Source organism: Streptomyces sp. ERV7, from assembly GCF_001653515.1.
In the GTDB taxonomy this organism is placed as follows: domain Bacteria; phylum Actinomycetota; class Actinomycetes; order Streptomycetales; family Streptomycetaceae; genus Streptomyces.
This window is the reverse complement of sequence record NZ_LYOY01000040.1, coordinates 511876-569546: the sequence shown is the minus strand read 5'-3', so window position 1 is coordinate 569546 and position 57671 is coordinate 511876. Positions and strand designations below refer to the sequence as shown.

The 57671-nt window shown below is 71.0% G+C and carries 48 protein-coding genes, 6 tRNA genes, 2 pseudogenes, 1 riboswitch and 1 other annotated feature (2 of these 58 only partly in view); of the genes and pseudogenes, 31 read left to right on the top strand and 25 right to left on the bottom strand.

The genetic code is table 11. The annotated features are described in order from the left end of the window. From A8W25_RS17110 to A8W25_RS32475, 5 genes and pseudogenes are all read left to right on the top strand, one after another. On the top strand, positions 1–325 hold the 3' portion of the coding sequence (locus tag A8W25_RS17110; protein WP_067162404.1) for a hypothetical protein. Its footprint begins 527 nt before the window's first position; only the last 325 of its 852 coding nucleotides appear in the window; the start codon falls outside the window, past its left edge; the stop codon is at positions 323–325. Beyond that, positions 315–1673 (top strand): hypothetical protein, encoded by a 1359-nt coding sequence (locus tag A8W25_RS17105; protein ID WP_199831768.1) that lies wholly within the window; start codon positions 315–317, stop codon positions 1671–1673. The genes A8W25_RS17110 and A8W25_RS17105 overlap by 11 nt, the downstream gene beginning before the upstream one ends. Then, positions 1670–3220 (top strand): SCO6880 family protein, encoded by a 1551-nt coding sequence (locus tag A8W25_RS17100; protein WP_067162402.1) that lies wholly within the window; start codon positions 1670–1672, stop codon positions 3218–3220. The genes A8W25_RS17105 and A8W25_RS17100 overlap by 4 nt, the downstream gene beginning before the upstream one ends. A 24-nt stretch (positions 3221–3244) precedes the next feature. Then, the gene (locus A8W25_RS17095) at positions 3245–4669 is read left to right on the top strand and encodes an ATP-binding protein (RefSeq protein WP_067162401.1); all 1425 of its coding nucleotides are present in this window, start codon (positions 3245–3247) and stop codon (positions 4667–4669) included. A 110-nt stretch (positions 4670–4779) separates the two neighbouring features. Next, positions 4780–5146, top strand: a pseudogene (locus tag A8W25_RS32475) (type VI secretion protein); the annotation flags it as partial. Positions 5147–5638: 492 nt separating this feature from the next. On the opposite strand, the gene A8W25_RS17085 reads toward A8W25_RS32475, so the two are convergent. After that, the gene (locus tag A8W25_RS17085; RefSeq protein WP_267890387.1) at positions 5639–5944 is read right to left on the bottom strand and encodes a MarR family winged helix-turn-helix transcriptional regulator; all 306 of its coding nucleotides are present in this window, start codon (positions 5942–5944) and stop codon (positions 5639–5641) included. Further along, positions 5942–6229: a sequence feature (16S ribosomal RNA rRNA prediction is too short), on the bottom strand. Its footprint overlaps the gene before it by 3 nt. A 724-nt stretch (positions 6230–6953) precedes the next feature. Next, complete coding sequence (locus tag A8W25_RS17080) at positions 6954–7535, bottom strand: MarR family transcriptional regulator (RefSeq protein ID WP_324616224.1); 582 nt, start codon at positions 7533–7535, stop codon at positions 6954–6956. Positions 7536–7687: 152 nt separating this feature from the next. Between A8W25_RS17080 and A8W25_RS17075 the strand changes: the two genes are divergently transcribed. Next, on the top strand, positions 7688–8968 hold the full coding sequence (locus A8W25_RS17075; RefSeq protein WP_199831794.1) for an MFS transporter: 1281 nt from the start codon (positions 7688–7690) through the stop codon (positions 8966–8968). Here the strand turns inward: A8W25_RS17075 and A8W25_RS17070 are convergent. Together A8W25_RS17070 and A8W25_RS17065 are read right to left on the bottom strand one after the other, a co-directional pair. Beyond that, entirely contained in the window at positions 8965–10617 is a 1653-nt protein-coding gene (locus A8W25_RS17070) for an ATP-binding SpoIIE family protein phosphatase (RefSeq protein ID WP_067162395.1), read from the bottom strand. The genes A8W25_RS17075 and A8W25_RS17070 overlap by 4 nt on opposite strands. 102 nt (positions 10618–10719) lie before the next feature. Continuing rightward, positions 10720–12150 carry an NAD(P)/FAD-dependent oxidoreductase gene (locus A8W25_RS17065; RefSeq protein WP_067162393.1) on the bottom strand — a complete coding sequence of 477 codons (1431 nt, stop codon included), beginning with the start codon at positions 12148–12150 and terminating at the stop codon, positions 10720–10722. A gap of 326 nt (positions 12151–12476) precedes the next feature. Between A8W25_RS17065 and A8W25_RS17060 the strand changes: the two genes are divergently transcribed. Continuing rightward, entirely contained in the window at positions 12477–13331 is an 855-nt protein-coding gene (locus tag A8W25_RS17060; protein WP_067162391.1) for a TetR/AcrR family transcriptional regulator, read from the top strand. A 227-nt stretch (positions 13332–13558) separates the two neighbouring features. Here the strand turns inward: A8W25_RS17060 and A8W25_RS17055 are convergent, their stop codons facing one another. From A8W25_RS17055 to A8W25_RS34020, 4 genes are all read right to left on the bottom strand, one after another. After that, positions 13559–14503 (bottom strand): aldo/keto reductase, encoded by a 945-nt coding sequence (locus tag A8W25_RS17055; protein ID WP_067162389.1) that lies wholly within the window; start codon positions 14501–14503, stop codon positions 13559–13561. Positions 14504–14587: 84 nt separating this feature from the next. Then, positions 14588–15667 (bottom strand): M23 family metallopeptidase, encoded by a 1080-nt coding sequence (locus A8W25_RS17050; protein WP_067162387.1) that lies wholly within the window; start codon positions 15665–15667, stop codon positions 14588–14590. Positions 15668–15678: 11 nt separating this feature from the next. After that, positions 15679–15827, bottom strand: a riboswitch (cyclic di-AMP (ydaO/yuaA leader). Positions 15828–15982: 155 nt separating this feature from the next. Then, positions 15983–17131, bottom strand: coding sequence for a PP2C family protein-serine/threonine phosphatase (locus A8W25_RS17045; protein WP_067162386.1), 1149 nt, complete (start codon positions 17129–17131; stop codon positions 15983–15985). Between the two features lie 140 nt (positions 17132–17271). Further along, positions 17272–17565, bottom strand: coding sequence for a hypothetical protein (locus tag A8W25_RS34020; RefSeq protein ID WP_067162384.1), 294 nt, complete (start codon positions 17563–17565; stop codon positions 17272–17274). A 115-nt stretch (positions 17566–17680) separates the two neighbouring features. On the opposite strand from A8W25_RS34020, the gene A8W25_RS17035 reads away from it, so the two are divergent. Continuing rightward, positions 17681–18424, top strand: coding sequence for a GNAT family N-acetyltransferase (locus A8W25_RS17035; protein ID WP_067162382.1), 744 nt, complete (start codon positions 17681–17683; stop codon positions 18422–18424). A 124-nt stretch (positions 18425–18548) separates the two neighbouring features. Here the strand turns inward: A8W25_RS17035 and A8W25_RS17030 are convergent. From A8W25_RS17030 to A8W25_RS17015, 4 genes are all read right to left on the bottom strand, one after another. Further along, a tRNA-Met gene (locus tag A8W25_RS17030) sits at positions 18549–18622 on the bottom strand. Between the two features lie 65 nt (positions 18623–18687). Then, the gene (locus tag A8W25_RS17025) at positions 18688–19755 is read right to left on the bottom strand and encodes a PhlD (RefSeq protein ID WP_067162379.1); all 1068 of its coding nucleotides are present in this window, start codon (positions 19753–19755) and stop codon (positions 18688–18690) included. Between the two features lie 144 nt (positions 19756–19899). Beyond that, positions 19900–22377: a hypothetical protein gene (locus A8W25_RS17020; protein WP_158942581.1), complete on the bottom strand. Its 2478-nt coding sequence runs from the start codon at positions 22375–22377 to the stop codon at positions 19900–19902. Between the two features lie 243 nt (positions 22378–22620). After that, on the bottom strand, positions 22621–24981 hold the full coding sequence (locus A8W25_RS17015) for a DEAD/DEAH box helicase (RefSeq protein WP_067162375.1): 2361 nt from the start codon (positions 24979–24981) through the stop codon (positions 22621–22623). A gap of 404 nt (positions 24982–25385) precedes the next feature. Here A8W25_RS17015 and hrpA point away from each other — a divergent pair, with 404 nt between their 5' ends. The 3 genes and pseudogenes from hrpA to A8W25_RS35580 form a co-directional block, all read left to right on the top strand. Next, on the top strand, positions 25386–29309 hold the full coding sequence (hrpA, locus tag A8W25_RS17010; RefSeq protein ID WP_079126265.1) for an ATP-dependent RNA helicase HrpA: 3924 nt from the start codon (positions 25386–25388) through the stop codon (positions 29307–29309). 104 nt (positions 29310–29413) lie between these two features. Then, positions 29414–29488: transfer RNA gene (locus tag A8W25_RS17005), tRNA-Asp, on the top strand. A gap of 26 nt (positions 29489–29514) precedes the next feature. Beyond that, positions 29515–29709, top strand: a pseudogene (locus A8W25_RS35580) (DUF6274 family protein); the annotation flags it as partial. Between the two features lie 452 nt (positions 29710–30161). Here A8W25_RS35580 and bldC read toward each other — a convergent pair. Together bldC and A8W25_RS16995 are read right to left on the bottom strand one after the other, a co-directional pair. After that, positions 30162–30368: a developmental transcriptional regulator BldC gene (gene bldC / locus A8W25_RS17000; RefSeq protein ID WP_003949541.1), complete on the bottom strand. Its 207-nt coding sequence runs from the start codon at positions 30366–30368 to the stop codon at positions 30162–30164. A gap of 542 nt (positions 30369–30910) precedes the next feature. Next, the gene (locus A8W25_RS16995) at positions 30911–31753 is read right to left on the bottom strand and encodes a hypothetical protein (RefSeq protein WP_067162373.1); all 843 of its coding nucleotides are present in this window, start codon (positions 31751–31753) and stop codon (positions 30911–30913) included. A 175-nt stretch (positions 31754–31928) separates the two neighbouring features. Here A8W25_RS16995 and A8W25_RS16990 point away from each other — a divergent pair, with 175 nt between their 5' ends. After that, the gene (locus A8W25_RS16990) at positions 31929–33032 is read left to right on the top strand and encodes a Leu/Phe/Val dehydrogenase (protein WP_067162371.1); all 1104 of its coding nucleotides are present in this window, start codon (positions 31929–31931) and stop codon (positions 33030–33032) included. A gap of 281 nt (positions 33033–33313) precedes the next feature. Further along, complete coding sequence (locus tag A8W25_RS16985; protein WP_067162369.1) at positions 33314–33577, top strand: DUF3073 domain-containing protein; 264 nt, start codon at positions 33314–33316, stop codon at positions 33575–33577. Between the two features lie 165 nt (positions 33578–33742). On the opposite strand, the gene purM is transcribed toward A8W25_RS16985, so the two are convergent. From purM to purS, 5 genes are all read right to left on the bottom strand, one after another. Then, positions 33743–34810, bottom strand: coding sequence for a phosphoribosylformylglycinamidine cyclo-ligase (purM, locus tag A8W25_RS16980; RefSeq protein ID WP_067162367.1), 1068 nt, complete (start codon positions 34808–34810; stop codon positions 33743–33745). Positions 34811–34856: 46 nt separating this feature from the next. Continuing rightward, positions 34857–36383: an amidophosphoribosyltransferase gene (purF, locus tag A8W25_RS16975; RefSeq protein WP_067162366.1), complete on the bottom strand. Its 1527-nt coding sequence runs from the start codon at positions 36381–36383 to the stop codon at positions 34857–34859. A gap of 199 nt (positions 36384–36582) precedes the next feature. Beyond that, positions 36583–38832 (bottom strand): phosphoribosylformylglycinamidine synthase subunit PurL, encoded by a 2250-nt coding sequence (gene purL / locus A8W25_RS16970; protein WP_067162364.1) that lies wholly within the window; start codon positions 38830–38832, stop codon positions 36583–36585. Next, positions 38832–39512, bottom strand: coding sequence for a phosphoribosylformylglycinamidine synthase subunit PurQ (gene purQ, locus A8W25_RS16965; protein WP_067162362.1), 681 nt, complete (start codon positions 39510–39512; stop codon positions 38832–38834). The genes purL and purQ overlap by 1 nt, the downstream gene beginning before the upstream one ends. Next, positions 39509–39760 carry a phosphoribosylformylglycinamidine synthase subunit PurS gene (gene purS / locus A8W25_RS16960; RefSeq protein ID WP_067162360.1) on the bottom strand — a complete coding sequence of 84 codons (252 nt, stop codon included), beginning with the start codon at positions 39758–39760 and terminating at the stop codon, positions 39509–39511. The genes purQ and purS overlap by 4 nt, the downstream gene beginning before the upstream one ends. 331 nt (positions 39761–40091) lie before the next feature. Between purS and A8W25_RS16955 the strand changes: the two genes are divergently transcribed. From A8W25_RS16955 to A8W25_RS16920, 8 genes are all read left to right on the top strand, one after another. Next, complete coding sequence (locus A8W25_RS16955) at positions 40092–40409, top strand: histone-like nucleoid-structuring protein Lsr2 (RefSeq protein WP_067162358.1); 318 nt, start codon at positions 40092–40094, stop codon at positions 40407–40409. A 134-nt stretch (positions 40410–40543) separates the two neighbouring features. Continuing rightward, positions 40544–40615: transfer RNA gene (locus A8W25_RS16950), tRNA-Gly, on the top strand. A gap of 79 nt (positions 40616–40694) precedes the next feature. Further along, a tRNA-Gly gene (locus A8W25_RS16945) sits at positions 40695–40767 on the top strand. Between the two features lie 133 nt (positions 40768–40900). Then, the gene (locus A8W25_RS16940) at positions 40901–41824 is read left to right on the top strand and encodes an ABC transporter ATP-binding protein (protein ID WP_067162356.1); all 924 of its coding nucleotides are present in this window, start codon (positions 40901–40903) and stop codon (positions 41822–41824) included. Beyond that, positions 41821–42630: an ABC transporter permease gene (locus tag A8W25_RS16935; RefSeq protein ID WP_067162354.1), complete on the top strand. Its 810-nt coding sequence runs from the start codon at positions 41821–41823 to the stop codon at positions 42628–42630. The genes A8W25_RS16940 and A8W25_RS16935 overlap by 4 nt, the downstream gene beginning before the upstream one ends. 17 nt (positions 42631–42647) lie before the next feature. Beyond that, entirely contained in the window at positions 42648–43898 is a 1251-nt protein-coding gene (locus A8W25_RS16930) for a sensor histidine kinase (protein WP_234386481.1), read from the top strand. Then, positions 43895–44536, top strand: a complete 642-nt coding sequence (locus A8W25_RS16925; protein WP_067162352.1) for a response regulator transcription factor — start codon at positions 43895–43897, stop codon at positions 44534–44536. The genes A8W25_RS16930 and A8W25_RS16925 overlap by 4 nt, the downstream gene beginning before the upstream one ends. Before the next feature lie 22 nt (positions 44537–44558). Beyond that, a tRNA-Gly gene (locus tag A8W25_RS16920) sits at positions 44559–44631 on the top strand. Between the two features lie 63 nt (positions 44632–44694). Here the strand turns inward: A8W25_RS16920 and A8W25_RS16915 are convergent. Together A8W25_RS16915 and A8W25_RS16910 are read right to left on the bottom strand one after the other, a co-directional pair. Further along, positions 44695–45606, bottom strand: coding sequence for a phosphoribosylaminoimidazolesuccinocarboxamide synthase (locus A8W25_RS16915; protein ID WP_067162350.1), 912 nt, complete (start codon positions 45604–45606; stop codon positions 44695–44697). An 84-nt stretch (positions 45607–45690) separates the two neighbouring features. Continuing rightward, entirely contained in the window at positions 45691–47154 is a 1464-nt protein-coding gene (locus A8W25_RS16910; protein ID WP_067162348.1) for a N,N-dimethylformamidase beta subunit family domain-containing protein, read from the bottom strand. Positions 47155–47329: 175 nt separating this feature from the next. On the opposite strand from A8W25_RS16910, the gene A8W25_RS16905 reads away from it, so the two are divergent. Together A8W25_RS16905 and A8W25_RS16900 are read left to right on the top strand one after the other, a co-directional pair. Continuing rightward, positions 47330–47626, top strand: a complete 297-nt coding sequence (locus tag A8W25_RS16905; protein WP_053725882.1) for a type II toxin-antitoxin system VapB family antitoxin — start codon at positions 47330–47332, stop codon at positions 47624–47626. Positions 47627–47785: 159 nt separating this feature from the next. Further along, complete coding sequence (locus A8W25_RS16900; protein WP_079126136.1) at positions 47786–48421, top strand: LytR C-terminal domain-containing protein; 636 nt, start codon at positions 47786–47788, stop codon at positions 48419–48421. Here the strand turns inward: A8W25_RS16900 and A8W25_RS16895 are convergent. After that, entirely contained in the window at positions 48321–49427 is a 1107-nt protein-coding gene (locus A8W25_RS16895) for an AfsR/SARP family transcriptional regulator (protein ID WP_067162344.1), read from the bottom strand. The two genes, A8W25_RS16900 and A8W25_RS16895, sit on opposite strands and share 101 nt — an antisense overlap. A 137-nt stretch (positions 49428–49564) precedes the next feature. Then, positions 49565–50563, bottom strand: coding sequence for an ArsR/SmtB family transcription factor (locus tag A8W25_RS16890; RefSeq protein WP_067162342.1), 999 nt, complete (start codon positions 50561–50563; stop codon positions 49565–49567). A gap of 275 nt (positions 50564–50838) precedes the next feature. Here A8W25_RS16890 and A8W25_RS16885 point away from each other — a divergent pair, with 275 nt between their 5' ends. Then, entirely contained in the window at positions 50839–51492 is a 654-nt protein-coding gene (locus A8W25_RS16885; RefSeq protein ID WP_067162340.1) for a hypothetical protein, read from the top strand. A gap of 725 nt (positions 51493–52217) precedes the next feature. Here A8W25_RS16885 and A8W25_RS16870 read toward each other — a convergent pair. Both A8W25_RS16870 and upp read right to left on the bottom strand, forming a co-directional pair. Then, a complete protein-coding gene (locus tag A8W25_RS16870; RefSeq protein ID WP_067162334.1) occupies positions 52218–53300 on the bottom strand; it encodes a serine hydrolase domain-containing protein in 1083 nt (360 codons plus the stop codon). Positions 53301–53348: 48 nt separating this feature from the next. Further along, positions 53349–53984 carry a uracil phosphoribosyltransferase gene (gene upp / locus A8W25_RS16865; RefSeq protein ID WP_067162332.1) on the bottom strand — a complete coding sequence of 212 codons (636 nt, stop codon included), beginning with the start codon at positions 53982–53984 and terminating at the stop codon, positions 53349–53351. Between the two features lie 113 nt (positions 53985–54097). Here upp and A8W25_RS16860 point away from each other — a divergent pair, with 113 nt between their 5' ends. The 7 genes from A8W25_RS16860 to A8W25_RS16835 all read left to right on the top strand — a co-directional run. Next, positions 54098–54292, top strand: a complete 195-nt coding sequence (locus A8W25_RS16860) for a hypothetical protein (RefSeq protein WP_067162330.1) — start codon at positions 54098–54100, stop codon at positions 54290–54292. Positions 54293–54437: 145 nt separating this feature from the next. Beyond that, the gene (locus A8W25_RS16855; RefSeq protein WP_234386479.1) at positions 54438–55007 is read left to right on the top strand and encodes a hypothetical protein; all 570 of its coding nucleotides are present in this window, start codon (positions 54438–54440) and stop codon (positions 55005–55007) included. Between the two features lie 44 nt (positions 55008–55051). Beyond that, positions 55052–55480, top strand: coding sequence for a tRNA adenosine(34) deaminase TadA (tadA, locus tag A8W25_RS16850; RefSeq protein WP_067164154.1), 429 nt, complete (start codon positions 55052–55054; stop codon positions 55478–55480). A 114-nt stretch (positions 55481–55594) separates the two neighbouring features. Next, positions 55595–55679: transfer RNA gene (locus tag A8W25_RS16845), tRNA-Ser, on the top strand. Between the two features lie 431 nt (positions 55680–56110). Then, complete coding sequence (locus A8W25_RS34410) at positions 56111–56272, top strand: hypothetical protein (protein ID WP_180357221.1); 162 nt, start codon at positions 56111–56113, stop codon at positions 56270–56272. Positions 56273–56336: 64 nt separating this feature from the next. Beyond that, entirely contained in the window at positions 56337–56630 is a 294-nt protein-coding gene (locus A8W25_RS16840; RefSeq protein ID WP_067162326.1) for a Dabb family protein, read from the top strand. 237 nt (positions 56631–56867) lie between these two features. Next, positions 56868–57671 carry the 5' portion of an RNA polymerase sigma factor SigF gene (locus A8W25_RS16835; RefSeq protein WP_067164152.1) on the top strand. Its footprint extends 48 nt past the window's final position, so only the first 804 of its 852 coding nucleotides appear in the window; its start codon is at positions 56868–56870; its stop codon lies off the right edge, out of view.

Here is a 57671-nt window from a genome sequence, read left to right as displayed (position 1 = left end):
CGGCACCGCCCCGAACGGGCTGACCTTCATCTCCCGGTTCAACCCGGTCGGCTCCAAGGTGGAGGCGTACGGCACCGACACCGCGAGCGTGTCCGTCTGGTACTCGGCCCTGTTCGGCCTCGCCGGCGAGGGCTCGAAGAACCCGGTCTCCGAGGGCTGGTACACCAACACCTTCCAGCTGAAGTGGATCGGCAACGACTGGAAGGTCACCGACTTCACGCAGAAGGACGGCCCGGCGCCCGTCGGGCGCGACCAGGCCGCCGCGACGGCCAAGGACATGGCCGACGCCGTCGAGCAGTACGGAGGGTTCACCTATGCCCGGTAAGCGGCCCCGCCGTGCCCTCCCGCTCGCCACGGCGCTGACCGCCGTGCAGACCACGGCCGTCCTGGCCGCCACATACGCGTACGCGGTACCGAGCCCCACCCCGAGCCCTACGCCGAGCCCCGGGAGCAGCAGCACCGGCGGGCCCTGCGACCTCATCCGCGGTCCTGCCAAGGACTACTGCGAGTCGGGCAGCGGCAAGCCCGGCACCTCGACCAACAACGTCGCCCCCGGCGACCCCGCCGACCCCCTCACCTCCCTCGCCCGCGGCTGCGCCGACGCCGCCGTCTGGGTCGTCGACACGCTGTCGAAATTCGTGAAGACCGCCGCCAAGGTGGACTTCACCAACCCCGCCTTCCTCGGCCGCTACGCCGTCGTCTTCGCCGCCGCCACCATCCTCACGCTCGTCCTGTGGCTGCTCGCCGTCACCAAGCGGGCGATTCGCGGGGTACCGCTGACCACCGCGATCTCCGAGGCCGTCGGGTTCCTCTGGCTGACCGTGCTCGCGTCCGCCTTCACCCCGCTGATCCTCTACACCGTCGTCAACGCCACCGACGCCGTCACCGACGTCATCGCCGCCGGCACCGGCGACCAGACCGACGTCTTCTTCGGGTCGTTCTCGGCCGCGCTGAAGAAGGGCACGGACATCGGCGGCGGCCCGATCATGCTGATCGTCGTCTCCCTGGTCACCATCCTCGCGGCCGGCATCCTCTTCCTGGAGCTCTACATCCGCGCCCTCCTGCTGTACGTGGGAGCGCTGCTCGGCGTCGTCGTGTACTCGGGACTCGTCGACAAGAACATGTGGGGCCACGTCCGCCGCTGGGCCGGGATCATGATCGCGATCATCCTGGTGAAGCCCATCATCGTGATCGTGCTGAGCCTGGCGGGGGCCCTCTCCGCCGGGAAGGGGCCGGATTCCTTCCAGGCCGTCGTCTCCGGCCTCGCCATCATCCTGCTGGCCATCTTCGCCTCCGCGATGATCTACCGCTTCGTGCCCGGCTTCGGCGACGAGATCGCCGCCGCCCGCACCAACCGCAAGCAGGCCACCGACGGCTCCCAGGCGGCCGCCGTGATCTCCTCCCCGGCCGCCCTCGTCTCCCAGGGCATCAAGACCCACAGCAGCCGGGGCAACCAGAACAACGGCGCCCAGCCCCGGCCCGCCAACCCGATGTCCGGCGGCGTGGCCGCCCACAGCAGCCGGGGCTCCTCCGGCGGCGGTGGCGGCGGCGGACATGTCCCCTCCGCCGCACCACCGCCCCGTAGCGGATCCGGACCCACCAGCGGCACCCCGCACAGCAGCCGCAACACCGGCAACAAAGGCAACAACAGCACAGGAGGTGGAGGGCGTTGACGACCCAGTCCCAACCGGTCTCGCCCCGCCGCACGTATCTGATCGGCCGGGCCAGGCCGTCGGCCATCGTCGGCAAGAACCGCGAGACCGGCGAGATCGCGCTGATCATCGGCGGCGCGTTCCTCGGCATGATGTGCGGACTGCTGGTCCCCGTCCTGTCCCTGCGGATCGTGCTGCTCATGGGCTTCCCCATGCTGGCGCTCGCCGCGGTGTACCTCCCGTACAAACACCGCACGTTCTACAAGTGGTTCGAGATCAACCGAAGCTACAAGCGCTCACTGCGCCGCGGCACCACCTACCGCTCCGCCGCCATGGAGGCGGGCGTACGCGGTGACGGGCGCGAGGTCGAGGTCGGGCCGCCGCCCGGCATCGGCCGGATCAGCTGGCTGGCCGCGCCCTTCGGCCCCGACGAGATCGCCGTACTGCTGCACGCCGACCGCCGGACCGTGACCGCCGCCATCGAGATCGAGGGCCCCGGCGTCGGGCTGCGGGACAGCGAGGATCAGGAGGCCCTGGTCGACCGGTTCGGCACGCTGCTCAAGCACGTCGCCAACGGCGACGGGTTCGTCACCCGCCTCCAGATGCTCGCCCGCACCCTGCCCGCCGACCCGGACGCCCACGCCAAGGACGTCGCCCAGCGCGGTGACCACGGTTCCCCCGACTGGCTCCAGGAGTCCTACCAGCAGCTCCAGTCGATGGTGTCGACATCGAGCGAGCAGCACCGCGCGTATCTCGTCGCCTGTATGCAGTACTCGCGCGAGCTGGCCGCCGAGGCGCACGCCATGGCCCGCGCCGCCCGCCCCCAGCCCGGCCGCAAGATCGACCGCGACGCCGGGCTCGCCGTCGTGATGGCCCGCGAGCTCACCGACATCTGCGCCCGGCTCGCCGAGGCCGACATCCGGGTGCGCCAGCCGCTCGGCCAGGGACGGCTCGCCTCGCTCGTGCACTCCATGTACGACCCGGACCACCCCATCGACCACATCCAGGCCATGACCAAGCGCAACGCCTGGCCCGCCGAGCTGGACGCGGTCGAGCCCACCTATCTCCAGGCCAAGACCCGCGAGTCCTCCACGCGCGCGCCCTGGTGCCACGCCACGGCGTGGGTGAAGGAGTGGCCGATGACCCCCGTGGGCGTCAACTTCCTCGCCCCGCTGCTCGTCCACACCCCGGACGTGATCCGTACGGTCGCGGTCTGCATGGACCTCGAACCCACCGAGGTCGCCATCGAGCGCATGCTCACCGAGAAGACCAACGACGAGGCCGAGGCCTCGCGCGCGGCCAAGATGAACCGGACCGTCGACCCGCGCGACATCGCGGCCCACGGCCGCCTCGACCAACGGGGTGAAGATCTCGCCAGTGGCGCGGCAGGCGTCAACCTCGTCGGGTACATCACCGTGTCGGCGCGCTCTCCCGAGGCGCTGGCGAGGGACAAGCGCACCATCCGCGCCTCGGCCGGCAAGTCGTACCTGAAGCTGGAGTGGTGCGACCGCGAGCACCACCGGGCCTTCGTCAACACCTTGCCGTTCGCGACCGGCATCCGCCGCTAGCCGAGAGCTGATTGGGGCCTGCTCATGCGAGATCCGCTCTCCGCGCTCACCAACGCCTTCACCTCCTTCCTCTTCGGGAAGGTGGAGACCACCCGGCTGCCCGTGCGCACCTCCACCGGCCAGGCGCAGGCCGTCTATCTGCCGACGGCCGCGCCGGGCCTGGGCGACTCGGGCGTGATCATCGGCCGCGAGGTCTACAGCGGCAAGGGATACATCTACGACCCCTTCCAGCTGTACGGCCAGCAGCTGCCCGCGCCGCACTGGCTGGTCCTCGGCGAGTCCGGCAACGGCAAGTCGGCCCTGGAGAAGACCTATGTGCTGCGCCAGCTGCGGTTCCGCGACCGCCAGGTCGTGGTGCTCGACGCCCAGGGCGAGGACGGCGCCGGCGAATGGAACCTCATCGCGCGCGAGCTGGGGATAACCCCCATCCGGCTCGACCCGATGGCCGCTCTCGACGGCGGCATCCGGCTCAACCCGCTGGACCCGGCGATCACCACCACGGGCCAGCTGGCGCTGCTGCGCACCATCATCGAGGTGGCGATGGGGCACGGCCTGGACGAGCGGTCGGGCTTCGCCCTGAAGGTCGCGCACGCCTACGTGAACGAGACCATTACCGGCCGGCAGCCCGTCCTCACCGACATCGTGGAGCAGCTGCGCCACCCCGAGGCGGCCTCGGCGGTCGCCATGAACGTCGACATAGACGATGTCCGGGCCTGGGGCCTGGACGTGGCGCTGGTCCTGGACCGGCTGGTCGACGGCGACCTGCGGGGCATGTTCGACGGACCGACCACCGTCGGCATCGACCTGGACGCCCCGCTGATCGTCTTCGACCTCTCGCACATCGACCGCAACTCGATCGCGATGCCGATCCTGATGGCGATCGTCGGCGTGTGGCTGGAGCACACCTGGATCCGGCCCGACCGCAAGAAGCGCATCTTCCTGGTGGAGGAGGCCTGGCACATCATCAACTCGCCGTTCGTGGCCCAGCTCTTCCAGCGGCTGCTCAAGTTCGGCCGGCGCCTCGGGCTGTCCTTCGTGGCCGTGGTGCACCACCTGTCGGACGTCGTGGACGGGGCGGCGGCGCGGGAGGCGGCGGCGATCCTGAAGATGGCGTCGACCAGGACGATCTACGCCCAGAAGGCGGACGAGGCGAGGGCTACGGGCCGGGTCCTCGGTCTGCCGCGCTGGGCGGTCGAGATCATCCCGACGCTCACGCCCGGTATCGCCGTCTGGGACGTCAACGGCAATGTCCAGGTGGTCAAGCACCTGGTCACCGAGCGGGAACGGCCGCTGGTCTTCACCGACCGGGCCATGACGGAGTCGGCGGCGACCGACGACGTACTCGCCCATGAGCTGGAGAGCCGGCTGGAGTCGGAGAGCGAGCGCAGGGCAGCGCTGATGGAACAGCAAATGTCCGGCACCTCCTCGCCCGAGTCGACCGTGGCCTGACGGTCCGGCAAGCCCCTCCCCACGAGGGGCTTGCCGGATCAACGGCCGCCCACACCCCGGAAGTTCCCCGACACGCGCACGTTGCCCCGACCCGCCGGAGGTTGCCTGACATGCCGGAGTCCCGCTCCCGCGGCGAGGAGCGCGGCATCCCCGACTCCCTGCTGATCGGGCTGCTCGCGTTCCTGCTCGGCCTCACCGTCCTGGTCTGGACGGCCACGGGCCTGGCAGGCCTGTTCAGCCATGGCGCCTGGCCGGACGCAGTGACGTTCACCCGCACCCCGAAGGCCATGCACCAACTGGTCCAGGCGCCGCACGACCTCCCGACCGCCTGGCCGGACACCCCCGCCACCCAGCTCTCCGGCTACGGCCTCTTCTGGGGCCTGCTCATCGGCCAGCTGCTCGTCCTCCTGGTGCTGTTCATCTTCGCCCTGGGCACCTGGTCGCGCTGGCGCGCGGTACGCGCGAGAGCCAGGGCGGCGGCCTCCGCGACACCGGGCGAGGGGCCGGGTGGAGGTATCCGGCCTCAGCGCCCGGCCCAGGCGGGGCCGCCGCCGGTGATGGAGGACGCGGGCACGCGCGCGTGGAGCCCGGCCGCGGACGCGGGTACGGTCACGGGCCCGGCTCGTACGGTACGTACGGAGGAGGGCGCGGCCGTAGAAGCGGCCCCCCTCCCCAAGTCGGTTTGTCTTCCCGGCTGTTGGGCCGTTCCGACGTCCCAAACTCTAGCGGATTTCCCGGGCGGCTCCTAATCGGGCCGGCCGATCCATCCAACCCCCTTCGAAATGGAATTCGGCATGCCGAAATTCATCCCGATCGGGAGGTCGTACTGAGATGGGGTTGCCGCAAATCTGCGGCGGACGGTTGCCGCAGAACCGTTCCGGCTCCGTGACAACTCGAAGAACCTTACGCACCCGGGAGGGTGGTGTCAACCCCCGTCGGCCCGGGCCTGTCAACCCATTTCATGGGCCGTCAGTCCAGGTCAGTGAGCCGTCCGCCCGCGTCCGGCTGGGCGTGCTCCACCCGTCGCAGCAGGCGGATCAGCATCTCGCCGAGGGCCCCGCGCTCGTCCGGAGTGAGGTCCTGGAGCAGGTCCTCCTCGAAGTCGGTGGCCATCTGCATGGCCTCCAGCCACTTCGTACGCCCCTCGTCCGTCAGCTCGACGATGACCCGCACCCGGTTGCTCTCGTCCCGGTCGCGCGTGACCAGGCCCTCGCCCGCCATGCGGTCGATGCGGTGGGTCATGGCGGCGGGGGTGAGTCCGAGGCGCTTGGCCAGCTCGCCGGGGCCGAGCCGGTCTCAGTCCCAGTGTGGCCGGTCGCCCTCTCAGGCCGGCTACCCGTCGTCGCCTTGGTAGGCCATTACCCCACCAACAAGCTGATAGGCCGCGGGCTCATCCTTCACCGCCGGAGCTTTCAACCCCCGCCCATGCAGGCAGGAGTATTATCCGGTATTAGACCCCGTTTCCAGGGCTTGTCCCAGAGTGAAGGGCAGATTGCCCACGTGTTACTCACCCGTTCGCCACTAATCCCCACCGAAGTGGTTCATCGTTCGACTTGCATGTGTTAAGCACGCCGCCAGCGTTCGTCCTGAGCCAGGATCAAACTCTCCATGAATGTTTACCGGTAATCCGGTGCACACACACGAAAGAGCGGAACGAACCAGTCGGAATAAGACCAGTCGTCCTCAGCGTCCTCGCTGTGTTGTTGCCACCCGCAAGCGGATGGACTTTTCAAAGGAACCTCCAACCCGCCATCACTGGCAGGCCGGGGTTGTCAATCTGGCGTTGACTTTTGGCACGCTGTTGAGTTCTCAAGGTACGGACGCTTCCTTTGTTCCCGTTTCCGGGCCCTCCGGGCGCTTCCTTCGTTTCCGACTCTATCAGACTCTTTCGTGTCCGATTCCCAGTCGGGCGGGATTCGCTTTCCGGCCTTTCGGCTTTCCGGCGGTTCCGACTCTATCAGATCCTTTCGGGCCTGCTTTCCGGTCTCCCGGATCAAGTCGGTTTGTCTTCCCGGCTGTTGGGCCGTTCCGACGAGTGAGACTTTAGCGGAATCCTGGCCCCCGATGCCAATCGGGGTTGCGCCCTGTCGAACGCGGATTCCTCATTTCGCAAAAGCGCACGAAAAACGAAACGACGGTGATCGCCGTTCGGATCAAGTGGTTGGTGCGGAATGGCTGTCCGGGGACCGACCGGAGTCGGCGCTCACGTCGGACAACTCGGAGAACACTACGTACGGGCCAAGTGCGTGTCAACCCCGGTCCGTGGGCCGTCTGGCTGGTTCTTTCAGCCGAGGGAGGGGTGGCAGGACGGCCGATCTGGGACGGAGGGTTCCGCGCCTAGTTTGGGCCACATGAGGAGTCTTGTCCGGGTCGCCGGAGTTGTCGGGGTCACCGCCGTCCTGAGCGCCGTAGGTGCGGTCGGGGCTGTGGGCGCGTACGCAGTCGACGGCGACGTCGTACGCCCCTCGTCCGTCAGCTCGACGATGACCCGCACCCGGTTGCTCTCGTCCCGGTCGCGCGTGACCAGGCCCTCGCCCGCCATGCGGTCGATGCGGTGGGTCATGGCGGCGGGGGTGAGTCCGAGGCGCTTGGCCAGCTCGCCGGGGCCGAGCCGGTACGGCTTGCCCGCGAGGACGAGGGTCTTCAGGACCTCCCACTCGGCGTTGCTGATGCCGAGCGCGGCGACCTGGCGGCCGTACGCCACGTTCATCCGTCGGTTCAGCCGCCCCAGCGCCGAGACGACCTTCTCGACCTGGGGGTCGAGGTCGCGGAACTCGCGCTGGTACGCCGCGATCTGTTCGTCGAGGGTCGGCTCCTCGGGGCCGGTGGAACCGGTGGGCCCGCCGGGCTCGGTGGTCTCAGCCATGCCGCGAGTATCGCACGGGGGGCGTTGGCGTCTAAGTCCTTGAGTGTGTATTGTTGAGGTTCTAACTTTAGTATTGAAGTCTTCGGTCCTGAGACCTTCAGGTTCGAGGACTTCCACTTCGAGACCTCAAGGTGGTGAGTGTGACCAAGGTGATGGGCGCGGCGATGCGCCGAATCCAGGCGGGGAACGCGCTGAGCGCGTTCGGACTCGGGTTCACCGTTCCGTATCTGTACATCTACGTGGCGACGGTGCGAGGGCTCGGCTCCTTCTGGGCCGGGATCGTCCTCGGCGTCTTCGCCCTGGCCGCGCTGGTCGCGCTGCTCTTCACCGGCCGGGTCATCGACCGGCGCGGTCCCCTGCCCGTCCTGGTCGGCGCCGCCGTGACGGCCGCCGTGGGCGCGCTCTGCCTGGGGCTCGCGAACAACCTGGTGGCCGTCCTCGGGTCGGCCGCCCTGCTCGGCGCGGGCACCGCGGTCATGCAGCCCGCACTCGCCACCATGATCGTGTGGTCGTCGTCGCCGACCTCCCGTACGCGTGCCTTCGCCACGCAGTTCTTCCTGCAGAACCTCGGGCTCGGTATCGGCGGGCTCTTCGGCGGCCAGATCGTCGACGAGAGCCGTCCGGCGTCCTTCGTCCTGCTCTTCGCCATCGAAGCCGCGATGTTCCTGGTCCTCGCCGCGATCGCGCTGTCCGTGAAGCTGCCGCGCAACGCGGCCATCGCGGACGCCCGCCCCAAGGGCGGCAAGAGCGGCAGCGGCTTCCGGGCCGTCCTCGGACACCGCGCCATGCTCCAGCTCTGCGTCCTCGGCTTCGTGCTGTTCTTCGCCTGCTACGGCCAGTTCGAGTCGGGTCTCGCGGCGTACGGCACCGAGGCCGCGGGGATCGAGCCGTCGGCCCTGGGCATGGCCCTGGCCGCCAACACCGCCGTCATCGTGGTCGCCCAGTTCCTGGTACTGCGCTTCGTCGAGCGCCGCCGCCGCAGCCGCGTCATCGCGTCGGTGGGGCTCATCTGGACCGTGGCCTGGCTCTTCGCCGGGTACGCGGGGCTCGGCCACGGCAGCCAGACCATGGCGACCGCCGCGTTCATCTCCACGTACGCGCTCTTCGGGCTCGGTGAGGCGATGCTGTCGCCGACCGTGGCGCCGCTGGTCGCGGACCTGGCGCCGGAGGCGATGGTCGGTCAGTACAACTCGGCGTTCGCGCTGGTCAAGCAGATGGCGCTGGCGCTCGGCCCGTTCGTGGGCGGGCCCATGGGGGCCACGCTGCACGGCCCGTACATCGTGACGTTCATTCTGTTCTCGCTCGGCATCACCGCCCTCGCGCTGCGGCTGGGCCGGGGACTCACCCTCGCGCAGGACCACCCGGCGCACGCGGCGGCCGCGTCCCGCGTGGTCGCGGTCCACAAGGCCGAGCAGGAGCAGGTGGCGGCCTAGCCCGGCAGGGCGAACTCGCACCACACCGCTTTGCCGCCGCCCGGCGTGCGGCGCGAACCCCAGGACGAGGCGATCGTGGCGACGATCGAGATGCCTCGTCCTGACTCGTCCCCGGGCTCGGCCCGGCGGCGGCGCGGCAGGTGGTCGTCGCCGTCCGTCACCTCGATGATCAGCCGGCGGTCGGTGCGGCGCAGCCGCAGCCGCATCGGCGGGGTGCCGTGCTGGAGCGAGTTCGCCACCAGTTCGCTCGCCGCCAGGACTCCCAGGTCGCGCAGCTCGACCGGGAAGCGCCAGGAGGCCAGGACCCCGGACGCGAAGGCACGCGCGCGTGGCGCGGCTTCCACGCCGCCGAGCAGGTCGAGCGCCGCGTTGTGGAACAGCTCGGCGTCGGGACCGGTGCGGGCCGGGTGCTGGAGGACCAGGACCGCCACGTCGTCGTCGTGCTCGGCGGTCACCCCGAGCGAGCGGATCAGCCGGTCGCAGACGACCTGCGGGGTGCCGACCGCGCCGGACAGCGCGCGCTCCAGGGCGGCGACGCCCTCGTCGATGTCCTCTCCCCTGCGCTCGACCAGACCGTCCGTATAGAGGACAGCGGTCGCGCCGGGCGGCAGCGCGATGGTGCCGGAGGTGTGCAGCCAGCCTCCGGTGCCCAGCGGGGGCCCGGTCGGGTCCGCCGCGCGGTGCACGCTGCCGTCGGCGTGGCGTACGAGGAGGGGCAGGTGGCCCGCCGAGGCGTAGTCGAGCCGGCCCTCATTGGGGTCGTGGACCGCGTAGACGCAGGTGGCGATCTGGCTGGCGTCGATCTCGGCGGCCAGACCGTCGAGCAGCTGGAGCACCTCGTGCGGGGGCAGGTCCAGGCGTGCGTACGCCCGCACGGCCGTGCGCAGCTGACCCATCACGGCGGCCGCGCGGACCCCGCGCCCCATCACGTCCCCGATCACCAGCGCCGTGCGCCCGGCGCCCAGGGTGATCACGTCGTACCAGTCGCCGCCGACCGCCGCGTCCGTGCCGCCCGGCTGGTACGTGGCGGCGACCCGCAGGTCGTCGGGCTGCTCCAGCTCCTGCGGGAGGAGCGAGCGCTGGAGGGTCACGGCGGTCTCGCGGTGCCGCCGCTCACTGGCGCGCAGCCGCTCGGCGGCCTCGGCGTGGTCGGTGACGTCGGCGGCGAAGACGAGCACCCCGCCGCCCGCCTCCCCGCGCGCGGGGATCTCGACCGGGGTGCAGGTGACCGTGTACGACCCGCCGCCCTGGGCCTTGCGGGACTTGACCGTACGCGGCTTGCCGCTGCGCAGCACCTGGTCCATCAGGGGCAGCAGACCGAGCTCGTCCAGCTCGGGCAGGGCCTTGGCGGCGGGGGCGCCCACGGGGCGGGGGCCGAACGTCGTCGCGTAGGCGTCGTTCACGTACGCCACACGGTGCTCCGGGCCGTACACCAGGGCGGCGAGGGCCGGGAGCTGGCCGAGGAGCTGACGCACCGACAGCTCCTCCAGGGCGGGCGCCGCCGGGCCGTCCGTCCCGTCGTCGTCCGGCCAGGTGTCGGGCCCCGGCCCGGACTCACCGCGTGCGGCGGGCACGGAGCCCCGGTCGGTCCGTGCGGCGGCGCGGCGCTGCGTACCGGGGAGCCGGGCGCTCCAACGCGTGAAGTTCACGGATCTCTTGGCCTCGTGTGTCGCTGGCTGCTGGGTCACTCTGTGCAGGTGTGGGCCCACCTATGGTCACACGTCCAGTGTGACGGACCGCACTGACAACCGTCAGTTCTCCTTGCCGCCGGGCCCCTTGGGGCCGGGTTCGGGACCCCGCCCGGCCGGGCGGCCGCCCGCCGCGAGCTCGAATTCGGCGCGGGGGTGCTCCAGCGATCCGAGCGAGACGATCTCCCGTTTGAACAGGCCCGCGAGCGTCCACTCGGCGAGCACGCGCGCCTTGCGGTTGAAGGTGGGGACGCGGCTCAGATGGTAGGCGCGGTGCATGAACCAGGCCGGGTAGCCCTTGAGCTTGCGGCCGTAGACATGGGCGACGCCCTTGTGGAGGCCGAGGGAGGCGACCGATCCCACGTACTTGTGCGCGTACTCGCGCAGGGGCCGTCCGTCGACGGACGCGGCGATGTTCTCGGCGAGTGCCTTGGCCTGGCGCACCGCGTGCTGGGCGTTGGGCGCGCACTCCTTGTCCTTCTCGTCGGCCGTGACGTCCGGTACGGCGGCGGCGTCCCCGGCCGCCCAGGCGTGCTCGACGCCCTCCACCTGGAGCTTGGCGGTGCACTTGAGGCGGCCGCGTTCGTTGAGCGGCAGATCGGTGGCGGCGAGGACGGGCGCGGGCTTGACCCCGGCGGTCCACACGACCGTACGGGTGGGGAAGCGGGCGCCGTCGCTGAGCACCGCGACCCGGTTCTCGCAGGAGTCGAGGCGCGTCTGGAGGCGTACGTCGATGTTGCGGCCGCGCAGCTCCCGGATGGCGTACTTGCCCATCTCCTCGCCGACCTCGGGCAGGATGCGGTCGCTGGCCTCCACGAGGATCCACTTCAGGTCCTCGGGCTTGATGTTGTGGTAGTACCGCGCGGTGTAGCGGGCCATGTCCTCCAGCTCGGCGAGCGCCTCCACGCCCGCGTAGCCGCCGCCGACGAAGACGAAGGTGAGGGCCGCGTCGCGGACGGCGGGGTCGCGGGTGGAGGAGGCGATGTCCATCTGCTCGATGACGTGGTTGCGCAGGCCGATGGCCTCTTCGACGGTCTTGAAGCCGATGGCGTAGTCGGCCAGGCCCGGGACCGGGAGCGTGCGGGAGACCGATCCGGGGGCGAGGACCAGCTCGTCGTAGCCGATCTCGACCGGGCCGGTGCCCTCCTCCTCGGTGGCGAGGGTGGTCACCGTCGCGGTCCGCGCGGCGTGGTCGATGCGCCGGGCCTCGCCGATGACGATGTGGCAGCGGTCCAGGACGCGGCGCAGCGGTACGACGACGTGACGGGGCGAGATGGATCCGGCCGCCGCCTCCGGCAGGAACGGCTGGTACGTCATGTACGGGTCCGGGGTGATGACGGTGATCCCCACCCGGCCGTCGCGCAACTGCGCCTTGAGCTCGCGCTGCAGACGCAGCGCCGTGTACATCCCCACGTAGCCGCCGCCGACGACGAGAATGCGCGTGCCGGGCGGTGGTTCGGGGCTCGACCCCCGATTGATCGCAGCCTTCACCATCCCATGAGGCATCGGAGACCGGTGTTTGTCCACAGGCCCGGCAAATTGTGTGACTGACGGATGTGGCCGGAACAAGTGCCGGGATTTCTCGCCAGTCGGGGAGAATGCGCAGGTCAGGGCGGGGAGATAGGGGCAACGAGGGGGTCCGAATCGGGAAGGTTCCGGTCCTTGCTCCGATCGGGGGGCACACCGTGCGGAACAACCCCCTTCTGAATTGACTCCGGCTCAACTATGTTCGTACCTCGTCGGGGTGTCGGGTCCGGCCACCCGACTGTCAGCAGGGCGGGGAGTCTCCGGGGGGAGACGTCATTACCGGGGGAACGGTTATGCATATTCAGGACTCTCATTGGCAGTCCGCCGTCGTCGCGTCGGCGGACGGCAATGGACGTGTGGGTGCGGTCGGCGGTGGTGGGAGCGCTTCCGCCTCCCGTTCCGCACCGCTGCGGGTGGACGCCCAGCGCAATCTGGAGCACGTGCTGCGTGCCGCGCGCGAGGTCTTCGGCGAGCTGGGCTACGGCGCGCCGATGGAGGACGTGGCGCGCCGCGCCCGCGTCGGCGTGGGCACGGTGTACCGGCGCTTCCCGAGCAAGGACGTGCTGGTGCGGCGGATAGCCGAGGAGGAGACCGCGCGTCTCACCGATCAGGCGCGGACCGCGCTCGGTCAGGAGGAGGAGCCGTGGTCGGCGCTCTCCCGGTTCCTGCGGACGTCGGTGGCGTCCGGGGCCGGGCGGTTGCTGCCGCCGCAGGTGCTGCGGGTCGGTGTGGACGTGGACGCCGAGGAGTCGACGGTGGTCGGCGGGGCCGCGACGGGCCCGGTGCTGGAGTCGGTGGAGTCGCTGGACGCGGCCGCCGCCTCCGCCCACGAGGTCCGGGTGCCGCAGCAGCGGCAGGCCGGGCTGCCCGGGGCGCCGCTCGTGCCCGACCTGCGGGTCGTCGAGCCGCGCACGGCACCGGCGGACGAGCTGGACGACGCGGGAGCGGCCGAGCTGCTCGCGGTGGTCGGACAGCTGGTGGACCGGGCCCGGGAGGCGGGTGAGCTGCGCGGCGATGTGACCGTTGCCGATGTGCTGCTCGTGATAGCGACGGCGGCGCCGTCGCTGCCGGATCCGCATCAGCAGGCCGCGGCTTCGGCCCGGCTGCTCGACATCCTGCTGGAGGGGCTGCGCTCTCGGCCGGTCTGATGTGCGGGCCCGCCCCGCGCCGGGGCGGGCTCCACTAACGGGTGGTTGGGGAGCGGGGGGCTCCTAGGGCATCTGGATCCCGCCGCAGCCGCATCCGTACGGCCCGCAGGCCCCCTACGGAAACCAGACCCCGTACGGGAACCAGGCCCCCTACGGACAGGGCCAGGCCTCCCCGTACAACCCGTATCTGCGCTGAGGCCGCCGGGCCCCCCGCGGCTTGAGACGGGTTACGCCGACGCGGTCTTCAGCTCGCTCAGCTCCGCGTCCGTGAGCTCCAGGTCCGCGACCGCGAGGAGCGCGGGCAGCTGCTCGACCGTACGGGCCGAGGCGATCGGGGCGACCACGGTCGGCTGGGCGGCGAGCCAGGCGAGCGCGATGCTCGCGGGCTCCGCCTCGTGCGCCGCCGCGATGCGGTCGAGCGCGGCCAGCACCTTCGTGCCCCGGTCGGTCCCCAGGTGCTTGGCGGCGCTCCCGGCCCGCGCGCTCCGGACGTCCTGGCCCGGGCGGTACTTGCCGGTGAGGAACCCGGAGGCGAGCGAGAAGTACGGGACGGCGGCCAGGCCGGAGCGGGCGGCGGTGTGCTGGAGGCCGCCCTCGTAGGTGTCGCGCGAGACCAGGTTGTAGTGCGGCTGGAGGGCGACGTACTTGGCCAGGCCCTCGCGGTCGGAGAAGTCCAGCGAGTCCTGGAGGCGCCCGGGGGAGATGTTGGAGGCGGCCACCGCGCGCACCTTGCCCTCCTGCACCAGCTGGTCGAGGGCGGTGACGATCTCCTCGACGGGCACGGACTCGTCGTCGAAGTGCGTGTAGTACAGATCGATGTAGTCGGTGCCCAGCCGGCGCAGCGACGCCTCGACCCCGGCCTTGATGGTGGGAGCGGCGAGCCCCTTGAGCTCGGCGTGCCCGCCGACCTTGGTGGCGACGACGACGTCCTCGCGGTTGCCGCGCGCCGCCAGCCACCTGCCGATGATCTTCTCGGACTCGCCGCCCTCGTTGCCTGGGGCCCACGCCGAGTAGACGTCGGCGGTGTCCACGAAGTTGCCGCCCGCCTCGGTGTACGCGTCGAGCACCGCGAAGGACGCGGCCTCGTCGGCGGTCCAGCCGAAGACGTTGCCGCCGAGGGCGAGCGGGAAGACGGACAGGTCGGAGGAGCCTAGGGGGCGCAGAGAGGTCATGGGGGGTGAACGGGCGGACGGGGCACGGCTATTCCTCGCGCCCCGTCCCCACCTGGGGGCCCTACGAGTTCTCCACGGCTTTCCCTACGGGTTCAGGCCCTTCGACTGCAGCCACCCCATCGGGTCGATGCCCGTGCCGCCCGGGGTGTGCACCTCCAGGTGCAGATGCGGGCCCGTCACGTTGCCGGTGGCGCCGACGCGGCCGATCGTCTCGCCCGTCGTCACCTTCTGCCCGGCGCTGACCGCGATCGAGGACTGGTGGCAGTACCAGAGCTCCGAGCCGTCCTCCAGCTCGATGACCGTGCGGTAGCCGTACGAGCCGGACCAGCCCGCCGACTTGACCGTGCCGCCGTGGATCGCCTTGAGCGGGGTGCCGGTGGGGGCCGCGAAGTCGAGGCCGGTGTGGTGGCCGGAGGACCACATCGAGCCGGCCTCGCCGAACGTCGAGGTGATCGTGTACGAGGAGACCGGGAGCGAGAAGCTCTTGGCGAGCTCGGCGAGGCGCTCCTCCTCCGCCTTCTTGGCGGCGGCCTCCTCGGCGGCCTTCTTCTCCGCGGCCGCCTTCTGCGCGGCGGCGCTCTGCGCGGCCTTCGCCTCGGCCGCCGCCTTCGTCGCCGCGGCCTTCTCGGCGACCGCCTTGGCCTCGGCCTCGGCGCCGTTCTGCTGCTGCTCGGCCTGCTGGAGGATACGGGCGCGCAGGGCCTCGCCGGCGCCGGTGGCGCCCTGTTCGGCCTCGGCCCGGGAGACGCCCGCCATGGTGAGGGGGGCGCTCGCGACGGCCTCGTCGGCCCGGGCGGCCGGGGAGGCGTCGGGCTTCTCGTCGCCCGCGATGTCGGAGATCAGCGTGCCCACACCCGGCAGGGACTTCACGTCGGGGAGGTTGTCCGCTACCGCGTCGGGCAGGGATATGGAGACCGGCGGTTTGCTCTGCGCGCTGGCCATGCCGCCCGCGCCGACCGCGGCTATGACGCCGACGCCGAGGACGGTGGAGCTGCGGGCGAGCCCGCCGCGCTGCTTGATGACGCGGTGCCGGCCGCGCACGGAGGGCAGGGACTCCTCCGTGGGGTTCCACTCCTCCCACACCTCGGTGTCGCTGGGCGCGGTCCCGTACAGGGAGACGGGGGGAGGCGGCTGGGTGCCGAGGGCAGGCTCGTTGGACGCCACGGGGGCGCACTCCTTTCCTTCCTTCTCGCCTACCGGGTTAGCTGACGGGTTCGGAGCAGGAAGGTCTCCTACGGGCACCTCTTCAAAGGCGCAAAGGTGCCCGATTCACCCCAAGTTGGTGGTTCCCCGGTTCCCTTTCGGGATTCGGCGCGTGCGCACGGTGCCGTCTCTGCGACGGCTGGGACGACCGCGCTGCGTTATCGAACGTTAATAGACAGGGGGACCGGATTCCAAGCTGTTCCCGGTGATCGTTGGGGACAACTGCTGACGGTGTGTCAATTGTTGTGCACAGGGACGCCGTTCGACCACGGACCGTCACGGGACCACCGGCATCGTCCGCCGCCGCTCCGGCTGCCGCTCCCCCGGCCGCCCCACCGCGAGCAGCGCCATGTCGTCGCTGGCGCCCCCGCCCGTATGCCTGCGCACATCGTCGACCAGCGCGTCCAGGACCTGCTCCGGCCCCGGGAAGAGCCGGCCGCGCAGCCGCTCGTGCGGGTCGTAGAAGACCCCCGGCGGCCGCACCGAGCGCGCCTCTGAGAGGCCGTCGGTGTAGAGGAGCAGCGTCGCCCCGGCCGGGAAGGGGTACGCGTCCGCCCGGTCCGGCCACACCCCCAGCTCCGCCATCCCCAGCGGCAGCGCGGGGTCGGACGGGGCGAGCGCGTCGAGCGCCCCGTCGGCGTGGAGCAGCAGCGGCTCGGGGTGGCCCCGGTTCACCAGCCGTACGGTCGCGGCGCCGCGCGGGATCTCGGCGAGCACGGCCGTGGTGAACCCCTCGAAGGCGTCCAGGCCGCTGCGCCGGGTGCCCTCCCGGGTCAGCGCGCGCTCAAGGCGTCCGGCCACGGCCTCCAGGCTCGTCTCCTGCTCGGCCGCCTCCCGGAACGCCCCGATGACCACGGCCACCGCCTCGACCGCCTCCAGCCCCTTGCCCCGGACGTCCCCGACGACCAGCCGCACCCCGTACGGCGTGTCCTGGACGGCGAAGAGGTCCCCGCCGATGAAGGCGTCGGCCTGGGCCGCCTCGTACCGCGCGGCCACCTGGAGGCCCCCGATGCGTTCGGCGGGCGTCGGCAGCACGGCGCGCTGCGCGGTCTCCGCGATGACCCGGGCCGAGGCGAGGCGCTCGCCGCTGCGGCGCAGCATGCGGTTGATGAACAGGGCCAGGGCGCCGACGGTGGTGACGGTGAACAGCTCACTGACCGCCTCGCCCGTGCTGGGGATGTCGTGCAGATACTCGGTGAGCAGCACCGCCCCGACCGCCGCGGCGCCCGTGACGGCGGTGCCGAGGGGGCCGGCGAAGGGGGCCGCGATCAGCGGCGCGGCCGCGAAGAGGGCGGCCGCGGTCAGATCGGGCGGCGTCGCCGCGTCGAGGGCGACCCCGAAGACGAGGAGCAGCGCGGGCAGGACGCGCACCAGGGCGAGGCGCCGGGAGACCTCCCGGCCGTCGCCGTCCGATCGCTGCCGCACCTGTGGCCTCCTGCCCGTCCGCAGGGCCGCCGACGTTCCGCGCCCCACCCAGGGTGCCGGGCGCCGCCGCCGCCCGCGAACGCGCCTCGGCCAACCGGGTGCGCACCGGGCCCGGGCGTCGCGGGGCGTGACGACCGGCCCTAGTGGCGGTCCGCGCCCGTCGCGATCAGCCGCGCCCGGCATCTGCGGGGCCCGGCCCGGCCCCGTACACAGGTCCCCCGGGCATGGCGCCGGGCCGCGGGGCCGCCGTGCACGGAGGGAACACCGCCCTTGGTGTACGAGGGCGCGGTCACCCAGGGCGGGGCGGGTGAGAGCGGCAGTGCCAGCGGCAGGGACAGACACATCAGGAGCGCGCACAGGGCGAGGAAGAGCGGCACCGCGGGCACCTTCCGCCGCGTCGCCGCTCCCAGCAGTCCCGCCAGACGCTCACGCATAGCACGGGCGAGACTACTGTACGTACACCCCTCGGTCGGCGAGGCACCGGGCGTCTCCTGCCGGCCCCTCTCGTGATTTGACGCCGTACCGAGGCCGACCGCAGGCTCGTGTCCCATGCACGAACTTCGCTCGACCGCCGCCCTGCCCTGTGACCCGGCCCTGCTGTGGGCCGCCCAGGGCCTGGCCGGGACCTCCCGCGCCTGGGCGAGCGAGGACGGGCGCGCCTTCGCCGTCGCCGCCCCTTGTCTCTCCCGCCACGACCGGCTGGCCGTCTCGGGCCCCGTCGAGTCGCTGGCCCCGCTGGTAGCCGAGGTGCTCGCCGAGACCGGCCCCGGCTACAGCCCGCTCGGCGACGAGGCGACCGTACGGGACCTGATCAAGGCGCTGCCGGCCCTGCGGCCGCTGGCCACCTTCGGCTGGATGAGCCGTACGCGTCCCCTGTCGCCCGCCGAGGCGGGCGCGGCGGACGAGGGCAAGGCGCGGTGGCTGGCGGACGAGGACGCGGAGGAGATAGGCGCGCTGCTCGCGGAGGCCTTCCCGGGCTCGTACGCGGTGCCGGGCGCGCCGGGCGTGGAGCATTGGGCGGGCACCCGGGACGACGCGGGCCGCCTCACCGCGGTCGCCGCGCTCGCCTGGCCCTCCCCCGAGGCCGGGCTGCTGGCGGGCGTCGCCGTGCGTCCGTCGGCGCGGGGGCGGGGCCTGGCCCGTACGGTCGTCACCAAGGTGCTCGCCGAGGCGCTGGCCGCGCACGGGACGGCGTGCCTGATGGTGGAGGACGCCAACCGCCCGGCGATAGGCCTGTACGAGAGCCTCGGCTTCACGTACCGCCCGTTCCTGGTGGCGGAGGTGGCGGCATAACCGGCTGACGGGCCGACGGGCTGACGGGCTCGGGACTTGTTCGGAACGCCCGGGGAAGACCCGGGAAAACCCGGGAAAGCCAAAGGCCCGGCACATTTTCATGTGCCGGGCCCAAGGACTTCAGTAGCGGGGACAGGATTTGAACCTGCGACCTCTGGGTTATGAGCCCAGCGAGCTACCGAGCTGCTCCACCCCGCGTCGGTAAACACAACTGTACGGCATGCGGGGAGGTGCTCCGTACCGGATTGCGCGGGACCCCCCGCTCACGCCGACCAGTGGCCCCGCGAGGCCGCCAGGACGAACCCCGGGCCGAAGCCGATGATCAGGCCCGACTGGCGGTCGCCGGGGGCCTGCGCGAAGGTACGGGCCAGCACGTCGAGGACGGCCGAGCCGCCCAGGTTCCCGTTGGCGGCCAGGCTCGCCCAGGCGTGCCGCAGATCGCCGTGGTCGCGGTCGCCGTCCAGGCCGAACCCGGCGGCCGCGTCCTCCAGGACCCGGGGCCCGCCCGGGTGGACGACCGCGAACTGGAGGGCCTTCCCGCTGCCGCCGAGCCATTTGCGTACCGCCGGGAGGCTGTCGTTGAGGGCGGCGGTGGCGGCGGCCGTGGAGTCGAAGTGCAGACCGGCCCCCGAGAGGCGGCCCCGGTAGCGGTCGAGGCTGTCGGGCAGGACGTACTCGAAGGTGTCCTCGATGACGAAGCTCGGCCCGCTCCAGGCCGGGGTGTCCGAGACGACGACCGCACCCGAGCCGTCCCCGAAGAGCACCTTGTAGATCATCGACTCACGGCTGGTGTCGGTGTGGTTGTACGTGGCCGTCGACAGGCACTCCGCGACGACGACCAGGACGTGGGAGCCCGGGTGCGCGGCGATGTCCTCGTGGGCCCGGACCAGGCCGTGCGCGCCGCCCGCGCAGCCGACGGTCGCCATGGGGATCCGGCGCACGTCCGGCCGCAGGCCCAGTTCCCGGACGAGGGCGACGTCGAGGGACGGCACGGTCCAGGAGGTGGTGTGGCTGGTGATGACGCAGTCGATGTCGTCGGGGGCGAGGCCGGCGTGGGCCAGGGCCTGTCGACCGGAGCGGACCGCGAGCCGCAGCGCGTCTTCGTACGCCGCCCTGTTCCGCTCCTCGATGGTGGCATTTCCGGCCACGGTCGGGGCGTCGAGGGGACGGGTGAAACGGCGGGTCCTGACGGTGGTCGCCCGGGCTATCCGCAGGTGCGCCTCCAGCCGCGGACGATCGGGGTGGGCACGTCGAATGTCCGCGCAGATCTCATCCGTTGCGATGACGTGGTCCGGCAGAACTACGGCGGGGAGGGCTATGTGAGCGGGCACGAGTGGGCTCCCTCGAATGGCCGACGGGCGAAAGCTCAACCTACTTGAGACGGCTGGAATTCGTTCCTGGGAATTCGAACAGGGATCAGCCGGAAGGAATCGTTCCGCGCATGGCCCCGCTCCTCGGCCGCGCCGGTCGTGCGCTCAGCTCGTGAGCGGCGCGCTCAGCACCGGATTGCGGCTCACGAGCGACGCCCCCGGGGTGTAGAGGAGCAGCATCACCCGGGCGCCGGGCGAGGTGACCGGCTCGGCCACACAGGTGGTGACCCAGCCGGGCCCGTACCGGCTGTGGCGGATGGGCCGCTCCGAGCCGTCCGGGTACGGGATCGGGGTGGCCCCGGACTCCCGGTAGAGCGGCCCGGCGACGGGGTCGGCCTGGATCTCGGCCTCCAGACGGCGCAGCTCCACGTGGTTGGGCCGCATCTCCACCCCGTGCCGCAGCTGCGGCAGCACCATCGGCGCCCAGCGGTCCTCCCAGTCGGTGAGCACGTCCTCGCGCGCCTCGGGGTCGAGGGTCATCCACCGCATGGTGTTGGCCGGGACCTCACCGCCCTTGCCGTCCCAGTCCAGGCGCACCTGGCCGCGCGCCTGCTGGCCGGTGGCCGTCAGGACCGTGTTGCGGGTCGCCAGGTCCACCAGCGCCAGATCCCAGGAGACCAGCGGCTTCGAGGCCCACCAACGGACCGTCCGCGCCGCGGACTTGGCGTCGACGGTCGCCGGGAAGTCCTCGTCCAGCACGCGTACGGGAGCGCTCTGGACTCCGGACGGCGCCACCCGCGTGTCGCCCCGCTCGTCCACGTACGCCACCGCGCCGCCGAAGCGGTCCACGGTCCAGCCCCGGCCGGGCTCGGCCACGGCGGGCCTGCCCGCCTTGTGCGTGCCGGTGCCGCCGCTCAGGTCCGTGACGTTCAGCTCGCCGTCCTTCTGCCAGGCGACATAACCGTCGCCGAGCAGGGCGCCCTGGTGCGCGGGCAGCTCGGTGTTCTTCTCGGCCACCGTGTCGTACACCCCGGACTTGTCCCGGTCGCACTCCCAGTAGACGTTGCCGCCCTGCGCCTGGAGCGAGGTCATCAGACAGGGGGCGGACATCCCCTTGCCGGTGGCCCTGCCCGTACGGACGTCGATGGCCTGGGCGACGCCCGGTTCGCCGCCGGTCCACAGGGTGCTGCCCGAGAGGGCGAAGGTGCGGGTGTTGATGCCCGTGTAGACGACCGAGCCCGTGTCGAGGTCGGTGACCCGGAGCTGCTCGCCCTGCCGGTGGGTGGCCGCGTAACGGCCCGACACCCGCAGCTCGTCCGCCTTGACGGCCAGCGTGCGCGCGGGCGGCTTGGCGCCCTCGTCGAGGACCTTCACCGTGCCGTCGGCGAGCCGGTACACCAGGCGACCGTCGCCGGTGGCCCGGATCTCCGGGGTCTCACCGGTCGCGTCCGCGCCCCGGTCGGTGCGCGGACCGGCCGTCAGCGGGCCGGTGACCGACAGGTCGACGCCGCGCAGCCGTGTGCTCGGGCCGTCCTCGCCCGGCACCCGGTCCACCGTGTTCAGACGGCCCTGCGCCAGGGTGAGCGCCGTGGGCACCGACGCGAGGGCGGGCGATTCGCGGACCTTGGTGACGTCCAGCGAGGAGCCCACCGCGTACACACCCTGGTGGCCGTCGACCACCGCGCCGATCAGCATCGTCCCGTCGGTCTTGAAGCGGGCCATCGCGGTCGCCTTCTCCAGGACGACCCGCTCGGGGCCGCCCTTCAGCGGCACGGCGACCACGCGGTAGTCGAGCGAGGAGTACCGCTCCTGGCCGCCGGTGGAGACGCGGCGCGCCACCAGGACGTTGTCGCCGACCGCGCCGAGCAGCTGGGAGCTCTCGTACCCGGGGATCGTCAGCTGGTCCGTGGAGGCCCAGAAGTCCGAGGTCTTCCAGACCGTGGCCTTGCCGTCCTTGGTCCACTGGACCGCACGGTCGCCGCCGACCTCGATCTTGCCGTTGTCGAACTGCTCCGCCGTGAGGTGGGTGGGGCGGGCGAGGCCGTCGCGGCCGAGCCAGCAGATCACGGTCATGCCGGACAGGTCCTTCTGGACGAAGATGCCGTCCTTGTTGCCCTGGTAGAGCGAGTGGATCTCACCGCCGCCCCCGCCGACCGCCTTCTCCTGGACCTTGCCGTCCTCCCAGTACAGGAGGGACATGCCGAGCGTGCCGTCGGTGACCACGACATCGCCGAAGGTCCCCGCGAACCGCTGGCCCTTGGGCAGCGCCACGGTCCGCTCCGAGCCGTCCTTCATGTTCCGCTGGACGACCGAGACGTCGTCCTTGCCGGTGAGGACGAGGGTGTCCGTGCCGGTGCCCCATGCGGTGGTCCTGCCCTGCGGCATGACGACCGGCGCGGTGGAGCCGTCCGCGTACGAGGTCCAGTTGAACCCGGACTGGGTCCAGCCGGACAGATAGCCGCTCTCACCCGCGCCGTTGATCACGGTCGCGTTGTAGTCGGGCGTGCGCTCAGCGGGGATGGTGAGTTCCGCGGGCGCATCCGCCGCGAAGGCCGGGGCCGCCGTCAGCGGGGCGATGGCGGCCGCGATGCCGAGCGCCGTGACGGTGGCGATCGCGCTGCGCACGAGTGTGTGACGTCTCAAGTTGATACTCCCGAAGCCGTTCAGGCATGGGAGGGCGCGCGGCGCGCGGCGCCGCAGCAGTGCACAGAAAAGCCCCCCCGGCTCTCTGGAACCCCCCACACGAGTGGTTTGAGATTAACAGGAGCCAGGTGTGCCCCGAGGTGCATATAAAGGGGGAAACGGAAGGGCCCGTACCGCACCCATCGGGTGCCGTACGGGCCCTTCTGTTGAAGCGTCAGCTCTCTTCGAGCGTCAGCTCACGCGTCAGCCGTTGCGCTTCCAGCGCGGCTTGTCGTCGCGGCGGCCGAAGGAGCCGGTGTTGGTGCCGGTGCTGCTGCCCCGGTGGTCGTCACGGCGGCCGTACGGGCGGTCGCCGCTGCCGCCGGAGCGGAAGCCGCCCGCGGGACGGTCGTTGCGGTCACGGTTGAACGGGCGGTCGCCGCCACCGGAGCGGAAGCCGCCGGAGGGACGCTCGTTGCGGTCGCGGTTGAAGCCGCCACCACGGTTGTCGTCACGACGCTCGAAGCCACGGTCGTTGCGGTCGCGGTTGAAGCCACCCGAGGGACGGTCGTCGCGACGGAAGCCGCCACCACGGTTGTCGTCACGACGCTCGTCACGGCGGAAACCACCACCGCGGTTGTCGTCACGACGCTCGAAGCCACGGTCGTTGCGGTCGCGGTTGAAACCGCCGGAGGGACGCTCGTTGCGGTCGCGGTTGAAGCCGCCACCACGGTTGTCGTCACGACGCTCGAAGCCACGGTCGTTGCGGTCGCGGTTGAAGCCACCCGAGGGACGGTCGTCGCGACGGAAGCCGCCACCACGGTTGTCGTCACGACGCTCGTCACGGCGGAAACCACCACCGCGGTTGTCGTCACGACGCTCGAAGCCACGGTCGTTGCGGTCGCGGTTGAAGCCACCCGAGGGACGGTCGTCGCGACGGAAGCCGCCACCACGGTTGTCGTCACGACGCTCGTCACGGCGGAAGCCACCACGGTCGCCGCCACGGTCCCCGCGGTCGTCACGACGGGCGTAGTTGCCCCGGTCGTCACGGCGCTCGTACGCCGGACGCTCCTGCGCGACCGGCTCGGCGGCGACCACGGCGGCAGCGACCTCGGCCTCGGCGGCCTCGGCCACCTCGGCGACAGCGGCCTCCGGGTCCTCGCCGCGCTCACGGGCGGAGCGGGCGACCAGGCGGTCGGCCTCCTCGCGGAGCTCGCCGGCACGGCGCGTCAGGCGCTCCAGCTGCTTGGTGAGCTCGGCGACCTCGCGCTCGGCCTGCTTGGCGGCGTTGTTCGCGGAGTCGGCCTGGACCTCGGTCAGCGAACGGGCGCCGGTGATCTCGGCGACCTCGGGGTCGAAGGCGCCGGCGCTCTGGATGATGTGGCGCGAGGCGTCGACGCCCGCGTCCTCCATCAGCCGGAAGATCTGACGGCGCTGGTGCGGCAGGGACAGCGACACGACGACGCCGGACTTGCCGGCGCGGGCGGTACGGCCCGAGCGGTGCAGGTAGTCCTTGTGGTCGCCGGCCGGGTCCACGTTGAGGACCAGGTCGATGCCGTCGACGTGGATGCCGCGCGCGGCGACGTCGGTGGCGACGAGCGCGTTGACGTAGCCCTTCTTGAAGTCCTCGAGGACTCGGGTACGCGCGCCCTGGGTCATACCGCCGTGCAGCGCGTCGGCCTTCACGCCCGACTCGCACAGCTGCTCGGCGATGCGGTCCGCGCCCAGCTGGGTGCGGACGAAGATGATCGTGCGGCCCTCGCGGGCGGCGATCGCGGCCGTGACCGGCGCCTTGTCCTTCGGCTTCACGACGAGGACGTGGTGGGTCATGGTCGAGACGTTGCCCTGCGCGCTGTCGACCTCGTGCGTGACCGGGTTGCTCAGGTAGCGCTTGACCAGCGTGCTGATCTCGTTCTCCATGGTGGCGGAGAAGAGCATGCGCTGACCGCCGCCGGGGATCTGGTCGAGCAGCTCGGTGACCTCGGGCAGGAAGCCCAGGTCGGACATCTGGTCGGCCTCGTCGAGGACGGCGACCTGGACGTTCGCGAGCGAGCAGGCGCCACGGTTGATGAGGTCGCGCAGTCGGCCCGGGGTGGCGACGAGGACGTCGACGCCGCGCTCCAGGGCGTAGATCTGGTTGCTCATCGAGGTGCCGCCGCAGACGACCTTCATCTTCAGGCCGAGCACGTCGCCGTACGGCTGGAGGGCGTCCGCGACCTGCATCGCGAGCTCACGCGTCGGCGTGAGGATGATCGCGCGGGGCTTCTTCTTCTCGGTGTGGCCGCCGGCGAGCTGCGCCAGGGTCGGCAGACCGAAGGAGAGGGTCTTGCCGGAGCCGGTACGGCCACGGCCGAGGATGTCCTTGCCGGCCAGGGCGTCCGGGATGGTCGCGGCCTGGATCGGGAAGGGGGTGGTCACACCGTTCTGGGCGAGCTTGCGCACGACGCCCTCGGGCAGACCGAGGTCCCCGAAGGTGACGGTCGGCTCGGCGGCCTCGTCGACCTGGGCCTCAGCGGCCTCAGCGGCCTCGGTGATCTCGGTGGGCTCTACGGTCTCGACAGCCTCGGCGACGACGATCTCGTCGTTCTCGGGCATGACGGTGTTATCAGTACTGGAAATGGACATGCGAAATGCGAAACCTTCCGGAGTCTCGGCACGCGCCCGTCAACTCCGTGATTCGCAATTCGACCGCCTCTATGCGGTCAGCCACGGCTAGGGAGAGTACGCGCCACACGGCGCTCTTCTGTGTCGGCGCCGGGCAATGGGATCAAACGATCTACCACCATACGCACTCCCCCCACAGGAGCGCAAACCGTTCCTGTGCGATCCACCTCACACCAGCCCTGGCATACCCCGACTAAACCGGCCCCACCTGCGGAGATGCCGCCGGCTCGGTCCCGTTAGCCGAGCCCTCGCCAAGATCGCGAAGGGCCGTGGTGCGGGTGTCGGCGGCCGGCGAGGCCGACGGCGAGTCGCTCGGCTTCGGGGTCACCGGCGGGTCCGGCGGCGGCTGGCTCGTCGGGGGCCGTCTGGACGGCGCCCGCCGCATCAAGAAGCCCGACGCCCGGCAGGCCGTGCTCGACGAGATCGCCGCCGAGGCCGCGAAGTCCGCCGAGCGCGTCGCCCGGCGGGCCTCCCGCATGCCCGAGGTCACGTACCCGGAGCAGCTCCCGGTCAGCCAGAAGAAGGACGCGATCCTGGAGGCGATACGGGACCACCAGGTCGTGATCGTCGCGGGTGAGACCGGCTCCGGCAAGACCACCCAGATCCCCAAGATCTGTATGGAGCTGGGCCGGGGCGTGCGCGGCATGATCGGGCACACCCAGCCCCGCCGGATCGCGGCCCGCACCGTCGCCGACCGCATCGCGGACGAGCTGAAGACCCCGCTCGGCGAGGCGGTCGGCTGGAAGGTCCGGTTCACCGACCAGGTCGACCAGGACGCGACCTTCGTCAAGCTGATGACGGACGGCATCCTGCTCGCGGAGATCCAGACGGACCGCGAGCTGCGCGCCTACGACACGATCATCATCGACGAGGCCCACGAGCGGTCCCTCAACATCGACTTCCTGCTGGGCTATCTGGCCCAGCTGCTGCCCAGGCGCCCCGACCTCAAGGTCGTCATCACCTCGGCGACCATCGACCCCGAGCGCTTCTCGCGGCACTTCGGAGAGGCGCCGATCGTCGAGGTCAGCGGGCGTACGTATCCCGTCGAGGTGCGCTACCGCCCGCTCCTGGAGGAAGACTCCGAGGACGCCGACCGGGACCAGATCACCGCGATCTGCGACGCCGTCGACGAGCTCCAGTCCGAGGGCCCCGGCGACATCCTGGTCTTCCTCTCCGGCGAGCGCGAGATCCGCGACACGGCGGACGCGCTCAACAAGAAGAACCTCCGGTTCACCGAGGTGCTGCCGCTGTACGCGCGCCTGAGCCACGCCGAGCAGCACCGCGTCTTCCAGCAGCACACCGGCCGCAGGATCGTTCTCGCGACCAACGTCGCCGAGACCTCCCTGACCGTGCCGGGCATCAAGTACGTGATCGACCCGGGCACCGCCCGTATCTCCCGCTACAGCCACCGCACCAAGGTGCAGCGCCTGCCCATCGAGGCGGTCTCGCAGGCCAGCGCCAACCAGCGCAAGGGCCGCTGCGGCCGTACCAGCGACGGCGTCTGCATCCGGCTCTACTCCGAGGACGACTTCCTCGCCCGGCCCGAGTTCACCGACGCGGAGATCCTCCGTACCAACCTGGCCTCCGTCATCCTCCAGATGACCGCGGCCGGGCTCGGCGACATCGAGAAGTTCCCCTTCATCGACCCGCCGGACCACCGCAACATCCGCGACGGCGTCCAGCTCCTCCAGGAGCTCGGCGACATCGAGAAGTTCCCCTTCATCGACCCGCCGGACCACCGCAACATCCGCGACGGCGTCCAGCTCCTCCAGGAGCTGCACGCGCTGGACCCGGCGGAGAAGGACCCCCGCAAGCGGCTCACCCCGATGGGCCGCAAGCTGGCGCAGTTGCCGGTCGACCCGCGGCTCGCCCGGATGGTCCTGGAGGCCGACAAGAACGGCTGTGTCCGCGAGGTCATGGTCATCGCGGCCGCGCTCTCCATCCAGGACCCGCGCGAGCGCCCCTCCGACAAGCAGCAGCAGGCCGACCAGCAGCACGCCCGCTTCAAGGACGAGACCAGCGACTTCCTCGCCTTCCTCAACCTGTGGCGCTATGTGCGCGAGCAGCAGAAGGAGCGCGGCTCCTCCAGCTTCCGCCGGATGTGCAAGCAGGAGTACCTCAACTTCCTGCGCATCCGCGAGTGGCAGGACATCTACTCCCAGCTGCGCACGGTCGCCAAGACCATGGGCATCCACCTCAACGAGGACGACGCCCCCGAGCAGCACGTCCATGTGTCGCTGCTCGCCGGTCTGCTCTCGCACATCGGGCTCAAGGACACCGACAAGAACGAGTACCTGGGCGCCCGCAGCGCCAAGTTCGCGATCTTCCCCGGCTCGGCCCTGTTCAAGAAGCAGCCCAAGGTCCTGATGTCGGCCGAGCTCGTGGAGACCTCCCGGCTGTGGGCGCGGGTCAACGCGAAGATCGAGCCCGAGTGGATCGAGCCGCTGGCCCAGCACCTGGTCAAGCACACCTACAGCGAGCCGCACTGGGAGAAGGACCAGGCGGCGGTGATGGCGTACGAGAGGGTCACGCTGTACGGCGTGCCGATCGTCGCCAACCGCAAGGTGAACTACGGCCGCATCGACCCGGAGGCCTCGCGCGAGCTGTTCATCCGCAACGCGCTGGTCGAGGGCGACTGGCGCACCCACCACAAGTTCTTCGCCGACAACCGCAAGCTCCTGACCGAGGTCGAGGAGCTGGAGCACCGGGCGCGGCGCCGCGACATCCTGGTCGACGACGAGACCCTCTTCGACTTCTACGACCAGCGGGTGCCCGACCACGTCGTCTCCGGCGCCCACTTCGACTCCTGGTGGAAGCACAAGCGCCATGACGAGCCGGAGTTCCTGGACTTCGAGCGGGAGATGCTCATCCGGGAGTCGGCGCTCGCCGTCACCAAGGACGACTATCCGGACAACTGGCGCCAGGGCCGGCTGAAGTTCAAGGTCACCTACCAGTTCGAGCCGGGCGCGGACGCGGACGGCGTCACCGTCCACATCCCGCTCCAGGTCCTCAACCAGGTCACCGACGAGGGCTTCGACTGGCAGATCCCGGGCCTGCGCGAGGAGGTGGTGACGGAGCTGATCCGTTCCCTCCCCAAGCCGATCCGCCGCCACTACGTGCCCGCGCCGAACTTCGCCACGAAGTTCCTGGAGCGCGCGGTGCCCCTCCAGGAGCCGCTGCCGATGACGCTGGCGCGCGAGCTCCAGCGGATGGTGGGGGTCCCGGTGACGGCCGAGGACTTCGACCTGACGCGCGTCCCGGACCATCTGAAGATCACGTACCGGATCGTCGACGAGCGGCGCCGCAAGCTGGCCGAGGACAAGGACCTGGAGGCGCTCAAGCTCCAGCTGCGCCCCAAGGCCCGTCAGGCGCTCTCCCAGGCCGCCGCGGCGGCCGCCCCCTCGGGCGGTGTCTCCATCGAGCGCACGGGCCTCACGGACTGGACGATCGGCACCCTGACGAAGGTCTTCGAGACCAAGCGCGCGGGACAGCCAGTGAAGGCCTTCCCGGCGCTGGTCGACTCCGGCGAGACCGTCTCCGTACGGCTCTTCGACACCGAGGCCGAGCAGCAGCAGGCGATGTGGCGCGGCACCCGGAAGCTGATCCTCCTGAACATCCCGGTGAACCCGGCGAAGTTCGCCTCGGACAAGCTGACCAACCAGCACAAGCTCGCCCTGTCCCGCAATCCGCACGGCTCGGTCCAGGCGCTCTTCGACGACTGCGCCATGGCCGCCGCCGACAAGCTGATCGCGGACCACGGGGGCCCGGCCTGGGACGAGGAGTCGTTCCGCAAGCTGTTCGACAAGGTGCGCGCCGACCTCGTCGACGCGACCGTGCGGACGGTGGGGCAGGTCCAGCAGATCCTGGCCGCCTGGCAGGCCTGTGAGCGCCGTCTCAAGGGCACGAACAGCCTGGTCCTGATCAACAACCTCCAGGACGTACGGGAGCAGCTGGCGGCCCTGATGCCGGCCGGCTTCGTGACCGCGACGGGGCTGCGCCGGCTGCCGGACCTGATGCGCTATCTGGTGGCGGTGGACCGGCGCCTCCAGCAGATGCCGACGTCCGTGCAGCGCGACACCACGCGCATGGAGAAGGTCCACGAGATGCAGGACGAGTACGCGTGGCTCCTTGAGCAGATGCCGCAGGGACGGCCCGTACCGCGCGAAGTCCTGGACATCCGCTGGATGATCGAGGAGCTGCGGGTGAGCTACTTCGCGCACGCGCTGGGCACCGCGTTCCCCGTCTCGGACAAGCGGATCGTGAAGGCGATCGACGCGGCGGCGCCGTGACGGGTCCGTGACGCCCTCATCGCCCTGAGTGAGTTCGACCTGACCAGCTGACCTGCTGTACAGTCTCTTTCGCAGCCAAGGAGCAAGCACAGGCTGCGAAACCTGGTCCTGTGGAGCAGTTTGGAGTGCTCGCCACCCTGTCAAGGTGGAGGCCGCGGGTTCAAATCCCGTCAGGACCGCAGTGAACAAGTGGGCCCGGATCCGTATGGATCCGGGCCCACTTGGCGTTTCCGGCCGTCTTGACGCGGTCAACTGCCACCGGTACCCAAGGAGAAGGCAGCGGGCCCCACCCGGGAGGTGGCGCATGACGGCGTCGTCCGCGAGGCACGAGACACGGGCGCTGCTGCGCGCCCATCTGTCGGCCGCGAGTGGCTACCGGCACGTCACCCATCGCTGTCCCGTCTGCTCGCGCCTCCAGAGGCTCGCCATGGAGCTCTCCGAGCCGGATCCCTTCCTGGTGCTGCCCCAGACGCCCGAGGCGCCCGAGGCCCCGCCCGAGCGGGTTGGCCGAGCCCCCGACAGTGGCAGGCTCTGTTCAGAGGACGGTCGCGGCGGTGTGACGGGAGTCACCGAACAAGTTTTGGGAACCGGGGAACTTACGCCGTACCTACAACCCCCCAATTTAATATGTGCAATTGCACCACCCCTCCAGGCCTCCGGAGGAGACTCCGCGAAGTACCCCCAGACGGCCCGGATGGGCCCGGACCGGGGCATAAAAAAGACCGCGCTGGACCCGGCGGAGTCCAGCGCGGCCGATGACGGTGAGCCCGTTGGGGCGGGCCTGGCGTCAGTGGAGCTATGGGGTGGGCGACCGGGGTGGGGGCCCCGGAATGCCCGTTATTGGGGTGTTGTTCAGGCCTCGCTACGCTGCTGCGGAATACCCGCAAGCAGCGCACGGACCTCTGCTTCGCGGTACCGGCGGTGCCCACCCAGCGTGCGGATGGACGTGAGCTTGCCCGCCTTCGCCCAGCGGGTGACCGTCTTCGGGTCCACGCGGAACATCGTGGCAACCTCAGCCGGGGTCAGCAGCGGCTCGGCATCAGGGGTGCGAGCGGTCATGAGCGGCCTCCTCGGGAGAACCGAACCTTCTCGGTTCTTTCCTCTAAATTCTGCACCTTGACCCGCGTTGCCCGAAATGGCGGACGCGAGCCGAGTCGGTTATAGGACGAACGGCTTGTCCTCGGCACTACAACTACACCATCTGTCCAGCCACGTCGGCCAAACCGATGGAATTGCCCTCCCAGGTGTTCATCAGCGACGGAAGCCGATGGACCATGCCATAGCGGACAGTCACGCCACAGTGACGATCAGTCACAGAGCGATCAGGAGTCATCAGACCCCCCATAGCAGGCAATACCAAGCAATCCGCCCTTAGTTGGACGGAAGGAGCCCTCACCGGACTCCTTGTCCTATTTTGGCACGAGGGTGGGGGATCGACGCAAGGGCCCAGTAAGTGCGGTCCGTCACGCTTGGGGCAAAGGCCCGGATCAGGACCTACGTCCCGAGCACACGGCCGCAAAGGTCACTCAGCCGTACGAAGAGGCTCACCCGAACGGGTCAGCGCCCGGCTCGTTCCGACGCTCCCTCAGCCCGACGGCCCCTCAGTTCGCGAGCCGGCGCTCCCTGACGGTCCGCCAGCGCTCCGTGAAGCGCTCGTACGCCCTTGCCGCCCCGGCGCCGTCCCCGGCCCGCAGCGCGGCGATCCCCTCGGCCACGTCGGCCGCCGAGCGGTCCTCCTCCAGGCTCGCCCTCGGCAGGGCGTGCACCAGACCGCCGTAGTCCAGCTCGACCAGGGAGCGCGGATGGAACTCCTCCAGCCAGCGCCCCACCTCGACCAGCCCCTCGGTCAGGGGCCCCTCGTCGATGTGGTCGCGCAGGGTCCTGAGCGCCCGCGCGAGGCGGCGGCGGGCCTGGACCATCGGGGTGCGGTAGCGCAGCACGGGCGCCGTGCCGTCCTCCGCCCGGACATACTCCCTCTCTTCGTCCGAAAAGACTGTGAACCAGCTCACAGGGACATGCCAGACCGCCGTGAGGATCCAGGGCCGGGCGTCCGGGTTCCGCTCCCGCCACCGCTCGTAGTCCGCCGCCGCCTGCCGGCGGACCACCGGCGGCAGCAGGGCGTCGAGGACCGGCGCCGGGAACTGGCCCGCCAGCTCCTCCAGGGCCTGCCAGCCGCGCAGCCGGGTCCGCCACGGGCAGACGCACACCACCCCGTCGACCTCGGCCACGAACGCGTCGGCGCTCTCGTGGACCGGCACCGCGACCGGCGGCGTGGGCAGCAGATCCGCCAGCGCGCGCCGGAGTTCGTCCTGGGCACCGGGGGTGCGCCCGCGCTCCGCGTAACGGGTCCAGTGGCCGCGCTCCGGTTCGGGGAAGGCCACCAGCGGCTCGTACACCCGCAGATAGGACGCGTACGGGACGATCACCGAGGACACCACCGCCATGCGTCGCATCGTCCCACGCGCACGCGGGGCGGGAGGGTGATCCTCGGCACTGCGCCTGATCTACGCACGCGTAGGACTTACTCTGCTCCCAGCGCGGCCCCGGGCGGGCCGCGACACGGCCCGCCCCACCCTCAGGCGGGCCGCAACCGCCGCTTCGTACTTGGGAGTCACCACCGTGACCGATGTGACCGGCGACGCTGTCAGCTCAGCAGACGTTCTGCACACCCTGTTCCGCTCGGACCAGGGTGGACACGAACAAGTCGTGCTGTGTCAGGACCGCGCCTCGGGCCTCAAGGCCGTCATCGCCATCCACTCCACCGCCCTGGGCCCGGCCCTCGGCGGAACGCGCTTCTACCCCTACGCGAGTGAGGCGGAGGCCGTCGCCGACGCACTCAACCTCTCCCGCGGAATGTCCTACAAGAACGCCATGGCCGGACTCGACCACGGCGGCGGCAAGGCCGTCATCATCGGCGACCCGGACACCGTGAAGACCGAGGAACTCCTGCTCGCCTACGGGCGGATGGTGGCCTCGCTCGGCGGCCGTTACGTGACGGCGTGCGACGTCGGCACGTACGTGGCGGACATGGACGTCGTGGCGCGCACGTGCCAGTGGACGACCGGCCGCTCCCCCGAGAACGGCGGCGCCGGCGACTCCTCCGTGCTCACCGCGTTCGGCGTCTTCCAGGGCATGCGGGCCAGCGCCCAGCACCTGTGGGGCGACCCGACGCTGCGCGGCCGCAAGGTCGGCGTCGCGGGCGTCGGCAAGGTCGGCCACTACCTGGTGGAGCACCTGGTGGCGGACGGCGCCGAGGTCGTGATCACGGATGTACGCGAGGAATCGGTACGCCGGATCCTCGACAAGCACCCGGGCAGCGTCACCGCGGTCGCCGACACGGACGCGCTGATCCGGGTGGAGGGGCTGGACATCTACGCCCCGTGCGCCCTGGGCGGCGCGCTCGACGACGAGACGGTCCCGGTCCTCACCGCGAAGATCGTGTGCGGCGCGGCCAACAACCAGCTGGCCCACCCGGGCGTCGAGAAGGACCTCGCGGACCGCGCGATCCTCTACGCGCCCGACTACGTGGTCAACGCCGGCGGTGTGATCCAGGTGGCCGACGAGCTGCACGGCTTCGACTTCGACCGCTGCAAGGCGAAGGCCTCGAAGATCTTCGACACCACGCTGGCCATATTCGCACGTGCGAAGGAAGACGGGATTCCGCCGGCCGCGGCGGCCGACCGGATCGCCGAGCAGCGCATGGCCGAGGCGCGCGGTCACTGACCCTCGCGCCGCCCCGATCCGCCGACCGGCGAGAGAAGACTCACGCCGGTCGGCGGGTCGGACGCCAAGAAGAGGTTAAAATCGCGGTTGACCAGCGAGGAAAGGGCTCCTTGCGGGTTCTGCGAAGTGGCACGTCATGCGGGCGGCGTACCGTATGGCCGCGGAAGCAGGTACCGTTGAAGCCCTACGGACACGGTCTCTCCACGGAGAGCCCGTTCCGACTCATGAACGCGTGTCAAGACTCTGGGGCCGTTGAGCCCCGTCACCGAGGGGGTCGAGCCATGGGGCGCGGCCGGGCAAAGGCCAAGCAGACCAAGGTCGCCCGCCAGCTGAAGTACAGCAGCGGCGGGACTGACCTGTCGCGTCTGGCCAACGAGCTGGGCGCATCTACTCCGAATCCGGCAGTGAGCCAACCGCCTAACGCGGAGCCACTGGAGGACGACGAGGATGACGACCCGTACGCCCGCTATGCGGATCTGTACGGCAATGACGACGAGGACGAGGACGAAGAGTCCGGCCCGTCGTCGCAGCGCCGCGGCGCTTGACTTCGCTGATCCCTCTTTCGCAGCAGGCCTTTTTCCTGCCGCACTGAGAACACACCAACCCGGTCCAGGGCCTCAGCCCCGGACCGGGTTCTGTGCTGCTCGGGTTCCGTCTGCTCGGCTTCTGTGCGGCCCGGGAGAGGCCGTGCGGCCCCTCCCGTACGCCCGCTACTTCGCGTAGTCGCCGGTGAGCTCGGCGCCGGTGGTGTGAGCGCCGCGCTCGGTGATCCGGCCGGCCACCCAGGCGTCCACGCCCCGGTCCGCCAGCGTCGTCAGGGCCACGTCCACCGAGCCCTCGGGGACGATCGCGATCATGCCGACGCCCATGTTCAGCGTCTTCTCCAGCTCCAGCCGCTCGACCTGGCCGGCCGTGCCCACCAGGTCGAAGACCGCGCCCGGCGCCCAGGTCGAGCGGTCGACCGTGGCGTGCAGGTGGTCCGGGATGACCCGGGCCAGGTTGTTGGCGAGACCGCCGCCGGTGACATGGCTGAAACCGTGTACCTCGGTGGTACGGGTCAGGGCCAGGCAGTCCAGCGAGTAGATCTTGGTCGGCTCCAGGAGCTCCTCGCCCAGGGTCCGCCCGAACTCCTCGACCTGCTGCTCCAGCGACATCTTCGCCCGGTCGAAGAGCACGTGCCGGACGAGTGAGTACCCGTTCGAGTGAAGTCCGGACGACGCCATGGCGATGACGACGTCACCCGTGCGGATACGATCCGCGCCGAGCAGCCGGTCGTACTCGACCACGCCGGTACCGGCGCCGGCCACGTCGAAGTCGTCCGGGCCCAGCAGGCCCGGGTGCTCCGCGGTCTCGCCGCCGACCAGCGCGCAGCCCGCGAGGACACAGCCCTCGGCGATGCCCTTCACGATGGCGGCGACGCGCTCGGGGTGCACCTTGCCGACGCAGATGTAGTCGGTCATGAACAGCGGCTCGGCGCCGCACACGACGAGGTCGTCGACGACCATGCCGACGAGGTCGTGGCCGATCGTGTCGTACACGCCCATACGGCGGGCGAGGTCGACCTTCGTGCCGACGCCGTCGGTGGCCGAGGCGAGCAGCGGACGCTCGTAGCGCTTGAGGGCGGAGGCGTCGAAGAGTCCGGCGAAACCGCCGAGGCCGCCGAGCACCTCGGGGCGCTTGGTCTTCTTCACCCACTCCTTCATCAGCTCGACTGCGCGGTCGCCCGCCTCGATGTCGACGCCCGCGGCTGCGTAGCTGGCACCAGTGGTCTCAGACATGGCTCTGAAGAACTTTCGTGTCGTACTGCAGGGTTTGTGCGGGCGCCTACGGGCGGCGCAGCGCGTCGGCCGCCGCCGTGGCGGCGGGACCGGCCGCGAGCTCGGTCTCCAGAAGCTGCTTGCCGAGCAGCTCGGGGTCCGGGAGCTCCATCGGGTAGACCCCGTCGAAGCAGGCGCGGCAGAGGTTGTCCTTGGGGATGGTGGTCGCCTCGATCATCGCGTCCGTCGAGATGTACGAGAGCGAGTCGGCGCCCAGCGAGGTGCCGATCTCCTCGATCGTCATCCCGTTGGCGATCAGCTCGGCGCGGGTCGCGAAGTCGATGCCGAAGAAGCACGGCCACTTGACCGGCGGGGACGAGATCCGGATGTGGACCTCGGCGGCCCCGGCCTCGCGGAGCATCTTCACGAGGGCGCGCTGGGTGTTGCCTCGGACGATCGAGTCGTCCACGACCACCAGGCGCTTGCCCCGGATGACTTCCTTGAGCGGGTTCAGCTTCAGCCGGATGCCCAGCTGGCGGATGGTCTGCGAGGGCTGGATGAAGGTGCGCCCGACGTAGGCGTTCTTGACCAGGCCCGAGCCGTACGGAATGCCGCTGGCCTCCGCGTAACCGATCGCGGCGGGGGTGCCGGACTCCGGAGTCGCTATCACCAGGTCGGCGTCGACAGGCGCTTCCTTGGCGAGTTTCCGCCCCATCTCCACCCGGGAGAGATAGACGTTCCGCCCGGCGATGTCGGTGTCGGGGCGGGCCAGGTAGACGTACTCGAAGACACAGCCCTTGGGCTTCGCTTCCGCAAATCGAGAGGTGCGCAGACCGTTCTCGTCGATGGCGACGAGCTCGCCCGGCTCGATCTCGCGGACGAAGCTGGCGCCGCAGATGTCGAGGGCGGCGGTCTCCGAGGCGACCACCCAGCCGCGCTCCAGGCGGCCGATGACCAGCGGGCGGATGCCCTGCGGGTCACGGGCGCAGTAGAGCGTCTGCTCGTCCATGAAGACCAGCGAGAACGCGCCCTGCACCTGGGGAAGGACCTTGGCGGCCGCCTCCTCGACGGTGAGCGGCTTGCCGTCGTCGTCGGTCTGCCCCGCGAGCAGGGCGGTGACGAGATCGGTGTCGTTGGTGGCGGCGACCTGGGTCGCGCGACCGTTCTCCTTCGGCAGGTCGGCGACCATCTCCGCCAGCTGGGCGGTGTTCACCAGGTTGCCGTTGTGGCCGAGCGCGATCGAGCCGTGGGCGGTCGCCCGGAACGTCGGCTGCGCGTTCTCCCACACGGAGGCACCGGTGGTCGAGTAGCGGGCGTGACCGACCGCGATATGACCCTGGAGGGAACCGAGGGAAGTCTCGTCGAAGACCTGGGAAACGAGCCCCATGTCCTTGAAGACAAGGATCTGGGAGCCGTTGCTCACCGCGATTCCCGCGGATTCCTGGCCCCGATGCTGGAGGGCGTAAAGCCCGAAGTAAGTGAGCTTGGCGACCTCTTCACCCGGAGCCCAGACGCCGAAGACGCCGCAAGCGTCCTGGGGGCCTTTCTCGCCGGGGAGCAGATCATGATTGAGTCGACCGTCACCACGTGGCACGCCACCGAGTGTAGGCGAGATCGACCACTGGTCCGAATTGGGGATACGGACGAGAGGGGGGTGGTGGGCGGTTTGTGGCATCTGCCGGAGGCTCCGACCGGCGGGTTTTCGCCGGGGGCCGGGAATTTGGCGCCCGGGGAATGTGACGGAGGTCGCGTGGGGGTGAAGGGGGCGGGGTGGGGCAACTACCCGCGTCCCACTACGCCAGCAGCGCCGGAATCGTCGCCTCGTGCACCGTCCGCAGCTCGCTCAGCGGCACGCTGAACTCGCCCTGGACCTCGACGGACGCCCCGTCGACCACACCGATCCGCGCCGCCGGCAGCCCCCGCGCCCCGCACATGTCCGTGAAGCGGAGCTCCTCGCTGCGCGGGACCGCGACGACCGCCCGGCCCGCGGACTCGGAGAAGAGGAAGGTGAAGGCGGAGAGGCCGTCGGGCACGACCAGGCGCGCGCCGTTTCCGCCCCGCAGGCAGGACTCGACGACCGCCTGCACCAGACCACCGTCGGACAGGTCGTGCGCCGCGTCGATCATGCCGTCGCGCGAGGCGGAGATCAGGATCTCGCCGAGCAGCTTCTCCCGGTCCAGATCCACCCGCGGCGGCAGCCCGCCCAGGTGGTCGTGGACCACCTGGGACCACGCCGAACCGCCGAACTCCTCCCGGGTGTCGCCCAGGAGGTAGAGCAGCTGCCCCTCCTGCGCGAACGCGATCGGCGTACGGCGGTTGACGTCGTCGATCACACCGAGGACCGCGACCACCGGCGTCGGGTGGATGGCGGTGTCACCGGTCTGGTTGTAGAGCGAGACGTTGCCGCCCGTCACCGGCGTACCGAGCTGGAGGCACCCGTCCGCCAGGCCGCGCGTGGCCTCCGCGAACTGCCACATCACGTCCGGGTCCTCGGGGGAGCCGAAGTTCAGGCAGTCGGAGATGGCGAGGGGCTTCGCGCCCGACGCCGCCACGTTGCGGTACGCCTCCGCCAGCGCGAGCTGCGCACCCGTGTACGGGTCGAGCTTCGCGTACCGGCCGTTGCCGTCCGTCGCCATCGCGACACCGAGGTTCGACTCCTCGTCGATGCGGACCATGCCCGCGTCCTCGGGCTGCGCGAGCACCGTGTTGCCCTGCACGAACCGGTCGTACTGGTCCGTGATCCAGGACTTGGACGCCTGGTTGGGGGAGGAGACGAGGCGAAGGACCTGCTCGCGCAGCTCCTCACCCGTCGACGGCCGCGGCAGCTTGCCCGCGTCGTCCGCCTGGAGCGCGTCCTGCCAGGACGGACGCGCGTACGGGCGCTCGTAGACCGGGCCCTCGTGCGCCACCGTCCGCGGCGGTACGTCCACGATCTGCTCGCCGTGCCAGAAGATCTCAAGCCGCTCGCCGTCCGTCACCTCACCGATGACGGTGGCGATGACGTCCCACTTCTCGCAGATCTCCATGAACCGCTCGACGTACCGCGGCTCGACGACCGCGCACATGCGCTCCTGCGACTCGCTCATGAGGATTTCCTCGGGCGAGAGCGTCGCGTCGCGCAGCGGGACCGTTTCCAGGTCCACCCGCATGCCGCCGGATCCGGCGGAGGCCAGCTCCGAGGTCGCGCAGGACAGGCCCGCGCCACCGAGGTCCTGGATGCCGGCGACCAGCTTCTCCTTGAAGATCTCCAGGGTGCACTCGATGAGGAGCTTCTCCTGGAAGGGGTCGCCGACCTGGACGGCGGGGCGCTTGGCCGGGCCGGTGGACTCGAAGGTCTCCGAGGCCAGGACCGACACACCGCCGATGCCGTCGCCGCCCGTGCGGGCGCCGTACAGGATCACCTTGTTGCCGGGGCCGGACGCCTTGGCGAGGTGGATGTCCTCGTGCTTCATCACGCCGATGCAGCCGGCGTTGACCAGCGGGTTGCCCTGGTAGCACTCGTCGAAGACGACCTCGCCGCCGATGTTCGGCAGACCCAGGCAGTTGCCGTAGCCGCCGATGCCCGCGACCACGCCCGGCAGGACGCGCTTGGTGTCGGGGTGCTCGGCCGCGCCGAAGCGCAGCGGGTCGACGACCGCGACCGGGCGGGCGCCCATCGCCAGGATGTCGCGGACGATGCCGCCGACACCGGTGGCCGCGCCCTGGTAGGGCTCGATGTAGGACGGGTGGTTGTGGGACTCCACCTTGAACGTGACCGCGTAACCCTGGCCGACGTCCACGACGCCCGCGTTCTCGCCGATGCCGACGAGCATCGCGTCGTTCTCGGGGACCTTCTCGCCGAACTGGCGCAGGTGGACCTTGCTGCTCTTGTACGAGCAGTGCTCCGACCACATCACGGAGTACATGGCGAGCTCGGCGCCGGTGGGGCGGCGGCCCAGGATCTCGCGGATCCGGGCGTACTCGTCCTCCTTGAGGCCGAGCTCCTTCCAGGGCTGCTCGACGTCGGGCGTCCCGGTGGCGTGCTTGACGGTGTCGAGGCTCATCAGGCGTTGACCAGCTTCTTGAGGATCGAGGTGAAGAAACCGAGGCCGTCGGTGCGGCCGGTGCCGATCAGCGGCTCCACGGCGTGCTCGGGGTGCGGCATCAGGCCGACGACGTTGCCGGCGGCGTTGGTGATGCCGGCGATGTCGCGGAGCGAGCCGTTGGGGTTCACGTCCAGGTAGCGGAAGGCGACGCGGCCCTCGGCCTCCAGCTCGTCCAGCGTGCGCTCGTCGGCGACGTACCGGCCGTCCATGTTCTTCAGCGGAACCTGGATCTCCTGGCCCGCCTCGTAGTCGGCGGTCCACGCGGTGCGCGCGTTCTCCACCCGCAGCTTCTGCTCACGGCAGATGAAGTGCAGATGGTTGTTGCGGAGCATGGCGCCCGGCAGCAGGTGGGACTCGGTGAGGATCTGGAAGCCGTTGCAGATGCCGAGGACCGGCATACCGGCCTTCGCCTGCTCGATGACCGTCTCCATCACCGGCGAGAAGCGGGAGATGGCTCCGGCCCGCAGATAGTCGCCGTAGGAGAAGCCGCCGGCCAGCACGACCGCGTCGACCTGCTTGAGGTCCTTGTCGCGGTGCCACAGCGACACCGGCTCGGCACCCGCGATCCGCACGGCCCGCAGGCTGTCGCGGTCGTCGAGCGTCCCGGGGAAGGTGACGACACCGATGCGAGCAGTCACTTGGACTCCTCGACCTTCACGGTGAAGTCCTCGATGACGGTGTTGGCGAGGAACGTTTCAGCCATCTCGTGGATGCGGGCGAGGGCGGCCTCGTCGAGGGGCCCTTCCACATCCAGCTCGAAACGCTTCCCCTGGCGGACGTCCGCGATCCCCTCGAAGCCGAGACGGGGCAGTGCACGCTGCACCGCCTGTCCCTGCGGGTCGAGGATCTCCGGCTTGAGCATGACGTCGACTACGACGCGTGCCACTGGCACTCCCGTGGTGGTGTGGTGCGAAGGCGGTTCCCTCAGAGTACCCGGCCGGAAAATCTACGCGAGTAGATATCGGAGGTGTCCGATCACGTTCCGGTTTCGGGCGCGACAACGTGTGGGAAAAATCCCGGGAAAAACCGTCCGCGCACATTGCGATCGGACACGCGGATGCAATTGGCTGGGCTTCACAATGCAATGCCTGCGGCTGTACAAAGGCTTCTCGGGGGAAACCCGAGAGAAACAGCATTGCTCCAAAACCGCCGGAAGGCCGGGATCGCCGCACGTCAGACACGTGGGAACGGCGGACCGTAGGAAGGAACCGATATCCGTGGCTCAACGCGTAGTGGTCACGCTCTCCGACGACCTGGACGGCGGAGAAGCGGCGGAAACGGTCACGTTCGGCCTGGACGGGAAGGCCTACGAGATCGATCTCAATCTCGTCAATGCGAAGAAACTGCGTAAGGCTCTTGCGCCCTACGTGGAGGCCGGGCGCAAGCAGTCGAGGTCCGGGAAGGTCTTCCGGCACACCAGCGTCGCCCCCGACCCGGCGGCGGTCCGCGCCTGGGCCCGGTCGCACAACATGGAGGTGCCGACCCGGGGACGCATCCCCAAGAAGGTCTACGAGGCGTTCAGCGCGGCGGGCTGAGCCGCCCGGCGGTGCGCGGGGCCGGGGCCCGGACTGGTGGCCCCGGCAACCGAGTTGCATTGCACCCGGGGTGATCAGCTAGAGTCTGGAGCACGCCGAGGGGCAAGGCCGAAAGGCCCGGTCCACCGGAGCGTGCGGGTGTAGTTCAGTAGCAGAACATCCCCCTTCCAGGGGGAAGGCGCAGTGTGCAATTCCTGTCACCCGCTCTGCATCGCTTACCAACCACTCTTGTGGATCAGGTACAGTGGTGTTCGCAACCGCAGGTGAGAGCCGAGCGGCAGCAATGCGGACGTGGCTCAGTTGGTAGAGCATCACCTTGCCAAGGTGAGGGTCGCGAGTTCGAATCTCGTCGTCCGCTCAGTGAGAGAAGCCCCCCGGTCTGATGACCGGGGGGCTTCTTCGTATCCCGGGACACCCCCGCTGACATTTGTCATGGCAGCCGGTGACACCGCGCACTGCCCCCGGCCCCGCTCCCGCGGAACGCTGGACGCATGCCAGATGTGATCGAGGTCGAGGAGCTGCGGCGCACCTACGCCGGGGGCTTCGAGGCCGTTCGTGGAATCTCCTTCTCCGTGGCGCGCGGCGAGCTCTTCGCGCTGCTCGGCACCAACGGCGCGGGCAAGACGTCCACCGTCGAGCTGCTCGAAGGCCTCGCCCCGCCGAGCGCCGGATCCGTCCGGGTGCTCGGCCACGACCCGTACACCGAGCGCGCCGCCGTGCGCCCCCGCACCGGTGTGATGCTCCAGGAGGGCGGCTTCCCGTCCGAGCTGACGGTGGCCGAGACCGTACGGATGTGGGCGGGGTGCACCACCGGTGCCCGGCCGGTGGGCGAGGCGCTGGAGCTGGTCGGGCTCGCCCGGCGCGCGGACGTACGCGTCAAGCAGCTGTCCGGCGGTGAGAAGCGGCGGCTCGACCTGGCCCTCGCCCTGCTCGCCCGGCCCGAGGTGCTCTTCCTCGACGAGCCGACCACCGGCCTGGACGCGGAGGGCCGCCACACCACCTGGGAGCTGGTCCGCGAACTGCGGGACGCGGGCACCACCGTGCTGCTGACCACCCACTACCTGGAGGAGGCCGAGGCGCTCGCCGAGCGGCTCGCCATCCTCCACGAGGGGCGCATCGCCGCCGCCGGGCGCGTGGACGAGGTGGTCGCCGCCCAGCCCTCGCACCTCTCCTTCGAGCTGCCCGACGGCTACCACCTGGGCGATCTCCCGCCGCTCGGCCGGCTCGGCGTCAGCAGCCACCGAACAGAGGGCCGGACCGTACAGCTGAAGACGACCGCGCTCCAGCACGCCGCCACCGAGCTGCTGCTGTGGGCCCGGGACAGCCGGGTCGAGCTGCGCGGCCTCGACATCCGCGCGGCCTCCCTCGAAGAGGCCTTCCTGCACATCGCCCGGGAACAGGAGTCGACCCGATGAGCACCACGGACCTGGCACGGCCGGCTGTCTCCGCACCCCCCGTGAGCACCCCCGCCTCCCGGATGCGCTCGCTCGCCCGCGCCGAACTCACCCTGCTCGGCCGCAACAAGGCGGCGATGTTCACCGCGCTGGTGCTGCCCGCGATGCTCACCTTCTCCATGAGCTCGGCCGTCGACGGCATGGACCTCAAGGAGAGCGGACTGACCGTCGGCACGGTCCTGCTGCCCGGCTCGCTCGGCTACGTCCTGCTCTTCGCCGTCTACTCGGCGCTGGTCGGCGTCTTCGTCGTACGCCGTGAGGAGCTCGTCCTGAAGCGGCTGCGCACCGGCGAGCTGCGGGACCTGGAGATCCTGGCCGGGGCCTCGCTCCCGGCGGTCACGCTGGCGCTGGTGCAGTGCCTGCTGCTCGCGGCCGGCTGCACGGTGGTCCTGGACGTCGCCGCGCCCCGCGCGGTGTGGCTCGCGGTCGCCGGGCTGCTGCTCGGCATGCTGCTGATGTGCGTACTGGCGGCGGCGACCGCGGCCTTCACACGGTCCGCGGAGGGCGCGCAGATCTCGGTGATGCCGATGCTGCTCCTGTCGATGGTGGGCTCCGGCATGGTCGTACCGCTGGACGTCATGCCCGACGCGATGGCGCGGGTCTGCGAACTGCTGCCGCTCTCCCCGGCGATCGCCCTGATCAGGGGCGGCTGGACCGGCGCGCTGGAGTCCGGCGAGGTGCTCGGCCACCTCGCCACGGCGGTGGCCTGGACGCTGCTCGGCGTGTTTGCTGTACGCAAGCGGTTCCGCTGGGAACCGCGGCGCTGACACGGGGGGATGAGAGGGTGCTCGGTCGGATACGCCGGATCGGCGGCTGGCGACGGCGCTGGCAGGAGCGCAGCAGGATCCAGAAGATGGACCTGTACACGCGCAACACCATGAAGACGATGCTCTGGTTCTTCATGGCCACCTGGGGCGGCCTGCCGATGCTCGCGGCCGGCCCCCGGAGCGCGACGAGCACCGCCCTCGGTGTGGCGCTGCTCGCGGTGAACATCACCCAGTGCGCGGTGGGCACCCGCCGCATCGGCCCCGCCTACGACGACTACCTCGGCCACGGCGTCTTCCCCCGCCGCCTCCTGATGGCCCCGGCCGTGCTGCTCGGCGTCGGCACGGCGCTGCTCGCGGCGGTCACCGTGACGGACTCGCGCCAGGTGTTCCCGCTGCTCCTGATCGATCTGCCGGTCCCGCTGATGATCCTGTACGCGCTGCTGGTCCCGGTCCGCCGGTTCCTGCTGCACTGCCTGGGGTACGCGGCCCTGGTCGTCGCCTTCTTCGCGGCCGCCGGGGTGCGGGGCATGGAGCTCGTCGCGCCGCTGCCGATGGTGGTGGCGGCGGGCGCCCTGATGCTGGTCACGGTCCGGCCCGGTGCCTGGGGGCTGCGCAACATGTGGCAGGCCGAGGAGGCCAGGGACGTCCAGGCGCGGCTCGCCGTCGCCGAGGAACGGCTGCGCTTCGGGCGGGACATGCACGACGTGCTCGGCCGCAACCTCGCGGTGATCGCCCTCAAGAGCGAGCTCGCCGTACAGCTGGCCGAGCGCGGCCGGCCGGAGGCGGTGGCCCAGATGGTCGAGGTCCAGCGCATCGCGCGGGAGTCGCAACGAGAGGTACGGGAAGTGGTGCGCGGATACCGCGAGGCGGACCTGGGGGTCGAACTCGACGGCGCCCGGGGCGTGTTGGAGGCCGCCGGGATCGACTGCGCGGTCACCGGCACGGCGGCCGGGCTCCCCGCCGGGGTGCAGTCGGCGCTCGGCTGGGTGGTGCGCGAGGCCGCCACCAATGTGCTGCGGCACGGCAACGCGCGCCGCTGCGCGATCCGGCTCGCCGCCGACGGCCCGGCCGTCACCCTGGTCGTGGAGAACGACGGCGTCCCCGACCTGGCCCCCGCCGCCCCCGGCTCGGGCCTGGCGGGTCTGCGCGAACGGCTCGCCCCGATGGGCGGCACGCTGGCGGCGGCCCGCACGGGCGAGTGCTTCCTGCTGACGGCGACCGTGCCGCTGCGCAGCGCGGCGGAACTGGGCGAGGAGATCCCCGTATGACGACATCCGACAGCGCGAAGCCCGGCACGGCGCCCGTACGCGTCCTGCTCGCCGACGACGAGCATCTGATCCGGGGCGCGCTCGCCGCGCTGCTCGGCCTGGAGGACGATCTGACGGTCGTCGCCGAGGCCGCGTCCGGGCCCGAGGCGCTGGCGATGGCGCGGGCGCACCGGCCCGATGTGGCCGTCCTGGACCTGGAGATGCCGGGGGCGGACGGTGTGACTGTCGCCACATCCCTGCGCGCCGAACTGCCCGACTGCCGAACCATGATCGTGACCAGCCACGGGCGGCCCGGCCACCTCAAGCGGGCGCTCGCGGCGGGGGTGCGCGGCTTCGTACCGAAGACGGTGAGCGCCCAGCGGCTCGCCGAGATCATCCGCTCCGTACATGCGGGAAACCGCTATGTGGACCCGGAGTTGGCGGCCGACGCGATCTCCGCCGGGGACTCCCCGCTGACCGCCCGGGAGGCGGAGGTCCTGGAGCTCGCGGCCGACGGGGCACCGGTCGCGGAGATCGCGGAGCGGGCCGGACTCTCCCAGGGGACGGTCCGGAACTACCTCTCCTCGGCCGCCTCGAAGCTGGGTGCGGAGAACCGTCATACGGCGGTGCGTCTCGCACGCCGCCGGGGTTGGGTATAGTTGGCTCCGCGCTACGGCGCATGCGGACGTGGCTCAGTTGGTAGAGCATCACCTTGCCAAGGTGAGGGTCGCGAGTTCGAATCTCGTCGTCCGCTCAGTGAGAGAAGCCCCCCGGTCTGGTGACCGGGGGGCTTCTTCGTGCGTTCAAGGACGGGCGCTCAGCTCCAGCTGATGCCGGTCAGCTGCTCGTACGCCTCCAGGTACTTGGCCCGGGTGGCGTCCACGACGTCCTGCGGCAGCGGGGGCGGCGGCAGCTCGCCGTGGCGGTCCCAGCCGGAGGCGGCGGAGGTCAGCCAGTCCCGCACGTACTGCTTGTCGTACGACGGCTGGGCGCGGCCCGGCTCCCAGGTCTCGGCGGGCCAGAAGCGCGAGGAGTCGGGCGTGAGGACCTCGTCGGCCAGGACCAGCCGCTCCTCGCCGTCCACGGTCTCGAAGCCGAACTCGAACTTGGTGTCCGCGAGGACGATCCCGCGCTCGCGGGCGATGTCGCGGGCGCGGCCGTAGACGGCGAGGGTCGTCTGGCGCAGCAGCGCGGCGGTCTCCGCGCCGACCTGGCGGGCGACCTCCTCGTACGACACGTTCTCGTCGTGGTCGCCGACGGCCGCCTTGGTGGCGGGCGTGAAGATCGGCGCGGGCAGCTCGGAGCCGTTGCTGAGCCCCTCGGGCAGGGCGAGCCCGCAGACCGTGCGCGACTCGTCGTACTCGACGAGCCCGGAGCCGGTGAGGTAGCCGCGCGCCACGCACTCGACCGGGACCATCCGCAGCGACTTGCAGACGAGCGTGCGCCCGGCCCAGTCGGCGGGGGCGCCCTCGGGGAGGTCGGTGGAGAGCACATGGTGGGGGACGAGGTCGGCCAGCCGGTCGAACCACCACAGCGAGAGCTGGGTGAGCACCCGGCCCTTGTCGGGGATCTCGGTCGGCAGCACCCAGTCGTACGCGGACATCCGGTCGCTGGCGACCATCACCAGGTCGCCGTCCTCGTTCTGGTAGAGGTCGCGCACCTTGCCCGTGTGGAGGTGGGTCAGGCCCGGGACCTGAATCGGCTCGGGCTTTTCTACAAATCCGGACACGGTTCCTCCGCGTAGATTGATCCAGGAGCACTTCCGATTCTCTCGCACGCGACGGGTACCCGTCGCAGGGGGTTGTTCCCGCCGCTAGTCCCTCTTGCAGATCCGGTCGAGGAGATTGGCCGTGGCGCGCTGGACGCGGGGGTCGGTGTGGCCGGGCCGGTCGAGCGCCGGGGACCAGGCGAAGGTGCCGGAGGCGAAGACCAGCGCGCCGGAGGGGGCCCGGTAGAGCGAGGTCTCCTGGTGCCGGGTCGCGCCCTCCCCGTCGCGGTACGGCGAGTGGGCGAGCAGGATGCGGTCCTGGTGCTCGGGGAGCGCGGTACGCGGGAAGTAGCGGTCGGCCTCGCCCGCCACCAGCCCGTCGATCTCGTCGCCCTCGCCCGCGCCGGTGGCCTCCCAGAGCCAGTGCTTGGCGTTCCGCACGACCAGCGGGGACGGCTCGGGCACCCGACCCGCGTACTGGATCCCCAGCAACTGCTGCTCGGGACGGGCGACTTCGCGCCACAGCGCGGGCCGTCCGGGCCCTCGCCGCTTGCGGCAGGTCAGCAGCCGGTCGGGGATCCCGGAGGGCGAGGGGGCGAGCTCGATCTGCCAGTACAGCGTGTTGGCGGAGAGGAACACCAGCGAGGTGCCGGACTCCCGGGCGAGCTCGGCCGTGCGGCGCATCGGGGCCGACCAGTACTCGTCGTGGCCGGGGAAGACGAGTCCCCGGTAGCGGGTGGGGTCGACGCGCCCGGCGTGCAGATCGCGGGTGTCGGCGTACGCCAGGTCGTATCCGTACCGCTCGGCCCACCGGATGAAGTCGTACGCGTGCCCCACGTGCAGCGGCAGCCCCGCGCCCGCGTACGGCCGGTCGAAGGAGACGGTGATGGCGGCGTCCTCCTCCCCGAGGAGCCGGCCGTCCCCGTCCCACGCGTGGTAGAGCGAGGCGCCGGTACGGCCGTCCTCCGGGAAGAGGTTGTAGGCCTGCCAGGTGATGTCGGGGAGCAGCAGCAGCAGATCGGCCGGATGGCTGTCGCGCACGGTGAAGGGGATGTGCGACCGGTATCCGTCGGCGGTGGTGAGCACGGCCACGTAGGCGCCGATCGAGGCGTACGAGGGGACCTGGTAGCGCCAGGAGAGCCACCAGTGGTGGCAGGACACGGTCCGGTTGGCGGCGAGCGGCGCGGGCTGCACGATCCCGGCGAGCCGGGGGCTGGTCGCGACATGGGCGGCGCCGTCCCCCCCGTAATGCCCGATCCGGTAGATGTCGACGGAGAACTGCTGCGGCGGATCGACGGTGATGTGGAAGTCGATCGCCTCACCGGGCGCGACGGCCCCGGTGGAGGTGAACCCCTTGATCTGCTTCCGTACGTCGTCGGCGGTACGGGGTCCGGGCGCGTTCCCGACGCCGGGCCGGGCGGTCTCGACGTACCAGGGCACGACGTGCCCGGTGTCGTCGAAGTAGTGCTCCCCACCGCGCAGCCAAGGCAGCGGCCCCTGCCCGAAGGGATCCGAGACGGCGTGCGCGAGCGCCCCCGACTCCCACCGCCGGATCTGCTCCGCCCCCATACCACTCCCCTCCCTCACTCCGTGTCCGCCCCGGCGCCACACCCGGCGTCGCGCCCGGCGTCTCGTCGCTGTCGGTCATGGCGAGCCCCCAATGTCGGGTTTGCGGCACTCCGCCCAGGATCGCACTCGCGCACCATGGCTGCGCCCGGAGCCGCTTGCCCGGTAGGCTTTCCGTGTGATCTTCAAGCGCATCGGAAGCGGGCGGCCGTACCCCGACCACGGCCGGGAAAGCACCCGGCAGTGGGCGGACGTCGCGCCGCGCCCGGTCCGGCTCGATCAGCTCGTCACCACGAAGGGCCAGCTCGACCTGGAGACCCTCCTGGCGGAGGACTCGACGTTCTACGGCGACCTCTTCGCCCACGTCGTGAAGTGGCAGGGCGATCTGTACCTGGAGGACGGGCTGCACCGCGCGGTGCGCGCGGCGCTCCAGCAGCGCCAGGTGCTGCACGCGCGCGTGCTGGAAATGGACTGAGGAGTTCCAGTCGGCGTCCGCACGACGCCGTCCCGGCCCTCGCCGGACCCCCGTCCGGGCTGATCCTTACTGATCCTTTCGGGCCCTTTACCGCGCATACGGGCGCCATCCATTGATCATTTAGTAGGCATCGCCACCGGGCCGCACTACGCTGCGCACATGAGCATGCTCACTCCCCCCGGCATGGGCGGAAAGTACCGCATCACGGGCGACAAGTACCCGAGGATGCGCCGCCCCCGCCGACGCGGCCGGCTCCTGCTCGCGGCGGTCGCCGCCGTCGTGGCCCTCGGTCTGATCGGCTGGGGGACGATCCAGCTCATCGACGTCTTCGGCGGGTCGGACGACGCGAAGAAGGAGACGGCGGGCGCGAAGCACGACTGCGCGCCGAGCGCGTCGCCGTCCACCGCGCCCGCGGCGGCCGCCGCGCTTCCGAAACCGGCCCAGATCACGGTGAACGTCTACAACGCGACGCCGCGGGGCGGTCTCGCCAAGGAGACGGCCGACGAACTCAAGAAGCGCGGCTTCGCCATCGGCAAGGTGGGGAACGCGCCGGAGGAGTACGACAAGAAGGTCACCGGGAACGGGATACTGCTGGGTGCGCCCGGGGCTACGCGGGGGGCGTTCTCCGTCCTCGGTACGCAGCTGAAGGGTGCGGCGCAGAAGGTCGACGCCCGTACGACCCCGGACGTCGACCTCATCCTGGGCTCGACGTTCCAGACCCTGGACCCGGCCCAGCAGGCGGCCACGGCCCTGGCGGCCCTGACGAAGCCGGCGCCCACGTCCCCCAAGTGCTAGCCCCCGGCCCCCGTTGCGGGGCCTGCGGCCCCTGCACCCCGCTTTCGCGTTGACCTGCGAGCCGGTGGGGGCTGGTCGCGCGGTTCCCCGCGCCCTTGCGGGGCCCGCTCCTCCAGCACCGGACAGGCCGGACCACCCAGGGGCGCGGGGAACTGCGCGACCAGCCACCCACGGTCCGCAGATGAACCAAGGGGTCCCGGGGGAACGAAAAAGCCCCCCGGGGCAACCCAGGGGGCTTACGGGGGCCGAGGCCCCCGGGGAGACGGTCGACCGGGCGCAGCACTTCTTCGAAGGCCTGGGTGAGGCGAGGTCCGGGGCACACGCCCAGCTCCTCGGAGAGCAGCCGCCGCGTGTGGTGGTAGCGCTCCACGGCCTGCGCCCGTTGGCCCGACCGGTGCAGTGCCAGGACCAGCGCCGCCGCCAGCGACTCGCGCAGCGGATACGCGGCGATCTCGGCCCCCAGCTCGGCCGCCGCCCGCCCGTGCTGCTCCAAGGCGCCGTACGCGTCGGCCAGTTGCTCCACCGCGCCGACCCGTTCCTCCTCCAGGGCGCGGGCCGCGTCAAGAAGCAGGGGGCCGGCGGTGGTCCCGGTCAGGGCGGGGCCCTGCCACAGAGCCAGTGCCTGGTGCAGCAGCCGCACCGACTCGGCGGCGTCCGACTGCGTACGGGCCCGCCGCACCAGCTCCTTGAACCGCGCGCTGTCCACCCTGGCCGCCGGCGTGCGCAGTTCATACGCGCCGGTGTGGGTGACGAGGTCCACGCCGTGTGCGGTGCCGCCCGAAGCCTCGATGAGAGTGCGCAGGTGGGAGATGTGGCCCTGGACGACCGAGCGTGCCCGTACCGGCGGCTCCCCCTCCCACAGTGCCTTGCCCAGGGCGGAGACGGGGACGGGCCGATTGGGCAGCAACAGCAGGGCGGCCAGCAGACTGCTCCGCTTGGGCGGGCCGAGCGTCAGCCCGCCCGACTCCGTGTCGATTCCCACCGTGCCCAACAGCCTGAACTCCACCGCGCCTCCTCCTGGCTTGCCTGCAACCCGAAGAGGACGGGGAGTGACACTCGGTTGTCACAGAGCGAGAACGCGCCGTTCCGCGACCGAAAACCACCAGGTGAAGGGCCCTGTGCTGGCAGCCTCCGAGCCGGACCTCACCCCGTCCCGTGGAGCAGCGCCCGTCCCAGCGGGGTGAGCCGGTGGCGGACCGCAGAGCCGGCCCGCTCCGTGGTGAGCAGGCCCGCGGCGCGCAGGATCGCGGCGTGGTGGCTGGCGGTGGCGGGGGACGTGGCGGTGCGCCGGGCCAGTTCGGTCGTACTGGCCGGGGTCGCCGCCGCGTGCAGGGCGCGCGCCCGGGTCGCGCCGAGCAGGGCGTGCAGCGCGCTGTCCGGGGTCGGCCCGGCGACGGCCGCCCACACGGCCCGGTACCCGGCGAGGTCACGGGCGATCGGGTAGTGCAGGACGAGCGGCCGGTCCGGGTCGGCGTTGTCCTGGAGCACCAGGGGGACGGGCCAGAAGAACGTCGGGACCAGCAGCAGGCCCCGGCCGCCCAGCCGCAGGTCCGTGTCCGCCTCGCACGGCACGTGCAGCAGTGGCGCGGCCCAGGTGATCTCGGGGTGCAGGGTGGCCAGGAGTTCGCCGGTCCCGGCGTCGGCGGCGAGCAGGGCGCGCCGGGTGCGGTCGGTGTGGGCGGCGCCGAGGAGCTGGGCCCAGTAGGGGGCCACCGCCAGGTCGTGGTAGGCGTGCAGGGCGCGGTGGACGAGGTCGCCCCACTCGCGTTCGCCCCGGTGCAGCGCGTGGATCCAGCGGGGAGCGCGCGGGCGCAGCCACCGGGTGGCGCGGTGGTCGGCCGCCCACTGCCGGCGCGGCAGGGACCAGGTGTGGTCCAGGCTGTCCGCGAGCGTGGTGGCGGCGGCGTGGACGAACGCCTCCGGCACGTACTCGCCCGCCCCGCCCGGCGCCAGGTCGAACAGCGGCCGCATCTCGGGCCCCAGGCCCTTGCGGGTGCGCTCGCGCCAGCCGGCCAGCGCGATGCCACCGAACTCCCGGCGCTGCACGACGGGCAGGCTCAGGATCGTCTCGGCGAGGGGGTCGGGAGAACGGGCCATGCGCACCCGGGTCAGATCGTCGGGGGTGAAGTGGATACGCAGCACCGTCGCCTCTCCAGGAGTCGGATGTGCGCTCGACGGTAGCCGGGCCGCCGCGCGCCTCGGCCGGACGCCGGGGATCTGTCCGGAAGACAGTGCGCAGAACAGGTCCGCTGTCCGGATTCGAGACGTGTCGAAAGGCTTTGAGGGCTGCCGCGCCCGCTCCCGACACTGGGGGCGACCGGGCCGGGGTGCCGCAAGACAGGCTCTGAGGGGGGGAGGCACCCCGCCCGGTGCCGTCTCCCGGCCGCACGGCCACGACTTGAGGAGCACACCCCGGCATGAGATCCCTGAGACCTTCGCGTCCCCGCACCTGGCAGGCGGGCATCCTCGCGAGCGCCGCCCTGACCGCCACCACCCTTCTCGCCGCTCCCGCCCACGCCGATCCCGGGCCCCAACCGCCCGCCTCCAGCAGCTGCGACCCCGCCGTCGACACCGTCTACTTCGACGCCACCGCCCAGGTCACCCCGGTCGTCACCGACTTCCTCGCCATCAACATCACCGAGGGCAGCACCGGGCAGCGCACCGAGTCGCTGACCCGGATCGACTCGGTGTCCACCACGGTCAACCAGAGCCAGCAGATCTCCGCCTCGCTCGGCGGCCTCTTCGCCCGGGTCAAGATGAAGGTCGGCTTCTCGGTGTCCAGCTCCACCTCGTCGACCACCAGCACCACGGTCACCAACACCTGGAGCTTCAACCAGCCCGGCTACTACGGGCTCTACCGGGGCACCCGGCGCGTCGACGGCCAGTACGTGAAGTACGTCTGCGCCCAGACCGGCTCCACCACCGGCATCTGGGTCAACGCGGTCAAGGGCGGGGTGGGCACGTACACCACGTACGAGAATCCGGAGATCGGCACGGTCGTGCGCAACTGTGTACCGGAGCCCGCGGGATCGGTGCGCCGGGTGGCCCAGGACCGGCTCGGCGTGTGCTGACAGCCGCCCGGCACGCCACCGCCATCCGACCCTTCGACCGAGGAGCAACGACCGTGAAGAGAGCCCTTCGTCACCCCGCCGCCCGGCGCATACGCCTTCTCGCCGCCCTGTTCACCGCCTGTGCGGCGCTGCTGCTGACCGCCGTCCCCGCCTCCGCGTCCTCGGATCCCACCCGCGACGGGTGGATCTGCGACCCGGGCTGGTACCGCATCAACACGTCCAACAACATGGTCTTCGACATCTCGCAGGGCCCCGACGCGAAAGGCTCGGTGCTCCAGTATCCGTACGTGGGCGTCGCCAACCAGAAGTGGCGGGTCTGCCACTGGCCGGGTGACACCTCGACCGCCGACTACATCTTCAAGAGCCAGAAGAACGGCGCCTGTCTGACGCTGTGGGACGTCCTGGACGGCAACTGGGTCACCGAGGGCGACTGCAACGGATACATCTACGGCAACCAGAAGTTCTGGCTCGACCGCATCCCGGGCACCGACAAGTTCACCATGCAGGTCCAGAGCTCAGGAGCGTGGCTGTCGGTGGAAGCGGGCCGGTACGACATCTCGCGCGCCCACATCGTGCAGTACTCCGACCGGGCCGGGGCCTTCTCGCTCACCCCCGCCTGGATCCTTCCGCCCGACCCCGCCGGTGCCACGACGGCCGCCTCGCCGAGGCGGCCGTTCGGCGTGGCGGCCCCGTGGTTGTTCCGCAGGCACCGTGCCACGCGCGGTTCAGCCGCACAGGGCCGTGTCCACCACACTCTCCACGTGCTTCAGGGGCGTCTTGTCGGACTGCTGGACGGTCACCGCGACGTTGGCGGCGCGGCGGGAGCCCTTGTCGGTGACGCCGCCCCGGGTCTCGTATCCCGGGAAACTGCCGCCGTGACCCCAGTAGACACCGCCGCACGACAGCGGCGTGCTCACGAGCCCCAGTCCGTAGCGGGCGCCGTCGGCGAAGGGGGCTCCGGCGGGGACGGTGGTGCGCATCTGGTCGAGCTGGGCCCGGTGGAGGAGACGGCCGTCGAGGAGCGCGGTGAAGAAGCGGTTGAGATCGGAGTTGGTGGAGATCATCTGGCCGGCCGCCCAGGCCCAGGAGGGGTCCATCTCCGTGACGTCCTGCAGGGGCTGGTCCGATGAGTCCCGGTAGTAGCCATGGGGGTGGGGCTCGCGGATGGTCGCGTCACCGCGGGCGGGGAAGTAGGTGTGGCGCAGCCCGATGCGCTGGATGATCCGCCGGTCGATCTCCTCGGCCAGGGAGTGTTTGGTGACCTCCTCGACGATCAGACCCGCGACCACGTAGTTCGTGTTGCTGTACTTCCACCTCTCCCCGTGCGGGAAGTCGGCCTTGTGCCGCAGGGCGAGGTCGAGCAGCTCACGGGGCTCGTAGGGCCGGACCTCCTCGTCGAGCGATTCGAGGTAGCTGGGGAGTCCGCTGGTCTGCTGCAGGACCTCACGGACGGTGATGTGGCGCCCGTCGATTCCGTCGCCGCGTACGACGCCCCGCAGATAGGTGTCGACCGGGGCGTCCAGGCGGATCTTCCCCTCGCCGACCAGTTGCAGCACGACCACCGCGGTGAACGTCTTGGTGTTGCTGCCGATCCGCACCTGGCCGTCCGTGGGCACCTTCGCCCCGGTGGCCCGGTCGCCGACGCCTTCGGCGTACGTACGGGTCCGGCCGTGCTCGTCCCTGACGCTCGCCAGCGCGGCGGGCAGGCCGTCGGAGCGCACCAGCGCGTCGAGGCCCTGCTGGACGGCGTCCGGCCTTGCGGCATGAACCAAGGGGTCCCGGGGGAACGAAAAAGCCCCCCGGGGCAACCCAGGGGGCTTACGGGGGCCGAGGCCCCCGGGGAGACGGTCGACCGGCTATTCGGCCGAGCCGTACATGCGGTCACCCGCATCGCCCAGCCCCGGCACGATGTACCCGTGCTCATTGAGCCGCTCGTCCACAGACGCCGTCACCACCGTCACCGGCGTCCCCGCCAGCTCGCGCTCCATGAGCTCGACACCCTCCGGCGCGGCCAGCAGCACGACCGCGGTCACATCGTCCGCACCACGCTTGATCAGCTCCTGGATCGCCGCGACCAGCGTGCCGCCCGTCGCCAGCATCGGGTCCAGGACGTACACCTGGCGCCCCGAGAGGTCCTCCGGCATACGCGTCGCGTACGTGGAGGCCTCCAGGGTCTCCTCGTTGCGGATCATGCCCAGGAAGCCGACCTCGGCGGTCGGCAGCAGGCGCACCATGCCGTCCAGCATGCCGAGGCCCGCCCGCAGGATCGGGACCACCAGCGGACGCGGGTACGACAGCTTGACGCCCGTCGTCGGGGTCACCGGGGTCTCGATGTCGACCTGCTCGGTGCGCACGTCGCGCGTGGCCTCGTACGCGAGCAGGGTGACCAGCTCGTCGGCGAGGCGCCGGAAGGTCGGCGAGTCGGTGCGCTTGTCGCGCAGGGTGGTGAGCTTGTGGGCGACCAGGGGGTGGTCGACGACGTGGAGACGCATAACCCCCACAGTAACCGGGCGGACGGCCCGCCCGCGCCGCCCGCGCTGGCATCAAACCACCCACCCGAGGGAAGGTGGGAGGGACCGACAGATCCCCGGGGCGGTGCCCACTCATGGCGGACAAGCAGGACGGCAGCGACGAAACGGGCGACGCGCGGCCCGAGACCGACGCCGAGCGGCGGCGCCGGCGCGCCCAGTTCCTGCGCGAGCTGCACGAGGCGAAGGCCCTGCGCGACCGCGTCCAGCCCCGCCGCGCCCGCGCGGCCCGTATGCGCCAGGCCATGCGCATGCGAACCTTCCGCTGGTGACCTGAGAAACGACCGGAACACGACCGGCGCGAGGACCGACGCGGCGCCCGGAGAAACGCAACCGCGGAAGAACTCTCGCAACGGCGTTGTTTCTGCAACGATTCCAGTGAAGCCACGGCCGGGGGGACCCCCAACCGGCACGCCTATGACCAGTGGGAGAGTCACGGTGTACTTCGCCGCACTGCTCGCGCGCACCGAAGACGGGTGGGAAGCGAGCGACACAGAGCTCGACGATGTGGAGACCCTGTCCGACCTCGCCGACCTGGCCCGGGAGGCCACGGCCGACGGGGCCGACGACACGGTGCTCGTCTTCATCGAGCAGGAGGATGTCTGGTTCGGCGTCGTCCGCGTGGACGGCGAGGAGGACCCGCGCATCTACGTCTCCAACGCCGCAGCCGCCGCCCGTTCCTCGTACGGGGAGATCCTCCTCACCGACGAACTGCTCGGCCGGGATCCGGCCGCCGACGACAGCGCCGACGACCTGGACGCGCTGGACCTCGACGGCACGGAGGACGGCGACCTCGACGAACAGGAGGACCCGGACGACGAAGCCGTGGACGCCCTCGACCCGGTGCCCGCGGGTCCGCTCGGGGACACCGCGATCCTCGCCGACCTCGGCGTGAGCGAGGGCCAGCTGCTCACGCTCGACTCGGACGCGCTGGTGGAGATCGCCGACGCGCTGGGAGCGGCCGAGGTCCTGGAGGCCGTGCGCTAGTGGCCGTGGCGCACGATCCCGTACGAGACCCCTGGGCGGAGCCGATGCGCGCCGCCCTGGGGGAGGCCGGGCGGGCCGCGCTGGCCGGCGACGTGCCGGTCGGCGCCGTCGTGCTGTCCGCGGACGGCACGGTGCTCGCCACCGCCCACAACGAGCGCGAGCTCACCGGCGACCCCACGGGGCACGCGGAGATCGTCGCGCTGCGGAGGGCGGCGCTGAAGACCGGCGAGTGGCGGCTGACCGGCTGCACGCTGGTGGTGACCCTGGAGCCCTGCGTCATGTGCGCGGGCGCGTTGGTGCAGTCCCGGGTCGAACGGGTCGTGTACGGGGCGCGCGACGAGAAGGCGGGCGCGGCCGGGTCCCTGTGGGACCTGGTGCGCGACCGGCGCCTCAACCACCGCCCCGAGGTGATCCAGGGCGTCCTGGAGGAGGAGTGCTCCCGGCAGCTGACGGCCTTCTTCCGGGACCGCTGACCGGACGCGGGGCGGGGCGCCGGCCGGGCTCCGGCCGGGCCGTGACCCACGTCTCACCCCGGTCGCCGCATACGGATTTCAAACCACGGGCCACCTTGGGCTAAGCTCTCTCTCGGTAGCGTGTCCGAGCGGCCGAAGGAGCTCGCCTCGAAAGCGAGTGTGGCGCAAGTCACCGAGGGTTCAAATCCCTCCGCTACCGCTCTCAGAAGGGCCCCGACAGCGTCGGGGCCCTTCTTGCGTCCCCGGACGGCTCCGCGGGTCCGTACGCGACGGGTCCGTACGCACGAGAGCCCCGGCCGAGGACGACCGGGGCTCTGGCGTTGGGGACGGGGGGAGCGGCATCGGGGGGACAAGCCGCTCCCCCCGACGAGAACGGGCCTGCAAGTCCATGCCGCGTTCAGGGGGAAGCTCGCGGCGCGGACCCCGCAGTGAGGCCCTGTTCCGGCCCCTCGGATTCCTGCCAGATCCGCTGGGCTCTGGAACCATCCTGCTCCTCCGTCACGTCCGTAACGTCCGGCGAAGGGCCCCGATCCGGGGGCCCTTGGTCCTTAAAGACGGGGTGAGGACGGCGGAAGTGGTGTTGGTTAGACTCACGCGAGCGCACAGGGGAGCCGGGGAGGGTGCACACACGTGGACGTGAAGAAGGTGCTGCTCTACTGCGCGGTCGTCTTCGTGTTGTACACGATCATCACCTCGCCCGTGGAGGCCGCGGGGATGGTCCAGACGGGGTTCGAGGGCATCTCCTCCGCCGCCAAGGGAATCGGCCAGTTCATGACCGAGCTGGTCCGCTGAACCACGCAGTCCTGCTCGTACGATCAGCGGGGGCGCTGACACGTACGTACGGCAAGGAGCACACATGATCCGCCATCTGGTCCTCTTCAGGCTGAACGAGGGTGTGGAACGCGACGAGGCGCGCGTGGCCGCCGGAGTGAAGGCGTTCGAGGAACTGGACGGGCTCGTCCCCGAGCTGAGGTTCTGGGAGTGCGCCTGGAACATCACCGACCGGCCCATCGCCTACGACTTCGCCATCAACTCGGCGGTCGAGGACGCGGACGCCCTCAAGCGCTACCTCGAACACCCGGCCCACCAGGCGGCGGCCGCGCAGTGGCGCGAGTTCGCCACTTGGGTGATCGCCGACTACCCCTTCTGAGACCGCGTGTGACGAGGCCCCGCACCCGGGTGGTGCGGGGCCTTTCGCGTGCCCGGAGGCGGGCAGCGTCGGGGGCTTGTGCCCAACTTGCCCTCAACACGTGGTTATACGGTGCTTGCACACAGTGGACATGTCTTGTGATGCTATGACCGCTTTTGACGGATGAGTCGACGATGGTTCGACCGAAGTTGACCGCGACATTGACCACGCAGTGACCTCAAAGGGGTGGCGTTGACCGTGCCGGCCAGTACCGCACCTCAAGTGCCGCCCCAGAACGAGCCCCAGGAGCCCCCCGAAGGCCATCGGGCCCCTGTCAGGACCAGCAGCCGGGGCGCGGACACCCGGGCGCTCACCCAGGTCCTCTTCGGGCAGCTCAAGGGCCTGCAGCCGGGCACGCCGGAGCACCACCGGGTGCGCGGGGCGCTGATCGAGGCGAACCTGCCGCTGGTGCGGTACGCGGCGGCGCGGTTCCGCTCCCGCAACGAGCCGATGGAGGACGTGGTCCAGGTCGGCACGATCGGGCTGATCAACGCGATCGACCGGTTCGACCCGGAGCGCGGGGTGCAGTTCCCGACCTTCGCCATGCCGACGGTGGTGGGCGAGATCAAGCGGTACTTCCGCGACAACGTGCGCACCGTCCACGTCCCGCGCCGGCTCCACGAGCTGTGGGTCCAAGTCAACGGGGCCACCGAGGACCTGACGACCCTTCACGGCCGCTCGCCGACGACCGCCGAGATCGCCGACCGGCTGAAGATCGGCGAGGACGAGGTGCTCGCCTGCATCGAGGCGGGCCGCTCGTACCACGCGACCTCCCTGGAGGCGGCCCAGGAGGGCGACGGCCTGCCGGGCCTGCTCGACCGGCTCGGCTACGAGGACCCGGCGCTGGCCGGGGTCGAGCACCGGGACCTGGTCCGCCATCTGCTCGTACAGCTGCCCGAGCGCGAGCAGCGGATCCTGATGCTGCGCTACTACAGCAATCTGACGCAGTCCCAGATCAGCCAGGAGCTGGGCGTGTCGCAGATGCATGTGTCCAGGCTGCTG

Bases quoted from the DNA above. Each gene is read 5' to 3' on its own strand.
- purM (WP_067162367.1), bottom strand. From the start codon at position 34,810: ATGTCTGAGACCACTGGTGCCAGCTACGCAGCCGCGGGCGTCGACATC.
- A8W25_RS17015 (WP_067162375.1), bottom strand. From the start codon at position 24,981: ATGTCCATTTCCAGTACTGATAACACCGTCATGCCCGAGAACGACGAG.
- A8W25_RS16940 (WP_067162356.1), top strand. From the start codon at position 40,901: ATGCCAGATGTGATCGAGGTCGAGGAGCTGCGGCGCACCTACGCCGGG.
- A8W25_RS16995 (WP_067162373.1), bottom strand. From the start codon at position 31,753: ATGGCGGTGGTGTCCTCGGTGATCGTCCCGTACGCGTCCTATCTGCGG.
- A8W25_RS17055 (WP_067162389.1), bottom strand. From the start codon at position 14,503: ATGACCTCTCTGCGCCCCCTAGGCTCCTCCGACCTGTCCGTCTTCCCG.
- A8W25_RS17065 (WP_067162393.1), bottom strand. From the start codon at position 12,150: ATGGTGAAGGCTGCGATCAATCGGGGGTCGAGCCCCGAACCACCGCCC.
- A8W25_RS17060 (WP_067162391.1), top strand. From the start codon at position 12,477: ATGCATATTCAGGACTCTCATTGGCAGTCCGCCGTCGTCGCGTCGGCG.
- A8W25_RS16910 (WP_067162348.1), bottom strand. From the start codon at position 47,154: ATGGGGGCGGAGCAGATCCGGCGGTGGGAGTCGGGGGCGCTCGCGCAC.
- purL (WP_067162364.1), bottom strand. From the start codon at position 38,832: ATGAGCCTCGACACCGTCAAGCACGCCACCGGGACGCCCGACGTCGAG.
- A8W25_RS17105 (WP_199831768.1), top strand. From the start codon at position 315: ATGCCCGGTAAGCGGCCCCGCCGTGCCCTCCCGCTCGCCACGGCGCTG.
- A8W25_RS17095 (WP_067162401.1), top strand. From the start codon at position 3,245: ATGCGAGATCCGCTCTCCGCGCTCACCAACGCCTTCACCTCCTTCCTC.
- bldC (WP_003949541.1), bottom strand. From the start codon at position 30,368: ATGACCGCTCGCACCCCTGATGCCGAGCCGCTGCTGACCCCGGCTGAG.
- A8W25_RS16935 (WP_067162354.1), top strand. From the start codon at position 41,821: ATGAGCACCACGGACCTGGCACGGCCGGCTGTCTCCGCACCCCCCGTG.
- A8W25_RS16985 (WP_067162369.1), top strand. From the start codon at position 33,314: ATGGGGCGCGGCCGGGCAAAGGCCAAGCAGACCAAGGTCGCCCGCCAG.
- A8W25_RS16885 (WP_067162340.1), top strand. From the start codon at position 50,839: ATGAGATCCCTGAGACCTTCGCGTCCCCGCACCTGGCAGGCGGGCATC.
- A8W25_RS16840 (WP_067162326.1), top strand. From the start codon at position 56,337: ATGATCCGCCATCTGGTCCTCTTCAGGCTGAACGAGGGTGTGGAACGC.
- A8W25_RS16855 (WP_234386479.1), top strand. From the start codon at position 54,438: ATGACCAGTGGGAGAGTCACGGTGTACTTCGCCGCACTGCTCGCGCGC.
- A8W25_RS16925 (WP_067162352.1), top strand. From the start codon at position 43,895: ATGACGACATCCGACAGCGCGAAGCCCGGCACGGCGCCCGTACGCGTC.
- upp (WP_067162332.1), bottom strand. From the start codon at position 53,984: ATGCGTCTCCACGTCGTCGACCACCCCCTGGTCGCCCACAAGCTCACC.
- A8W25_RS16860 (WP_067162330.1), top strand. From the start codon at position 54,098: ATGGCGGACAAGCAGGACGGCAGCGACGAAACGGGCGACGCGCGGCCC.
- A8W25_RS34020 (WP_067162384.1), bottom strand. From the start codon at position 17,565: ATGCGTGAGCGTCTGGCGGGACTGCTGGGAGCGGCGACGCGGCGGAAG.
- A8W25_RS17080 (WP_324616224.1), bottom strand. From the start codon at position 7,535: ATGGCTGAGACCACCGAGCCCGGCGGGCCCACCGGTTCCACCGGCCCC.
- A8W25_RS17035 (WP_067162382.1), top strand. From the start codon at position 17,681: ATGCACGAACTTCGCTCGACCGCCGCCCTGCCCTGTGACCCGGCCCTG.
- A8W25_RS16900 (WP_079126136.1), top strand. From the start codon at position 47,786: ATGAGCATGCTCACTCCCCCCGGCATGGGCGGAAAGTACCGCATCACG.
- tadA (WP_067164154.1), top strand. From the start codon at position 55,052: ATGCGCGCCGCCCTGGGGGAGGCCGGGCGGGCCGCGCTGGCCGGCGAC.
- A8W25_RS17075 (WP_199831794.1), top strand. From the start codon at position 7,688: ATGGGCGCGGCGATGCGCCGAATCCAGGCGGGGAACGCGCTGAGCGCG.